Origin of the sequence: Williamsia sp. DF01-3 (genome assembly GCF_023051145.1) — a bacterium.
Taxonomy (GTDB): domain Bacteria; phylum Actinomycetota; class Actinomycetes; order Mycobacteriales; family Mycobacteriaceae; genus Williamsia.
Genome location: NZ_JALKFS010000005.1, coordinates 623929 through 681599, shown reverse-complemented (window position 1 = coordinate 681599; position 57671 = coordinate 623929). Strand labels below are relative to the sequence as shown.

Sequence of the window (57671 nt, the reverse complement as noted above, 5' to 3'; positions counted from 1 at the left end):
GAGGTCGCTGACGCCGTCGCCACCGTTGATCAGCAGGTCCCACGTGGATTCCGGGGTGTGGCCCGCCTTCGGGAAACGTGTTGCCACTCCGACGATCGCGATGTCGTCGTTCGGGCCCCGCGTGCGGTTGTACAGGTCGTCGTCGTCATCGTCCTCGCGGCCCGCATCCGGGTCGCCCTCGATGATGCGCTTGGCCAGCGACGCGATCGTCGGATGCTGGTACGCCACGGTGGCGGTCAGGATGATGCCGGTCTTGTCCTCGATGTCGCCCGACAACGCAACCGCGTCGCGCGAGGACAGACCGAACTCTTCCATCGGCCGGTCGTCGGAGACCTGGTCGACCGGCAGTCCGGTCGTGTCGGAGACCCACTGCCGCAGCCACTCCCGAAGCTCCGAGACCGTCAGGTCACCGGCCTTCTCGTCGTTCTGCCGTTCTTCGCCTGAATCGGTCGACGAACCAACCGGTGACACATCCAACTCGCCGTCGCCACTACTGTCTCCCGGACCAAAACTCGACCCCGGCAGCTTGTCCTCGGAGTTCAGGGGCTCATTCGTCGAACTGTTCAGTTCAGGCATCGGGTAGTCCAGACTATTGATTCTCGTGTGGCGCATCGGGGAACGCCGTCTGCTGGTAACCACCGCGCAGAGTTCCGTCGATGTACGCCGCCTTACATGCCCGCCGGGCGATCTTGCCGCTGGAGGTACGTGGGATCGAGCCAGCCGGAACCATCAGCACGTCCCGTGCCATCACACCGTGCCGCTGGGCGATCGTGGCGCGCACGGTGTCGGCCACCTCTTGCGGGTCGACCTTCTTGCCCGGTCCACGCTCGGCGACGATCACCAACTGCTCGGATGCGTCGTCCGCGTCGAACTTGAGGCCGCTGGCGGAGTTCTGGAACACCACCTCGGGCAGTTCGTTGGCAGGTACTGCGAACGCGGCGACGAAGCCGGGCCGCAGAGCCGGGCTGGCCTCCTGCGCCGAGAACTCCAGGTCCTGCGGGTAGTGGTTGCGGCCGTCGACGATCACCAGGTCCTTGACGCGTCCGGTGATGTACAGCTCGTCCTCGAACCACACGCCGTAGTCGCCGGTCTTCATCCACTTGGCGCCCTGGGGAGCGCCGATGCTCCGGCTGCCCTCGGGCAGTGGCGCCGTGAGGGTGTTGTTGAACGTCTCCTCGGTCTCCTCCGGACGACCCCAGTATCCGTGGCCGATGTTCATCCCGTGCAGCCAGATCTCACCCACGTGGCCGTCGGGACGCTCGGTACCGGTCTCGGAGTCGACGATCACGGCCCACTGGCTCACCGAGACCTGTCCACACGACACCTGCGCCACTGCGCCGGGTGCATCCTGATCGACCAGCTTGAACTGTCCCGCGTTGAGGGCAGTGCGATCGACGTAGATGACCTTCGCCTCGTTCTCGCGTTTGGTCGACGACACGAAGAGCGTGGCCTCTGCCATCCCATACGAGGGCTTGATGGCGGTCTTCGGGAGTCCGTACGGACCGAAGGCCTCGTTGAACTTTTTCATCGAGCTGACGGTCACCGGCTCGCTGCCGTTGATCAGGCCGATGACGTTGCTCAGGTCGAGCTTCTCGCCGGGCTTCGGGACGCCACGCACAGCGGCGTGCTCGAAGGCGAAGTTGGGGGCAGCGGCGAACGTGTCGGCACCATCGGCGACGGCGGCCAGTTCCTTGATCCACCGGCCGGGCCGCCGGACGAACGCCTGCGGGCTCATGATGGTGATGTATTTGCCGCCCAGCGCGGGCAGGATGACCGTGAGCAGGCCCATGTCGTGGAACATCGGCAGCCACGTGACACCGCGCGAGTTGTGGTCGAACTCGATCGCATCGATCATCTGCAGTGCATTGGCGGCCACCGACTCATAGGTGATGACCACGCCGGCAGGCACCCGGGTGGAACCCGAGGTGTACTGCAGATATGCCGCATCGTGCAGGGCCGGTTTCGGCTTGACCCATGTGTCGCCGACCGAATCGGGAACGGCATCGACGGCGATGACACGGGGGCGTTCCTTGGCAGGCAACGGCTTGAAGAAGTCACGGACGGCCTCGGCCGATTTGGTCGAGGTGAGGATCACACTCGGCTTGCAGTCGGCGAGCACCGCGGTGAGCCGGTCGGTGTGACCAGGCTCGTCCGGCGAGAACAGCGGAACCGCGATGTTGCCCGCGAACAGCGACCCGAAGAAGCCGATCACGTACTCCAGCGACTGCGGGGCCAGGATGGCCACCCGGTCGCCCGGCTGCGTGACCTGCTGCAGCCGCGCGGCGATGGCACGAAGCCGTTTGCCGAACTCGGCCCAGGTCAGGTCGATCGGCTCGCCATCGCGTTCGCGGCTGTAGTCCATGAAGCGGTACGCGAGCGTCTCGGCCTGCTCGATGACATTGCGTTCCACGTAGTCGACCAGCGTCACGTCGTCGTCGAAGAACAGATTTCCGTTCTCGTCCAAGAACTGGTCAAACTCGTTGTTCATTCGTACTCCTGATCGCGACCTCGACGCCCCTGACACAAATCTGGTCACCAGCCCTGCGTGACAGTGCGCCCGCGGGGTGATCCACCTTGTGTTCGGCTTGCGTCACCTGTGAACGGTCGAGCTCAGCGCGCGGCACCACGTACTCCATCGATGCCACACGCCTCGTCTCCAACAGCGTTCCCTACTTTTCTTGTCAAGCCAAATAGGACTCGCGGTCGCCGCCGACCCGAGCCAAACCTTCCACATCTTACCGGCCAGTACCACTCGCCTTGGGTACGGGTCGTGAGACAACCTACGCTTTCGCGACCACGAATGTGGCTACTCGCCCTTGAGTATCGGAATGATCGGTGCGAAGGCATCCATCTGCGTCGGGAACACCCCGACATACGACATGGACGTTCGCCTGCGCACCTCGCGGATCTGGTCGGCGATCTGCTCGAACGACCCGAAAGCGAGGTACGGCGAGGCCAGGATGTCGTCGACCGACAACTTGACGTCCATGGCGATATTCGGCGGATAACCCTGGTCGAGTGCGGCCAGCGCCATCTCCGCGGTCGCCTCGCGATCGTCGGTGATCACGATCGTGGCGATGGTCCAGTTGAGTTCGATCTCGTCGAACCTGTCGCCGGCGGCCTGCCTGATGCGGTCCACACGCTCGATGGTCTTCTCCATCGTCATATCGGACAACCGCAGCCGGCCGTCGGGCGTGGTGCCCGTCGCGACCGAGATGATGTCGGCGTGCTTGGCGGCGAGCGCCAGCATCTTCGGCCCACCTCCGCCGACCGCGATCGGAGGCCGGGGACCCTGCCGCGGACGGGGGCTGCCGACCAGACCCTTGATGTTGTAGAACTCGCCGGAGAAGTTGACCTCCTCGCCGCGCAGGAGTCCGTCGAGGATGGTCAGCGACTCATCGAGCCTGCGGATCCGGACGCCGGGCGACTCGAACTCGATACCGGCCTTGTCGAACTCTTCCTTCATCCAGCCCGCGCCGATCCCCAGCTCCAGGCGGCCCTTGGACAGCACGTCGATGGTGGTGGCCTCTTTGGCCAGCAGGGCCGGATGCCGGTAACCGTTGGCCAGCACCGACGTGGCAAGCCGGATCCGGTCGGTGGCTTGGCTGAGTGCACCGAGGGCCGCGAGCGGCCCCACCTGGTTGCCCAAATGGTCGGGCACGGCGAACGTGTCGAACCCGTACTCCTCGGCGGTCTGCGCGAGTTTGACGAACTTACGCGCCCCACCCTCGTCACGGTTGCCCTCGCCACCCGCTCCGAACCGGAACTTACGGGGGCCCGGTGCGGCCTCGGCTGAAGTCATCGCAAGTCTCCTGGTTGTCGAACATGCCCGGTGGTCGTCGCCCATACCCTTACGGGCCCGGCTCGGCAGTAGACGATACTTCCGCACCTGATCAGCGCAAAATGCGCTCGATCCGGTCCGGCGGGCTCATTCGTGCTTGGGGAAAGGCGCCTTGTCGATCACGTCACGTGCCCAGCCCGTCATCCACTCCGTGGCCGGCTGCCCATCGTCATTCCAGTACCGCGTGGTGTTGTACATCGCGTGTACCGGGTTGTTGACGGCACCCATCAGCTTGCTGATGCCCTCGATCGGGTTGGCGATGGTGGGTGCATCGCAGATCAGATCGCCTGGCGCACAGAGGGAGTACGTGCGGTCGGTGAGTTCGCCGAACCCGCCGGGGCGTGGCCCGGTCAGGTCGATCCCGGGAATCGGCAGGATGTCGAGAGCGATTTCCGCACCGACGCCGGGAGGGTTGGGACCCACCGTCTCCACCTGATTCGGCTGACGGCGACCGTCGGCGATCAGACCGACGCCCACCACGAGATCGGCAGCGACCGGCCCCCGACCGTTACCGATCTCACCCGCGATGTCCCCTGCGATGACCGCTCCCTGCGAGAAGCCCATGAGTACGAAGCTCGTGAGCGGACACTTCTGATTGACCTCGGTGATCTTGGCGCGGGCCTTGCTGGTGCCCTCGGCCCGTGACGTGTTGTAGTCGATCTGGCGGTCGGTCAGCACGGTCGGATTCCGGAACTGGGCCACATACGGCACCGTGTAGACGTCGGCCCGCGAGCTGTCGAACTCCTCTGCGAGCGGCCCGGACACCTTGAGCATCAATGAGTTCGGGTTCGCGGTCGGATTGTAAGGGTCATCGTTCGACGCCGACTCCCATGTACCGGGCACCACGATCACCTGGACGTCCGGGCAATCGGCGGGCTGCGCGGTGGGTCGCGGCGCAGCCGACGACGGCGGTGACGAGGAAGGTCCACCCGGTTGCCCCGGGTCGGGCCGAAGCAGGTTGATGACCAGGATGATCACCAGGATCACCGCGATGACGCTGAGGATCCCCAGACCGAGGACCACGAACAGCAACGTGCGTCCCCGACTTCGTTTCTTACGTGTCATGTCGGCCGCTTTGTGGTTGTCATGTCGGCGACCGTCAGCAGTACTTGGCTTCGGCGGCCTTGATCACCTTGTCGGCGTTGGCCTGTGCCTTGGCCTCGTCGGTGGTGCCCGAGCCCACCAGAGGTACCACGATCACCTTGATGTCGGCCGGGCTGGCGCCCTGTTCCTTGCCCTGGCAGACCGCCGAGGCGGCACTGAGCGCGATGGCGTTGTCGGGGTCGTTGGGGAACTCGACGCCCTGCTTCTTCAACTCCGCGAGGTAGTCCTCGGTCTTGTCGTTCTCGTCGACGCCCTCGGGCACGTTCGCTGAGGGCGGGCCCGTCTCGGGAAGACCCTGGGTGTCGTCGGGCTGACCGTCGCTGCTCGCCTCGGTCGACGTGGCCGTCGAGGCGCCAGACGACGGCGCAGCGCTGCTGGTGGCGCTCGTCGTACTACTGGTGGTGCTCACCGAATCAGTCGGCGCCGACGCGGTCGAATCGTCGCCGCAACCGGTGGCGAGCGCTGCGGTGATGAGCAGCGCCGCACCCGCTGTCACAACCCGAATGATGTTGCCTGTCATGTCACTTCCTTGTGTCTTCTCGCCGGGCGGCACGGCGGGGTCCGGTGAGCCGACGGACCGAAAACGCTCCGCCAGGCCGACCCGGGCACCCCGCGCTGCGCGCCGGGATTCGCGCTCTGCGCCCTGAATACCTCCGCAAGGCTACAGAAGGCACCTGAGGAATCACTTGGCGGTGACGACCCCGTTCACGACCTCGATGGCGCCGCGTTCGAAGTTCACCCGGTAACCGCCGGTGATGTTCATCTGATCGCTGACCGGATAGCCGAACTTGCCGTTCTCGAATCCGGCCTTGCCCCACGCGTCGTAGATGGGTCCGAGAGGGATGGCAAATGCACCCTTGGCCGGCGTCCAGTAGATGTTGCCGCCGTCGAATGCGTTGAACCGTCCGCCGTCGCGCAACCCGATCTCGTTGGTCTTCGGGAATCCGAGCCATCCGCCCTCGAAGTCGAGCGTGGCGTACTTGTCCATGATCTTGCCCTGGACCGAGTGCGCACCGTTTGCCGGAGTCCAGTAGTAGCCGCCGATCTGGAACGCCTGCACCCGACCCTTCTTGTTGGGTGTGTCGATCTCGTCCCCGGTCGGGTACTTCAGCGGGCCACGTTCGTACCCGGCCTTGCCCCAGTCGGCCAAGATCGCACCGCCGACGGCATGTGCGCCGGTCTTCGCGGTCCAGTAGATGTTGCCGTTCTGGAAGCGGTTGAAGCGCCCGATCCGGTCCGGTGTCGCGAGCTCGTCACTGGTCGGGAACCCGAGCCACCCGCCCGGTCCTCCGGCAGCCACGTACGCGCCGCCGATTCCGCCGCCGACCACCTTGGCGCCGGTCTTCGCCGACCAGATGATCCGCCCGTTGCGGAAGTCCTGAGCCCGCCCGCCCGGCACGTCGTATTCGGGGGTCAGGCACTCCTCGAGTGCCTTCTTGTTGGCCTTGTAGACGGGCGCGATCGCGCCACCGGTCGAGCAGGCCGGCCGGTCGACCCCGAGTCCGAGTGCACCTGCGGCCTGCGGCCACGCCTGCTGCATCTCGAACTGCCAGTACGGCCACGTGTGGGTCCCCGACGCGCGGTAGACCGCCTGGGCCGGGACGCCGAGCTGGTTCAGCTTGCTGGCGAACTGCTGCGAGGTGACACGCGACAGCACCTCGAGACCCACGCCCGCGTAGTTCGTCGCGAGGTAGGGGATGGTCGATGGGGTGTCGTACTGACCGACCATGCCGTTACCGGACGAGACGTAGAGGCTCACGCCCTTGAGCTTGTCGGCCAGCAGGTACGGGTCGTGTTCCTTCCACGCCGGGTTGGTCGGCGGTCCGAACATCTTGCTCGAGTCGTATCCACCGGCGTCGTTCATCGCGAACTGCACCGCCTGCGGCATCCCGAAGGAACTGAGCTGCAAGATGCCCGAGAACGATGCGGCGAACTTGAAGAAGCCCGGGTTGCGGCCGGCGAGCATCATCGCGGCGCTGCCACCCATCGACAGCCCTTCGACTCCACGCACGTCGGTGGAGCGCCACTGGCTCTCCAGCAACGGTGGGAGTTCCTTCGTCAGGAACGTCTCCCACTGGTAGTTCTTGCCGTTGTCCGGCTCGGCCCAGTCTGTGTAGAAGCTCGACTCACCACCGACGGGCAGGACAACGTTGACGTTCTTGTCCTTGTAGAAGTCCTCGATGTTGGTGTTGAGGACCCAGCCGTTCTGGTCGTCCTGTGCCCGCAGTCCGTCGAGCATGTACATCTGCGGGAACTTGTTCGCCGGACGATAGTTCCAGTCGCGTGCGAGCAGCAACTGCACCTGGATGTTGGTGCCCATCGCGGGCGAGTACACCCACATGGCGACCCGGCGGTCGGAATACCAGAACGTGTTGGTGATCTTGACGCCTGGGACCGGCGCCGGCGCCTGGAGGGCGGGCGCCTGCACAGCAGGTGCCGCAGGGCTCTGGGGCGCAGGGGCGGCGACCGCAACGGTCGAGGACATACCCAGCACTGTGCACACGGATACCGCGCCGGCCATCAGTCCCAGTGCGCCGCGCACAAATCTCTGCCGCATGTACCTCTACTCCTCAAGTCACCGTCACCACTGTGGTCTAGCTCTGCAGCCCTTCGTCACCGGACGGCGCCCGGATGAAGGCGGACCGGCAGACAAAAACAGAACGTCCTACGTGTTTCTTACACGTAGGACGTTCTGTTTTGAGGTTGCCACACCTGTGACAGGTGTGAATTTTGTGACTAGAGGGATGTCACGGTGGTTATCCGCGGAACCAGCCCTGCTGGAGTGCTCGCCACATCATGTCCTGCCAGTAGCCCCACTTGTGGGTGCCGGTGGCCGGGTAGTCGGTGGTGAGGTTGACGCGGTTGACGAAGGCCTGGACCTCGAACGCGCGGGTCTGGGCCAGCGACAAGACCTCGAGCGGGACGCCCTGGACGATTCCGACGGCGTTGTCGCCCACGTTGTAGCCACCCGGGACACCGCTACCCGATCCGACGCGAACCTTCAGTCCGTGCATCTTGGTGATCTGCACAAACGGGTCGTTGTCGTACCAACGAGTGCTCCACGGAGGGCCCCACATGCTGTCCGAGTTCCACGGTCCGCCGTTTGCATCGAGCAAGGCGACGCGGATGGCCGACTTCATGCCCGGTGCGGACAGGTTGAGGTAACCCGACATCGAGAAGGCGTGTGAGTAGTTCTGCTTGTTGTTGGCTCCGATGACCAGTGCGGCGTTGCCGCCCATCGAGATGCCGGCGATGGCGTACTTGCCGCCGGGGCCGACTCGGAGACCACGCGCGTCCATGCCCTTGACCAGGGTGTTGGTGATGACGCAGTTCCACATGTACTTGTACGGCTGGCGGTTGAAGTTGCTCGGCGCATTCCAGTCGCTGTAGAAGCTGGCGGGTCCGCCGACGGGCATGACCACGTTGACGCCGCTGTTGACCATGTTCTGCACATTGGTCTCGTGCTCCCAGCCGCTGACGTCGTACGTCGCGCGCAGGCCGTCCAGCAGCACAACCGTCTTGTAGTTGCCGGGCTTCGACCAGGACCGAACCTTCACGGACGGCATCCCACAGCCATCGACATTCCATTGCTGGAATCCGTTTCCGGTGCCCCAGGCGTTGGCTGTGCCGGTGCCGGCAACGACCCCGACTCCGGCAATGGTCGCCAGTGCGGCAAAAGCAGCGATGAGGCGTCTGCCCATCCCCACTCGCCTCGACGGTGTGCTTACGCGCATCGAATACAACTCTCTCTCTGTCCAGCAGCGGGGCCTTGTCTGGTTCCATCTCGAACCACGGCCACGAGGGTCTTGATCAACACCAAAGTTTTCAGGTGCCACACAGCTGGGCGGTCATCTGGCGATGCCGTCCTGCAACCGAACGGAGCCTATTGGATGCATCGCCTGCTGACAAACCCTGTGACCGGTTCCACTCTGGCCTGGGTTGGCCACTTGACCAGGCCAGATCTGTGCTCTCCATGTCTATCGGACATGCGAAACGCCGCGTTACAGATTCGTGACCTTGGCTTTTGTGGTTTCGCGGGCTCGGTCCGCCAGCAGCCGTCTTGCTCCCGCTTTCTCAGGAAACTCTCAGACTGATGTGGGCGATTGCACAGCATGTGGGATTCCTACCGGGGGTAGAGCGGTGGCGGGATGGGCAGTTTGCACCGCTGCAGTTCGTACTCGGGTATCCGATCGATTCGGTAGGAGGTGAAACCGGCCGCCTGACGCAGGTTGTGCTTGAAGCGGGCGAACGACCACGGCTGAGAGTACGAGGCGATGAGGTCCTGGGTGGGTTTGCACGTCAGTGCGACCTTCGCCTGCTGCACGGCGTCGGCATCGAGGTTCGCCGGCAACACCGGATACCTTGACCACGCACCGGACTCAGCGATCACCCATTCGTCCTCGAGGTCTTTGTCGTGTCCGATCCGGCCGTCGGGAAGCCGGTCCGTGTGCGCCGCGATCGGGTACGACAGGCCCATCGGGTCGGTCACCCGCACATCGAGCGGCGCGTTCATGCTCGTCATACCGAGGTTCAGGTAGAAGACCGTGAGCTGTTTCGGGACTCCGGGGGGTGGCGGGACGGGTAGCGGGTCGAAATACCACTCGTCGTAGTTCGGCGACGCCAGCAACACCCCGCCGGTGTCGCTGTGCTCCGCGATCTCCTCGACCATCGCGCGGATACGCGGATAATTGAGGTAGTCGGCAGCCGTGACGGGGTGCTCCACCCCGATGTTCTGTATATAAAAGCGTCGCTCGTCGACGATGCCCTGCCTACCGATCTCGGTGCCGTTCTTCATCCCCGCCACCTGCGAGGTGGAAATCGCCCAGACCACCGTGGTGATCCACAGTCCGGCCATCACCACCGTGCCGACCCAACCGGCGAGGTGATCACGTCCGAGGCCTGCAGGCAGCGCGATCGGGATCACCATCACCGGGAGCATCAGTAGAAACAGCGGGACCAGCAGCACCCGGGCATGCATGAAGTCGCCGCCCTGGCGTACCCAGTAGAAACTTTCGAGCAATCCGGAGACGAGCATCAGTGCGACCACCGCGGTCGGGGTCTGCAGCCGCCGACTCCAGCCGGTGGCGCGCTCACGCCAGCCCGACTCGGCCGATCCCTTCATCAGATCGACTCTGCCCGAACGTGTTCCGGAGTCCGGCACCTGGACCCGATGGGCCTGCAGGTACCAGGCGAGACCGGCCGCGACCACCGCGACCACCAGCGGCAGCAACAGTGCATAAGGACTGAACATGTTGCCCAGGTACTTGAGGCCTTGTTCGTACTTCGAGCCGGAGGCATCTTTGGCCACGGCAGTGTTGGGAACGAGAAGTCCGTAGTAACCCATGCGGAAGATCTGGTAGCCCACCGGAACCACCGCCGCAGCGGCGGCAAACGCCAAGCGCATCCGCCACGTCATCGGAGCACACACCACCAGCAGCAACGCCAATCCGCCGACGACGGTCAGTTCGGGCCTGATGAGGGGGGCCAGACCGGCGTTGAATCCGAGCAACAGGGTGGTGACCATCTGTTTGCGTACCTGAAGGATGCCGCGATCTGGGGTGGGCCGCTGACTCCAGGCGATCAGCTGGCACCACAGCACCGCGGCCCAGAAGATACAGAGGGAAACCTCGAGGCCGCTGGTGGCGAAGTCACGCGCAGGCGGAAGCGTGATGTAGACCAGCGCTCCGAGAGGCAGCAGCAACGTCCAGCCGGGGTTGATCGGACCGGAACCCTTACGGATGCGATAGAGCCGTCCGGTGCCGTACATGGCGATCGGGACGGCCGATATGGAGAGGACCAGGGCAATCCACAACACGACGTACTCGGTCTGGGCGTCGGTGATCCAGCTCCAGAACCAGATCAGGTACGTCCACACCGTCGACGTGTTGGCCTCGACACGCTCCCCCTCGTTGAAGACGGGTCCGTTCCCGGCCAACAGGTTCCGGACGGTGCGCAAGACGATGAGACCGTCGTCGGCGATCCACCGGCGCTGCCATGCGCCGTAACCGAAGATCGCACCCACCACGACAGCGCTGATCCACAGCGAAACGGTGGCCGGATTGACAGTGCGGCCGAGCACGCGTGGGTCAGCTACCGGCCGATTCTCAACTGCTGGCCGGTGTTCAGGTGATGGCCGCCGTTCAGCTGATGGCATAGACCGCGACACCCACGCATACTATCCACGCGATTGCCAGCAGCTGGAGAACACGATCGCCGAGCGCAATTTCTTCGGGTTCGCCCGCTTGACCACCGTCGACGTCCACTGCGTACCGCAGGATGGCGATGGTGAAAGGCACCATGGACAGGGCGTACCAGACGTTGTCGTCGTGGCCGCCGTCCGTGTCGAAGGCCCACATGCCGTAGCAGAGCACCACCGCGGTTGCGGACAATGTCCAGACGAAGCGCAGGTAGGTGGTGGTGTAGTACTCGAGGCTCTTGCGGATCTTCGCGCCGGTCCGTTCGGCGAGCTGCAGTTCGGCGTACCTCTTACCTGCCGCCATGAACAGCGAACCGAAGGTCATCACCAGCAGGAACCACTTGGACAGACCGTTGGGGAGATCGGCGGCCACGCCACCCGCGACCGCACGGAGCAGAAAGCCCGACGAGACGATGCAGATGTCGATGACGGGTTCGTGTTTGAGGCCGAAGCAGTAGGCGAGCTGAATGGCCATGTAGATGCCGATGACCACCGCGAGCTGCCAGTTTGCCAGGAACGAGATCGCGATCGACGCGACACCGAGCACGATGGCGAGCACAAACGCCAGATTGACCGGGACCACGCCGGCAGCGATCGGACGGAAGCGCTTGGTGGGGTGATTGCGGTCGGCCTCGACGTCCAGGGCGTCGTTGACGAGGTAGATGCACGAGGCGACCAGGCAGAACGCGACGAAGGCGATGGCCGTCCGGCCCAGGATGTCGGGTTCGTCGACCGCTCCGGCTGCCACCGGCGCAGCCAGGACCAGGACGTTCTTGACCCATTGCCGTGGGCGGACAGCCTTCACCAGACCGGTCGCCAGATTCTTCGGCGGGCCGCGCACCACGTCGTGCTCGATCGGCTCCTCGCTCACAACATTCCTCGGCTCTCTGTTCTCGTCTGTCTTTCACCGGCACCGACCGCGGCGGCGCAGGCGGCACCGATCAACGCGCCCCCGATGACGTCGGTCGGGTAGTGCACGCCGAGCACCAACCGCGACAACAGCATCGGCGGGACCAGCGCGGCGGGTAGCGCGGCAGGAGGTAATCCGGCGGCGCGACCGATGAGGATGGCCGCGGCGGTGGTCGATGTGGCGTGGCTGGACGGGAAGCTCAACTTGCTGGGAGTTCCGACCCCGATCCTCACGTCGGCATGATCGGGGCGCTTGCGCCTGACGATGCGTTTGAGTACCACCGAGGCGGCGTGGGCACCGAAGGCTCCGACACCCGCAGCCACCCACAGGTTCCGACCACGTTCGTCGCCGCGGAACTGCGCGATGGCAGCACCTGTGCCCGCGACGGCAAGCCAGCCCAGTGAGTGTTCACCGAAATGCGACAGTGCACGTGCCGAAGCCACGGCACCCGGCTTGTCCACGAACACATTCTGTACGGCCACAAGGACTTTGGTCTCGCCACTCACCGGCGCGAACGCCGCGGGATACGTATCAGTCGATTCCGAAGACACGTTCCCAGCTCTCTTTGCTGACCAGGTCGGCCTGAGCGGATCGGTACGTCTCCCGCATCTCGGGGAACCGGGCCTTCAGCTCGCGAACCAGGGCAGCTGATTCCTTTGCCAGCGCAACCATCTTGTCGCGGTCACGTTGCTTGATGGGCGCCGCCTCCGGCCGATGCTGGGATGATGAACCGTGGTGGCCCGTCGGGCGCGTTGAGAGCTGAACTCTGGCGATTCACCGGCATGAACGGAATGGGGCCGGCCTGCAGGCGCATGGATGGCAAGGGATGAAGCCGGAACTGATTGGTGACGTGTTATGGTAGCAGTTCAAATGAACAGAATCATTGTACTTGGGTTGAGTGGGATTACAGGTGTGTATTGGGGGGGGGGGGGGGGGGGGGGGGGGGGAAAAAAAAAAAAAAAAAAAAAAGGGAAGAAAAAGAGAGAGAAAGAGAAAAAGAAAGAAGGAAAAAAATGACTGGGGGGGGGAGAGAGAAGGTGAAGCATGCACACATAGCTACACCACACTGTCCCAGCAGCACATGCCACTGCTCCCACCTTGCCTAAAGCACACATCACAAAACTCTTCCTTCCTTCCTTGCTGCTCCAGCTACTGTAGCACCCAGCTCTTGCCATGCCTGCTGACTAACAGCAAACCCGCTGCACCAGCCAGCCTTACATGCTCCTGACCCACAGCTTAAGCACACTGTCGCGCTAACATGGCTCTGCTAACCTGCTGACCATTTTAAAACCATGCTGTGGCTCCAACACTGGCACTGCTCCATAAAAAAAAAAAAGGGAAAAAGAAAGAAGAGAAGAAAGAAAGAAAAAAAGAAGAAGGGGGGGGGGGGGAGAGAGAAGAGGGGAAGAGAAAGGGAGAGGGGGGGGGGGGGGGGGGGGGGGGGGGGGGGGGGGGGGGGGGGGGGGGGGGGGGGGGGGGGGGGGGGAGGGGGGGGGGGGGGCGCCTGGCGGCGCTCCAGGGATCATCAGCTGTACGTTGCAGTGTGTTGGACGGTGCAGGTTCTTGGAGTGCCTGCGGTCGCGCAGCGGGTATTGCGCGAAGTCGTGGTCGTACTCGACGTAGGGCGCGCTGGTCCACATGAAGGTGTCGTGGTTGATCACCTCACCCATGCAGTGCAGATGGCTGCGGTCCTGCAGATTGAGCATCTGTCCACCGACGAGCATGGGCGACTTGGCGAATCGGGACATCGCCAGAGCACGCAGGATCGAGTCGGGCTCGATGCTGATGTCGTCGTCCATGTAGAGGATGTACGGACTGTCGGTCAGTTTGAGGGCCTCGTACATGATGCGCGAGTAGCCGCCCGAGCCACCGAGATTTCCCTGCTTGAACATGTGGAGCCGGTCGCCCAATGCTGCTGCGGCCTCGGCGAATCCGGCCTCTTCGGTGACGAGTTTGGTCCCCTGGTCCGGCATCATCACCGCATCGATGACCTCGTCGACCAACGGGTCGGAGGTCAGGGCCCGCAGTGCATTGACCGCATCGGTGGGGCGGTTGAAGGTGGGGATACCGACCGTGACGCGCTTGGTGTCCGGGCCGACGGGAGGATCGATCGGTGCGTACCAGCCGGCCGACGTCACCTCGACGTCGGTGTCCGTGGTGACGTCGAACCAGATCCATCCACCGTCTTCGAACGGCTCGAGTCCGACCTCGAACTCGATGGCGCCCTTGCCGTTCTCGTCGACGGGCACCAGGTTGCCGTCGACTGCGATACGCGAACCGTCGACCTTGGAGCGATAGACGTCCACTCGGCACTTGCCGACGAGCTCGATCCGCAGCACCACCGACTTCAGGACAGTCCACCGACGCCAGTACGAGGCGGCGAAGGCGTTGAAGTAGGTCTCGAAGCTCACCTCGGTCTCGGCCCCGAGCACCACCGATGTGCGGGTGGGCGCGTGTGCCCGACGCGCATTGCTCGTGGCTTCCACCAGGTACAGCGAACGCACGTCGAGTGGCTCGCCTTGGCGCGGCAGGATGACACGCTGCAGCAGGTTCTTGGCTGCGTCGTACGTCTGCGGATTCTGTGATTGCTCGGCTGCAGTGGTGACTGTCAAGAGTTACGCCTCTCCGGTGGGGTCGAGCCGGCCTTGGTGGAGCCCGGCTCCGCCTCTGGCTGCGTCTCCGCCAGCGGCGCACCGGTTTCGAGATGCGGTGCCAACGTGTTCTCGTACATCGTCAGTGCGCTCGCGATGGCCATGTGCATGTCCAGGTACTGGTAGGTGCCGAGCCGGCCACCGAACAGCACCTTGTTCGACGCGGTCTCGCGTTTGGCCCGGGCCCGGTAGGCGTTCAGCTTCTCGCGGTCCTCGGGGGTGTTGATCGGATAGTAGGGCTCGTCGCCACTCTCGGCGAACCGGCTGAACTCCCGCATGATGACCGTCTTGTCGGCCGGGTACTCACGTTCGGGGTGGAAGTGACGGAACTCATGGATCCGCGTGTACGGCACGTCGGCATCGTTGTAGTTCATCACCGGGGTGCCCTGGAAGTCACCGGTCTCGAGGACCTCGGTCTCGAAATCGAGTGTGCGCCATCCCAGCTCGCCATCGACGAAGTCGAAGTAGCGGTCCAGCGGGCCGGTGTACACCACAGGCGCGTCGGGGCTCTGTGCCCGCAGCTCGTCGCGCACATCGAACCAGTCCGTGTTCAGCCGGACCTCGATGTTGGCGTCGGCGGCCATGTTCTCGAGCCACGCGGTGTACCCGTCGACCGGAAGTCCCTCGTAGGTGTCGTTGAAGTAGCGGTTGTCGAACGTGTACCGCACCGGCAAGCGCGCGATGTTCGCCGCCGGCAGCTCGGTGGGATCGGTCTGCCACTGCTTTGCCGTGTAGTGCTTGACGAACGCTTCGTAGAGCGGGCGGCCGATGAGGCTGATGGCCTTCTCTTCGAGATTCGCGGCCTTCTCGGTCTCGATCTCGCTGGACTGCTCGGCGATCAGGGCTCGCGCCTCGTCCGGCGTGAAGTACCGCCCGAAGAACTGCGACACCAGGCCGAGACCCATCGGGAACTGGTAGGCCTGCCCCTGGTACATCGCGAAGACGCGGTGCTGATACCCGGTGAAGTCGGTGAACTTGTTGACGTAGTCCCACACCTTCTTGTTCGAGGTGTGGAACAGGTGGGCACCGTATTTGTGGATTTCGATACCGGTGGTGGGTTCGGGCTCGGAGTACGCGTTGCCGCCGATGTGCGAGCGACGATCGAGAACCAGGACGCGTTTGCCCAGCTGGGTCGCGGCGCGCTCGGCGATGGTCAGTCCGTAGAAGCCCGATCCGACGATGATGAGGTCGTAGCCTGAGGTGGTATCGGAACTGGAGCTGTCGGGGGTCACGGGTGTTCAGCGTAACGGACCGGCCCCGCAGCGCCGACCCGCCACGGGCGACGCACGGACAACAAAGCGGGTGTTCTGGGGAACATTCCGGGGTCCACGGCCCTCCTATCTCCGACCAACATGCCGCGCGCCGCCCGCGCAGCGGCACCCACGACCGAGGAGAAGTACCGTGACCAGCCCAAACGACCCGCTCAGCGACATCTTTTCGCAGATCGCCGCCGACGACGCGGTTGACCCGGCGGTCTTCGACCAGAGTCTCGAAGCCGCCTTCGACCACGACGGTTCCGGTTTCGACGAACTCGTGCCCGACAACGACGACAGCTCCACCGAGGGCGATCTCGTTGCCGGTGTCGATGGCGGCGATGTCGACTCCCATGACGACGTCTTCCAGACCGACGACGCCGACATCAACGGCGATGCGACCGACTTCTCCATCGGCCCCGACCTCGCCGACGACTACTCCGCGGGCGACGACCTGACCCTGTGAACCCGATGTTGTGCCCTTCTGGCGACCAAAACCCCAGGTCGAGCCCGCCACAAGGGCACAACATCGGAAAGGGACGGGCTAGCGCAGGTGGTCGATCAGGACGTCAGGGTTGCCCTGCGACCACACTGTGACGATGGTCAGGCGCTTGATCCGCCAGATGTCGCCGTCACGGACGAGCTCGGCGTCGTATTTGTTGCCCATCATCACCTGATCGGTGGTGTGCCGTGATGGCCCTTCTCCTGGGCGGAAATGTTGGGCCATCGCGTAACAGTTCAGGACGGCACGGTCACCGTCTACGCGAACCCGGAAATTCGACAGCGCATGCATGGTGTCGAGAGGACCCATCGACATCAGCAACATCCCGACCACCGCCTCGCGGCCCTCGATCGGGGGGAATCCACTGTCCTCGTCGCCGACCCGGCTGACGTCGAACAAGACGTCGTCGGTGAACGCCGACTCGAGCAGACCTCGGTCGGCGGCGTCGAGACCGAACGCGAAGCGGTTGAGAGCATCCTCGGGGTCGGCGGTGGCGGGAATGGTGTCGATCGTGGCGGGGATTGCCTCAGGCATCTTGCAGAATCTCCAGCAGTTTGGCGCGAGCCCGGTTGATCCGGCTCTTCACAGTCTGCACGCCCACCCCCTGCTGGTCGGCTATTTCCTGATATGAGAGATCGCCGAACTCGCGCAACACGATTGCCTCGCGGAACTCCAGCGGCAACGCGGCCAGCGCGGTGCGGACCCGGTCGACGTCGGTCACCTGGGCATCGATCCGGGGCGCAGGCGACTCGAACTCCGGTGGACCGTCTGCGGAGGTGTCGAGACGCTTGCGGATCACCGCGAGCGCGGCGTTCGCGGCGATCCGGTACATCCAGCTGGTGAACTTCGAGTCGCCGCGGAACTTGCCGATGTTCTGCCAGGCAGCGATCAGCGCGTCCTGCAGGGCGTCCTCGGCGTCGTGTCGGTTGGCGGTGATCCGTAGGCAGACGGCCCAGATCTGGTCGCGGTTGCGGGTGACGAGTTCACCGAAAGCCGCCTGGTCGCCTTCTTGACTGCGTAGTACCAGGTCACGCTCGCTCATGTCGGTCACTTGATAAATGTCGCAGACACCCCGGGATACGGCAGAGTTATCGGCAGCGAAACCGATCCATCGACTGACCCTTTTACTCGATCGAATCTGGAGTGACCGTGAACGCAGGTGCCACCGCCCACGCGGCCGAAGCCCTGGCCGCTGCGACCGAGACGCTGCGCAAGTACGGACAGACGAAGGCCGCCGAGTTGGCACAGGCCCGCTTCCACGCCGCGGACTCGGCGGCTGCGGTGGTCTTCGTCGGTGAGGTGAAGCGGGGCAAGAGCACCCTGGTGAACTCGCTCATCGGCCGGGCCGACCTCGCACCCGTCGGTGTCGACATCACCACCAGCGCGAGCGTGTGGTTCTCGCCACCTGACGACACACTTGCGGCCGGCACCGCCCGCCTGGTCTACGGCGATTCCGACCAGGTGATCCCGGTCGACCAGCTCGCGGAGTGGGTGACGATGGGTGGCCGCCACGTGCTCGACCCCACGATCGAGGCGTTGCCCACCGAAGCTTTGGTTGCCGTCGACCCGTTGCACCTTCCCGGTCTCACCCTGGTGGACACACCCGGCGCCGGCGGGCTGGACCCACGGCACGCGCGCCTGGCACTGACCGCCGCGCGCCGTGCCGGGGCGATCGTGATGGTGTGTGACAGCGCCGCTCCCCTGACGGCACCGGAGATCGAGTTCCTCAGAACCGCGACCGAGACCTCCGGTTCGGTCGTGGTGGCGATGACGAAAATCGACAAGAACCGCCGCAACTGGCGAACCATCGCCGAGGAGAACAGGGCGATAGTCCGCAGCAAACTCGGTCGCGATGTCCAGGTGATCGGGGTGTCCGGGGTGCGCGCGCTCGCTGCGTTGACCGAATCTGCGGGCACCCGCGGGGAGATCCTCACGGCCTCGGGCATACCCGCGCTGCGGGACGCCATCACCGGCTTGCTGGACAATGCCGAGATCGCGCCGCAACTCGACGGACTGCAGGTCTGCCTGAGCGGCATGCATCGGATGAAGACCCGCCTCGACACCGAGATCGCTGTGGTGCAGGGCAATTCGACCGCACTCGACGACCTGAATGAGAAGAAGGCCCAGCTCAAGGCGCTTCGCGAGCACGGCACCGAGTGGGACCAGCACCTCTCCCGCGACATCACCCTCGCGCGTCAGCGGGCTGTGGCCGTACTCGACGCCGATTTCAACAAGATCAAGGAGGACTGGAGCGCACGGATCAACGGCGAGGGGTGGCGCATCCTGCGCAAGCAACCACAGGTGTTCACCGCCGCCATCATGTCCGACCTGCAAGCCGCGTCGGCGCGGGCATTCGACACCTTCGCGACCTCGCTACACGACATCGTCTCCCGGCTGTTCGGCAACGACGAGCACTGGGAGGACATCATGGACACCGTTGCGAGCGCGCTGGTCGCCGAGGACATCAATTCCCCAGAGGTGCAACGGAAGTGGAAAGACGTCGTGGATCCCAGCGCCATGATGATGGGCTTCATGGGGGCCAATCTGCTGACCGGCGGAATGGTCGGCGGCGCGATCTTCGGCAGCCTCGCGATGGCGGCCGTGCTGCCGATCGGGCTCGTGGCCGGAGGTGTCTGGTTGTCGGTGAACCTGGGCTACCGCGCCATGCGCAACGGACGCCAGCACCTCATCACCTGGCTGCGCGAAACACTGTCGCTCGCCAACAAATCGACTCTGCGTGTGATCGACCGAACCGTCGCGACCGCGCGCCCGGAGATCGTGGTGGCCTACCGCCGTCACCTGCGTGCCCAGACCGATGAGATCACCGAGCAGATCAACGCCGGGGCCGAAGCGGCAAAGGAAGACAAGGCAACCCGCGACAAGAGGGTGCGCGGCCTGACCCGTCGTCTCACCGAGATCGTCTCTCTCATCGAACAATTGGACGCCGCCATCACCGGGCTCAAAGCCGATGCCCGACGCAGCGAAGTGGACCTCGGCGAGCATGTGGCTCTCGGGAAGGACCCGGTGCTCGGCACAGAGTCGGCCTCCATCGGTGACACCCCGTGAGCCGGCCCCACGAAGGGCGACGGACCCGGCCGCATGCTCTCCGTGATCAGCTCACAGCGGCACTGGCAGAGATCGCGCGTATCGACCGTCCTCTGGCTCGCAGCACCGCACAGATCCGCGACACCCTCTGGGCGCCTCCGCGTGTGGTGGTCGCCGGGCGGGTGAAGGCCGGCAAGTCCACACTCGTCAATGCCCTGATCGGCGACCTGGTGGCCGACACCGCGGCCACCGAGTGCACCAAGGTCGTTGCGGTGTACCAGGACGGTGCGCCGGCGCGCGCCGAGGCGGTGAAGGTCGGCGGCGCCCGGCACACCGTCCGGCTGGTCGACGGCAGACCCACCGAATTGGGTTGTCCGACAGATGAGGTCGCCTATCTCGACCGGTTCCTGCCGAGCCGACTGCTGCGCAACATGGTGCTGATCGACACCCCCGGACTGGCGACCATCACCACCGGCAACGAGCACGCCACCCGCCGCGCACTGATCGACGGGTTCGGGCAGACCCGCGACGCGTCGGTGAACGCCGACGCGGCGATCTTCCTGTTCGACGCGACGCCGCGCGCCGACGAAGTGCAGTTTTTGCGCGAGCTGGGTTTCTCGGCGGTCAACACGATCGGGGCCCTGGCCAAGGCGGACACCCTGGGCGAGGGCGCATTCGGCGACGTCGATCCCATCGACGCGGCACGAGCACAGTCCGCCGTGATCGCCGAATCGATGTCGGCGAGCCTGCTGACGGTGCAGCCCGTCGCCGGACTGTTGGCGCAGACGGCGCAGACCGGCCAATTCACCGAAGCCGATGCCGACGCGCTGGCGGCACTGGCCGGGCTCTCCGACACGGCGCTCGAGCTCTGGCTGGAAGCAGAGACCCCCTCCATCGGCACCGACACCGAACGCGACAGACTGCTGGACCTGCTGGGTGAGTACGGCTTACGGCACGCCAGAAAACTCGCCCCGCGCGGCGCCCACGCGGTCAACTCATGGCTGCAGCAGCGTTCGGGCGTCGACGAGCTCCGGGCGAACATCGAACTCGATCTCACCCGGTCGGTGCTCATCACGCGAGCTGTGCGGGCGTGCACCGAGATCGAGCATCTGGCGTTGACGCATCCTGCAGGCGGGCAGATCCGGTCGTACCTGCGTCAGGTTCGACAGACCCCCCAGGCACACACCATGGCCGAGTTCAAGGCGATGCACGCCCTGACCCGATCGGACCCTGAGTCACCCTGGGTCGGCGAGTTACGGCAGATCCTGATCGGCTCGGGTATCGCGGGGCGTATCGGTCTGCCACCCACCGCTGATCGCAATACCGTTGCGGGCGAGCTGGATCGACGCCTTCGCAAGGTCCACGAGGCGGGCCTCATGGGCGGGTCCGCGGCCGAGGAGCAGGCGGTGGCCGTGCTCTTGCGCACCTACTCGATGATGCGTCGCGCGATCTGATCGGCCCTTCAGACGGACTACGCTGGACCGCGCGTGAGAGTTTGCGTACCGGCGACGACCGTCGCCGTCAGCGCCCGGTCACGCCGCCAGCGCCGCAAGCATCTCGCGGACCGCCCGCGGCCACCCGAAGTCTTCGGCACGCCGCCGGGCGGCCTCTCGGCGGGGGACCTCGGGCCGGGACAACACATCACCGATGCCGTCGGCGAAACCCTCGGGCGAGTTCTCTGCCACGAATCCGCACTCTCGGTCGAGGACCTCGGCGAGGGCCGACGTGGCGGAGACGACTGCCGGTGTCCCCGAGGCAAGGGATTCGAGCGCCGACAATCCGAAGGTCTCGTGCGGTCCCGGGGCCAGTGCCACATCCGCGGACGCCAGCAGCCGGGCGAGGGCCAGCTGGTCGGTGATGAACCCCGTGAACTCGACGGGCAGACCGGCGGCGCGGCGTTCGAGCCGACCTCGCATCGGCCCGTCCCCCGCTATCACCAACCGGGCGTCGACTCCGTTGTCGCGCAACACGGCAAGCGCGTCGATGCTCCCGTCCACGTGCTTCTCGACCGACAATCGGCCGCAGTGGACCAAGAGCGGCTGATCCGTCCTCGCCCACCGAGCGCGAGTCCCGGCGTCACGCCGATTGGGATGAAAGGTCCGCAGATCCACGCCGAGCGGCACTCGCCTGACATTGCTCGCGCCGATCCGGTCGAACTCTTCGCGGGCGAACTCGGTGGTGCACACCACCGTGTCGTACGACTGCGCGGTGCGGCGGTTTGCCACGTCGGCCAGCCTCCGCGCGGCCTGCGCAGGCATCACCTGACCGAGCATGCGGTCGAGGCGTTCGTGGGAGATCATCGCGCTGGCGACATCTCGGCGCCGAGCCCATTGCCCGAGCCCACGCAGCGTCAACCGGTCGGACACCTCGATGGCGTCGGGTCGCATGGCGGCGGCAACATCGACCACGGGCCGCATCCGCGCCACCCGATATCCCCCGGTGAACGCAACCCTGGGAGCTGGGACGGTGATCCGCACGACTCCGGTCGCCAACTTCTCCTCGGTGTGCAGTGGTCCCGGAACGATCAGCGTCACGTCGTGCCCTGCCGCGCAGTACCCGGCCCCGAGCTGATCCACCGCAGTCCGAAGGCCCCCGGACCGGGGGCCGTAGAAGTTCGCGACCTGCACCACTCGCATCCTCGGACTGTGTCGCGAGCAGAAGAGCTTGATGCATCCGCCGATCGAACGCGGACTCAACAAAACGTGAACTCTGATGACCTCGGTGCAGCCGATGGACAGAGGCCTTCGCCGGACCCGCGCGGTTTGGGGCTGGGCAGGTCGGGTAACCCGTCGACAGCCGCCCGACCCACATCGGCAGGAGATGCCCGAACCATGACCTCGAACATCGGAAACGGCCACGAGGCAATCGATTCCCTGTCGGGTGTTCGTTCGCCTCGATGCTCGACCGTGCGCGAGACGCCCTGAAGAACCACTTCTGATCGGAGCAGCACTGTGCTGAGCAAAGATGTCGCCCCGGGCATCCACATGTTGACCTACGCCTCCACGAATCTGTACCTCGTGGAGTACGACGATCGGGTGCTGATCGTGGATTCCGGGTTGCCCCGGGTGTGGCCGCACCTGATCTCAGCCCTCGACGAACTGGGCCGCACGCCCGACTCGGTCGAGGGAATTGTGCTCACCCATGCGCATTTCGACCACGTGGGCACCGCACGTCGGGCGCAGAAGGAATGGAATGTGCCGGTGTGGGTGCACACCGACGACGAACGGCTCGCCCGGCATCCCTACCGCTACCAGCACGAGAAGACGCGGCTGCTCTACCCGCTTCGGTATCCGGCATCCATCCCCCGCTCGGGCGGATGACCATGGCCGGGGCACTGATGGTTCGGGGAGTACTGAATCCGACTGCGATCACCACCGACCAGGTGCTACCCGGGGCTCCGGTGGTCATCCCGACGCCGGGCCACACCGTCGGTCACATCGCTCTGCACTTCCCCGACCGCGATGCCCTGATCGCCGGCGACGCGCTCGTCACGCTCGATCCGTACACCGCCCAGACCGGACCACAGATCGTTGCCGGTGCCGCGACGGCAGACAGTGGTCGCGCCCTGGGTTCGGTCAAAAGACTCGCCGATACGCACGCATCGGTGGTGCTGCCAGGACACGGCGAGCCCTGGAAAGATGGCATCGAGGCGGCCGCCGACCTCGCCCTCTCGCGCGGTCCGCACTGAGTTCTCGCGACTCGATCCACCGGGCAGCAAAATCTTCCTGAGATTTTCTCCGAACAACCGGAACATTCACGCCACCGGGTTTCTCCTATTCACAACACAGCAAAGCCACCACGGCCTGCGCCCACCCCGCACACAAGGAGAACCCGATGTCCGACAACAGCATCCCCGAAATCGCCGAAGACGCCACCGTCCTCGAGGTCTTCGACATCGACGGCGACGGAGTGGTCGAGTCCGCCCTGGTCGATGTAGACGCCGACGGTTCCGGCGACGCACTCATCCAGGATTACGACCAGAACGGCGAGCCGGAGACCATCGCCTTCGACACCGACGGCGACAAGCACCACGAGACCGCAGTCTCCGACACCGACGAGGATGGCGAGGTCGACACGGTCTTCCTCGACGAGGACGTCGACGGTGTCCACGACGTGGCCTTTGTCGACGAGAACCAGGACGGTGAGGTGGACGCCGTCTACACCCACGACATCACCACCGACGAGTGGACCGAGGTGGACCCCTCCACCGTCGAGACGCCTGACACCAGCGCTCTTTAGATCCACGAACGATCACAGGAGTTGTGAACCATGTCTGATTCGGTCCACCCCGAGCCGTCCCCGAAGGATCCCCCGGCCGAGCACAGCGGGCACTCCGACGTCGTCGAACCGCCCTACGTCGTCGAAACAGCCGACTTCGACGGAAACGGCTACTCCGAGTCCGCGCTGCTCGACACCGACGGCGACAACGTAGGCGACACGATCGTCCAGGACTTCACCGAGGACGGGGAGGCCGAGACCATCGCGTACGACACCGACGGTGACGGGTTCAGCGAGACGAGCCTGTCCGACCTCGACCAGGACGGGACGGCGGACACCGTCTTCGCCGACCTGGACCAAGACGGTGTGCACGACCTGTCGGTCACCGACTCTGATCAAAACGGTATCCCCGACGGGTTCACGGTGCTCTGACGAGCACCCAACGCCCCGCCTCAACCCGGACCGCATTCGTCGGTCATTCGACAGCAGGACAATCGGCCGCCGTCAGCCCGGTGATCAACTAGGTTGACGGTGGCCGAGTCCGCTGTCCCAATCGTCACTCCCCACACTGAATTCTGAAACCGGAAGGACCCATCACCGATGTCGAACCAATGGTGGCTGGCAATCGACTTCGGCACGTCCAACACAGCGGCGGCCGCCTACGAACCCGGGCACGGCGCGCCGCAGGTGGTGCCGCTCTCGCACAACAGCGACATCATGTCGTCGTCGGTCTACGCAGACTCCTACCGCAACATCGTGGTCGGCGAGGCCGCGGTCAATCAGGCCGGCAACAACCCGGCCGCTTTCATCACCCATCCCAAGCGGCACATCAACGCCGGAACCGTTCCGGTCGGCAATCTGGATCTTCCGTTGGAGAATCTCATTGCCGCCGTGCTCAATTCGGCCCTGACACGTGCGTCGGAGAGGCGCGGTGGCACCAGGCCGGCGCGGTTGATCCTCACCCACCCCGTGGCGTGGTCACCCGAGGAGATCGACATCCTCACCCGCGCTGCCGAATTGATCGGCTTCGATCGATCCGCGGTCACGCTGATCTCCGAGCCACGCGCGGCCATCGCCCACTACACCAGTGCGATCGGCGATGCCGCCGACGCAGGCTCGACCACGGTTGTGGTCGTCGACTACGGCGGCGGGACATGCGATGTGGCGGTGGTGAAGCTCGGTGCGGGAGCCGCGGGCGGCGCCGGACCCATCGACCTCGTTGCCCACGACGGCAACAACGGCCTGGGTGGCAAGAACCTCGATGCGATGATCCGGCGTTGGGTGGACAAGCAACTCACCTCACGGAACCCCGAATTGCTGGAGTACCTGCGCACGGGTGCCAATCTGTCCACCAAGCGAGCGGTCGACGACAACATCCGACGGGCCAAGGAATTGCTCTCGGAGTCGCCTCGGGCCGTCATCAACATCAGCGCGGGTGGCCACGACGCCACCCTCGAACTCACCAGGGGCGAGTTCGAACAGCTCATCTCACAGAACGTCGATGCCATGGTGGAGTTGACCTCCCGCACCCTGGCCCGGGCCGGAGCCGGCCGCGACGTCCGGATCTATCTCACCGGCGGATCATCCCGGGTGCCCCTGGTGCACCAACGACTCGGCGAGCTCGGCACCGTCGCCACACTCGACAACCCGAAGACCGTCGTGGCCCTCGGTGCCCTGGAATCCGTTGTCGGACAACAAGAGGGAGCGGCTTCAGCTTCGTCCGGCGCACCGATACCGCCCGTTGTCCCGGTCCCCCTGTCGAAATCACCTGAGCCTCCCCCATCGACCCCGTCCACCCCGGAGTTCCCACCCACCCAACAGGCACCGATTCCCTCGGGAATCGAACCGCCGCCGTCGTGGGGCGCCCCGGCCGCGCAATCCGGTGGTTACGCCCAGAACCCCTACGACGGTGCAGGAGCCGGCCCCTACGCGGCCGGGCAGGCCGGTACCTACGGCCAAGAAGCTGCATACGGGCAGGCCTCGTTCGGCCAGGGGTCGCCGTACGGTCCTGCCGGCCAGCAGAATTCGGGTCCGTTGTACGGATCCGGCGGTGGTCAGCCTCCGTACGGCGGGGCCACGGCGGCCACGCCGCCGAATCCCAACCGCAACCGGAACATTGCCATCGCCGCCATCGCAGCCGTGGTTGTTGTCCTGGTGGTGGTCATCCTCGGTGTGGCCCTGGCGAGTTCGGGAGGCGACGACGACCCGAAAGCACAACCGGGCCAGTCCTCCACGACGTCGACGACAACAACGACAACAACCACTCGGCGCACCCAGCCGACCACCGAGACCTCCACTGCGGCAACGTCGCTCGACACCGACGATCAGGCGCTGGCCGATGCGAACACCGATCTCGTCGACATCACCACATGCGGGGAGAAGTCGCGGCCGGACTACGCGTTGGCAGCGATCGTCTGCGAGCCGGCGGCCGCCGTCGTGGCCGACGGAACCGGAGCGGTACGCGCCGAGAACATCGTCATCATCGAGTCGTCCGACAAGAACATCAAGGCGATAGCCGACAAGGAGTACTCCGAAGGCAACTCCTCGGAGATGTTCTCCCGGCCTTTCGAGGGCGGCACCACATATGCGTACTTCGCCGCGATGGACAACGGCGGCACCGGGTACTTCGTGTACTCCGAGGCCAACTCGACGGTGACCTGGTGGGTGACCACCAGTCCTGATCAGGCGGCTTTCACCGCGTGGCTGCAGTCGGCCGGGATCTGTCTCTGCTGAGTCGGCTCGAGCCCGGTACCGAGTCCAAAGCATGCCAACAGAAAACAGTCCGCCCGTCGGCATTGCCGGCGGGCGGACTGCTTGTTCGAGAAGAAAAACGTGGGGTTCAGTCGACTTCCTGGAACAGCGAATCGCCGTCGTCGGGGAATGATTCACCCTGCTGACCTCTGCTCTGCACCCGCGAGCTGCCGTCGTGAACGATCAGGCCGTCGTCGGTCTCGAGTTCCTGCACTCCGTCGGCGAGGACATCGTCGTCGGGTCCCTGATCATCGATCACCTCGTCGACCAGCTTCTCGGTCAGCTCGTCGTCGGGAGCGGCTGCGACGGGTATCTCCGGCTGTTCCTCGGGCTGCACGTCCGGGACCTCTTCGGCGATGCGCTCATCGAGGGACTCGCCTTCACGTTCCTCGCTGTGCGTGGTGCCGAACTTGTCCGCTTCCGCCCAATGCTCTGGGGGATCCACGACATCGTCGTCGCCGTGGTTCTTGAGGTCGTCGGAGTCAAGGCTCTCGCTTGGGCTCAGGGTGTCGCCAGGACCGTCTTCAATACTCATGGACACCGGATGCCCGTTTGCGCGGCTGCCGAAACGCAGCGCTGCGGGCGCGAACGCCTACTTGCGCGAGGCCTGGCCGGTGGCGGGATCGACTTCGAGAATGCCACCGGCGAACTTGCTTTGGAAAACCTGGGTGACCGGGCCGAGCAGGGTGCTCAACGAGTCCTCGAGCGGCAGCCCGAGCACGCTCTCGCCGCCCTGTAGTGCAAAGTTCAGCAGAGCCAGACCGCCGAGAGCATGCGCACCGGTGTCGGGACCGAAGAACACCGAACCATTCTGGAACTGCTGAACCGCTCCGGTTCCCGATGTGGTCGGCAGAACCGGTCCCAGCGCTTCCCCGAGCACACCTGAGCTGCCGCCCAGTTCGGTGAACTTGCCACCGATGGCTGCCTCGGCGAGTGCCAGCAGTTCGCTGACGAGATCTCCGGCTCCGGTCCCGGTGCCCGGCGTTGCCGGCAGTTCAGCGGTGGGCAGCGGGGTTCCGCCCGGCGTCGGGATGGCCGGCACGCCACCTGTGGGCGTGGAACCGACGCCGGAGGGAGGAGCAACGATCGCGGGCGGAGTGGTCTGACCCTGGACCGAGAAGAACGAGGAACGTAGCTGCAGCTTGGTGCGCACCTCCTGCGCCGGGACGTCGACCGTGCCGCCGGTGCCGCTGATCCGAACCGTTGCCGCGCGGCCGTTCTCTGCGCCCATGCCGTAGGCCTCGATCACCTCGAAACCGGTGAGCGACCCGACGCCGAAGGTGGAGGCGATGCTGTCCGAGCTCACCGTGGCGGTCCAGTCGCGGTACGGGGAGATGGTGTCGCCTTCGTCGAGCACCGCCGAGAAGTCCCGACCGTCGGTGGCACCACCTGTTGAAGAGGAGAACTCGGTGAATGCCGGCTTCCCGTCCTTCATGAGGACCACGCCGGCGGTGGCGTCGACAGCGACGTTCGTTCGTGGGTCTTCGGCACCGAAACCGCCGTAGACCTGTGAGTTCTGGGTGTCATCGATGGGCTTGCTGATGTCCATCGACGCAAGGGCGTAGGTACGGGCGGCCACCGCCTGGGCCTTGAGCGCCTCAGCGCCGCCCTCGTCCGCCCAGCTGACGATGATCTCTTTGGGGACGACACCCTTCACGTAGTCGTCCAGCGGCACAACGTTGATCACGCGGTCCCCGTCGAATCCGAGTGAGCCCCGGAAGGTTTCGTTCGAACCACACATTTTCAGCAGTTCGGGCACCGGACGGCCTGGACCCGCGGTGATGGGCGACACCAGGGATCGAGGCAGCTCGACCGTCTGGACCACACCGCCACCGCATCCATCAGTGATGGTGGCGGTGGACCCGGACAAACTGACCGCTTGCCCGGGTGCCACCGCCACCTCACCGACCTTCAGGCCGGCATCCGCGAAGACATTGACCGACGACTCGCCTGTGAGAATTACCGAGACGTCGACGTTGTCCACCTTCCCCGCGGTGGTGCCGCCGTAGTAGTGACTCAAGATCTGAGTCGAGGACCAACCTTGCTTGGCGTAGCCGAACGCACCCCACTGACCCATCCCGCGTCCGTGGCCGTTGCCGTGTCCGATCAGCGTCACCTCGCCACCGACGGTGAGATCTACGTTCGATTTCACCGTCTGCGGCACTGCCCACATGGTCACGCCGGCGGCGAACAACAGCGACATCCCGGCCGCAGCCGTCCGCCGCAGACCGGTGCCGAACACATCACGACCCCCGATGGGGCGGGTTGTGTACAGCCCAGGAATGCGCGGCATAGATGTCCTCTCGTCACTCGCCCACGGTCGCGGTCAGGCGCACGCGACAGCCGCGAGCATGTGACTAGTGGGACTGATGTGACAGTAGTGAAGAAACAGCGGTCACAAAAGTAACATCGAGTAACAACAGCATCACGAGTTTCACGCCACGCCGAGAGGGTCGTGGACTTCGGTGTCTGTAGAAGACACGATTTGGCCGTCTGGCAAGTCGATGGGGAAGTCGACGTCGCCCACGAGACGCCAGTTTGGCGTGCGTGGCGGCGCCGGTGAAAAGACTGTCGATCAGTTACGACAATCAAGGGAGAACCACGTGCGCTACCGCCGACCGAAGCCGTCGATCGTCCTGGGGACGGTGGCCGCCGTCGTTGTGGCCAGCCCGGTTGCAGTCCTGGTCGGGGGAAGCGCGCCGAACTTCGCCGTCGACCCGACCGAGCCACCCGCCGTCACCGCGACGACAATCAACCAGGTCAACCTCAACGAGGTTCCGACGATCGTGCTGAACCTGGTCAAGTCCGGGCTCGCCGACGCCGGCGTGACCTTGCCTCCGATCGATGTCTCAGGGATAAAGCTGCCCGACATCCCGTTGCAGATCCCCCCTGGCCTCCTGCCGACCGATCTGCTCCCCTCGACCACCGCGCCGGGGACCATCACCACATCGCCTTCATCACCGTCGGCGCCGTCGTCGACAGAGGCATCCAGCAGTGTCCCGGTCCCGGCGACCGGCGAGGACGTCCCCGAGGGCGCGATCGTGAAAGAGGTGGGTCAATCCGACCCGTTCTCCATGGTCGGGCTGACGTGGCAGGGCGTCGCCAACACCACCGCGTACGTGCGCGCCAAACAGATCGACGGCAGCTGGGGCCCCTGGGTCTCGGCCGATCGGGTCGACGGCGTGAGTACAAAAGACCCGAACAAGCAAGGCACCGAACCCGTTTGGGTCGGCAAGACCAACCTGGTGCAGATCGCGGTCACCGACGACGGTGTCGCCGCCCCTGGCACCGGCACCGGATCCACCGAGGGGTCGGCGACGAGTTCGACCAGTGGAACACCCCCAACCACCACGACCGGCCCCACCGATGAGGTGCCGACGACAACCACAACCTTCACCACTCCCCCGGTTCCCAAACGCACCGACACCTCCATCCCCACTTCGACCGTCACATCAGGTGAGGTGGTTCCCCAGGCGTTCACGCCCAAGCAGGAACCGCTGCTGACCACCACCGGTGCACCCGGACAAAATGCTCTGCAGCAGGCGATCTCGACCATCAGCGCCGCACTGATCACGCCCGGCACCGGTGCGGTCCTGGGATCGCAGCCCTTGGCGGCTGATCCTGCCGCGCCCGCAGCGGCGCCCGCACCGCCCGTCGTGGCGACACCATCGGCAACCCCGCAGGTGATCACCCGGGCGCAGTGGGGCGCCGACGAATCCATCCGGTGCTCTGATCCGACCTACGACGACACGCTCAAAGAGACTGTCGTGCACCACACTGCCGGGACCAACGACTACACCCGCGAGCAGTCCGCCGAGATCGTGCGCGGCATCTACGCCTACCACGCGCAGACCCTGGGCTGGTGCGACATCGGCTACAACGTGCTGGTCGACAAGTACGGTCAGATCTTCGAAGGCACCGCAGGCGGTTTGGACAAGAACGTCCAGGGCACCCACACCGGCGGCTTCAACAAGGACACGATGGGCCTGTCGCTGATGGGCAATCTCAACGAGATGGCTCCCTCACCCGAGATGCTGGCTGCCGCAGGATCTTTCCTGGGCTGGCGTCTCCGGCTGGCCGGCCTGGATCCCCGCGGCACGGGCTCGGTGGTGTCGCAGGGCTTCGACGGGGCCTTGTTCGCAGCCGGTGAGACGGCGACGCTGCCGATCATCAGCGGGCACCGCGACTTCTACTCCACCGAATGCCCAGGCAACCTCGCCTACGAGGCGCTGCCACAGATCCGCGAGATCGCCGCCTCGGGCGCTGCCGTCGTGGCGCCCCCCGCCGCCCCCGCCCCGGTGGACGCGGCGCCGGTGCAGAGTCCGGTGTCCGGTACCGAGAACCCTCAGGTGCTGTCCCCCACCGACACCGGCGCCATCGCCCAGCAGTGGATGGCGACCGGCGGTCCCACCGGCGAACTCGGCAACGCCGTGACCACCGAGCAGACCACACCGAATGGCAGTGCCAAGTTCGTGGACTTCGAGAACGGCAAGATCTACTGGTCCGAGTCCACCGGGGCGCAGATCATCAAGGGCGCCATCGCAAAAGCGTGGGCGCTCATGGGCTTCGAGAACAGCCCGCTGGGTCTGCCCACGTCATCGGAGACAACGGGACCCGACGGCGTCACGCAGAGTTTCCAGGGCGGGACGTTGGTGTGGAACCTGGTCACCGGCATCGTGCGGGTGTTGCGTACCTACATCGACACGTTCAACGACACCTACGACGCCCAGCGCGAGGCGGCCGCGGTACCGACCGCACCGCCGGCAGGCTGACACCCGACGCACGGTTCTGGCTGTCGCGCAACGGTTCACACCGGTGCGCGGCGCTCGGGACCGCGCGCGGTCGGTGAACCGCTAGAACCACCGGGCCAGCACCTGGCCCACCCCGCCGGAGTTGTTGTCGGGCGCGATCTCATCTGCCGCGGCGATGGCGGCAGGATGGCCACCGGCCATCGCAAAACCTCGTGTGACCCAACGCAACATCTCGACATCGTTGGGCATGTCTCCGAACGCGATCGACGCACCGGTCGGTAGGTCCTTCAGCTCGGCCAACGTCCGCAATCCGCTGGCCTTGCTGACGCCGGGTGCCGAGAGTTCGATGAGCCCGTTGTCGGTGGAGAACGTGACGTCGGCGAGGTCGCCCACCACCGCCTCCAGACGCCGCGCCATCTCGTCGCTGCTGAGTTCGGGTCGCCGGACCAACATCTTCACCGCGTTCTCTGACAAGACGTCGGCTTCACTCATCTCGATGTGGTCCGGATTGAGCCACGCGTGCTGATAGCCCGCGGTCGCGACAAACGGGGGCGTCGCCGCATCGTGTGCACTCGTGCCCACCCGCTCCACCGCCAGACCGCACCCCGGGATCTGCTCATAGGCAAGCGCGGCCAGCTGCTCGAGCACTGAAGCTCCGAGCGTCGCCGAATGCAGCACCTGATCGGTGGCGACGTCATAGACGATCGCCCCGTTTGCACACACGGCAAGTGGCTCGACCTCGAGTTGGTCGGTGATCTCGGCTATCCATCGCGGCGGACGGCCGGTCGCGATCACAAACGTCGCACCCGCCGCCGTCGCCTTGGTGATCATCGTTCGCACGAGCTCGGGAACAGTGTTCTGGTTGTCGATGAGGGTTCCATCGACGTCGCTGGCGATCAGCGTGGGAGGCCCGGCGAACTCTGACGGCGTTTCATCCAATTGGGGCATTTCATCCATTTTGCCGTTTGTCGCGCCGGGCGGCCGAATCGGCTGCGTCCAGTGCGTCCGCCTCGGCCATCGTGGGCGCGCCGCCTCCGAGCCGGGCCGGCACCCAATATGCCCCCGCGGGGTGTTCGCCGTAGCGTTCCTGGACGTCCGCGAGCATGTTCTGCATCGTCGACCGCAGATGGTCGGCCAGTCGACGGGCCTCGTCCGCATCCCCTCCACCCGGCGCGATCGGGTCACCGAACTGCACGATGATCGGCGTGCGGCTACGACCGAGATTCCTCGGTCCACCCTTGGTGGCGATCCGCTGAGCGCCCCAGACGATGACCGGCACGATCGGCACCTCGGCATCCATAGCCATGCGTGCGACGCCCGACTTGAAGGTCTTGATCTCGAAACTCCGACTGATCGTCGCCTCCGGATACACACCGACCACCTGCCCATCACGCAAGGCCTGGACTGCGAGTTCGTACGCCTGCGCCCCTGCGGACCGGTCCACCGGCACCGTCCTGGTGTGTTTGATGAGGAACCGCATGATCGCGATCTGCTGCATCTCCGACTTGATCATGAAACGCACGCGGCGACCCCGGTGGTGGACGCCCAGTGCTGCGGGCAGGAAGTCCACGTAAGCGGTGTGGTTGATCGCGAGAACCACTCCGCCGGCGGCGGGCAACTTGTCGAGATCAAGAAACGTGAGCTTGAGGCCCTGCACCTTGACCAGGGTCTTGGCGGTGATCTCGAGCGCCCGGAATACCGGTTCCATGCGCTCAGGGTAGTCACCCAGGGCTGCGGCGACCCCTGCACACGGGTGTGAGCGAGCTGCCTGGCGGGTATGCGGCCGGCACGGAGAGTGATTCGCCCACCACAAGGAGAGCCATGTCAGCAACGGTCGGCGATGTCGTCCTGGAACGTCTACGGCAGTGGAACATCGGACAGGTCTTCGGTTATCCGGGCGACGGCATCAACGGGTTGCTGGCCGCCTGGGGTCGCGCCGACAACTCTCCCCAGTTCGTTCAGTCCCGCCACGAGGAGATGTCGGCTTTCCAGGCGGTCGGTTACGCGAAGTTCTCCGGACAGATCGGAGTGTGCGCCGCCACAAGCGGCCCCGGCGGTATCCACCTGCTCAACGGGCTCTACGACGCCAAGCTCGACCACGTGCCGGTACTGGCACTGGTCGGGCAGACCGAGCGCAGCGCCATGGGCGGGTCGTACCAGCAGGAGATCGACATGCTCTCGCTGTTCAAAGACGTCTGCAGTGAGTACGTCCAGATGTGCACCGTGCCAGAGCAGATACCCAATCTCATCGACCGCGCGATCCGGATCGCCCTGTCCGAGCAGGCACCCACGGCCCTGATCTTCCCGTCGGATGTGTTCGAACTCGAACACACGCCACCCAAACACGAGTTCAAGCACGTGCCGTCGAGCCTGGGGCTCTCCCTGGCGCGCCCGCCGCCGATCCGGCCGCGGTCCAGCAGGCCGCGGACCTCCTCAACGCCGGCGAGCGTGTTGCCATCCTGGTCGGACAGGGCGCGCGCGGCTGCGTCGGGGAACTCACCGAGGTGGCCGACCTCCTCGGCGCGGGGTGCGCGAAGGCACTGCTCGGGAAAGATGTTCTGCCGGATGATCTTCCGTGGGTCACCGGATCGGTCGGACTGCTGGGCACCACGGCCAGCTACCAGATGATGAAGGACTGCGACACGCTGCTGACGGTGGGGTCGAACTTTCCGTACAGCCAGTTCCTGCCCGAACTCGACCAGGCCAGGGCCGTTCAGATCGACCGATCCGGAAAGTGGATCGGCATGCGTTACCCCTACGAGCTGAACATCGTCGGCGATGCGAAGACCACGCTGCGACAACTCATTCCGCTGCTACATCGCAAAGAAGACCGCGGCTGGCGGGAAACCATCGAGTCGAATGTCGACCAGTGGTGGACGATGGCCGTGAGTCAGGCCACCACCGACGCCGAACCGACCAATCCGATCAGGATGTTTCACGAGCTGTCGGAGCGGATGCCGGAAAATGCGATCATCGCCGCCGACTCGGGAAGCGCCGCCAATTGGTATGCGCGGCACCTCAAGTTCCGCGGCTCGGTACGCGGCTCACTGTCGGGGACGCTGGCAACGATGGGCCCGGCGGTGCCGTACGTCATCGGGGCGAAATGGGCCCACCCCGACCGGCCCGGAATCGCATTCGAGGGCGACGGCGCGATGCAGATGAACGGTCTCGCCGAGATGCTCACCATCGCCCGGTACTGGAAGCAATGGACCGACCCGCGGTTGATCGTGGTGGTGCTGCACAACAACGACCTCAATCAGGTCACGTGGGAACAACGCGCGATGGAGGGAACCCCCAAGTTCGTCGAGTCGTAGTCGCTGCCCGACATGAACTATGCCGAGTTCGCCCGCGGCATCGGACTTCTCGGCATCAATGTCGACACCACCGAGGAGATCGGGCCTGCCTGGGACTCCGCCCTCGCGGCCGACCGACCGGCACTGCTCGACGTCCGATGCGACCCGAATGTCCCGCCCATTCCGCCGCACGCAACGCTCGAGCAGGCGAAGTCTCTGGGCAGCGCGCTCATCAAGGGTGACCAGGACGCGTGGCAGGTGGTGAAGAACACCGCCAAGCAAAAGCTGGCGCAGGTCAGGCCTTCCGACGACAGTTGACGCGAAAACGCCTGGGGCAGTTGCTTTGTGACCCCACGTGGCACGCCGATAACAAGGATTACGTCAGCTGGCGGTTGACGCGTGTTGGGGTAGGCGTTGGCGTCGCCATTGGCTGGGGCTTACGCCGTACGTTCTGCGGAATCGGTGTGTGAAGTGGGTGGGTTGGGCGAAGCCGTGTTGGTGGGCGATAGCGGCGATGCTGAGGCTGGGGTGAGTGAGTAGTGTGCTGCGGGCTTGTTCGAGACGGCGATTGATGATGTAGCCGGACAGCGATCCGTGGGTATCGGGCCAGATTTTGTAGAGCTGGCGGGGTGAGATGTTGTGTGCGGTGGCGATGGAATCGGCGGAGAGCTCTGGGGCGTAGAGGTGCTCGTCGATGTAGCTGGTGATCGTGAGAACGAGAGTGGCCGTAGGGTCGGTGGTGGGCGAGCTGTCGGCTGCGCTGAGTAGGAGCGAGCGCATGAGCGACATGGTGGAGGCAGACAGGTCAGGCAGCACATTTCCTGCGGTGGTGGCGATGACTCCGAGTTGCTGAAGATGGTTGAGCATCAGCGGGTAAAGGGGTAGATCCGCAGTGAGTTTGTGAAGTCCGCGGTGAACAGTTTCGGGAGACAGCGTCAACCGGGGGTAAGTGGTGTGAAGGATGGTCGCCGACCCGCTGCCATGGTCCCGGAAGTCAAACGGATCGGACTGGTCGAGGATAACCAGGGCCGGGCGGTCCTTCTGCTGCGGCGGCGTGGTGGTACCGGTCAGAGTCCAGTGGCCTGGGGCCAATACGGCCATGCTGAGCAGTCGGTGCCGGGGGTCTGTGTTGCGGTGGCGGGCATTGGAGACGGCGAGGGCGTGGTAGCGCAGATGCATGAGCGTGGACCCGTTGCCGAGTGTCCAACTGCTGGTGGTGCGGCTGTCGAGACCTCGGTGGGTGGTCGAGATGGTGAGGTGTGGTGCGACGCCCGCGCATGTGGGTGTGTCAGACATGGGGTGGTGTTTACGTTGTCGCAAGGTCGCGCCAGGCTCGGGGGCTCAGGCCGTACGTGGTGCGGAAGCGCCGGGCAGCTGGTAGATGATCACCATAAGGGTTCACCGCCGGCTACACAGTTGCCGGGGTTTGGTCGCGCGTGTACCCGGTTCGGGGGTGGCATCTATTGGGTCAGTCTTCATCGCGGATCTCCCACCACTGCTGGATGCTCATACCGTAGGTGTTTGCGAACGCATGCTCAAGGTGTTGTTTATCGGCGAAGCCCCACCTCCGGGCGATGCGTGCATCGGGGGGCTGTGTGGACTCCAGTAGTTCTGCGCGGACCGCCGTCAGGCGTTCGGCAAGAATCCATTGGTCGATATCGAAGCCTTGCTCGCAGGCCCGTTTCTTGAGCTCGTGCGTCGTGAATCCGTAGTGGTCGGCGAGCAAATCTTCGGTAAGGCTGGGGTCATGTAGCCGGTCGCGAATGTGGGCCTGGATGCGGGGAATGAGCGCGGCATAGGGATCTTGCGCTTGGGGTTGGTCGATGAGTCCGGCGGTGACGAGCGCGCGGGTCAGGGAGACGGTGGCTTCACCCAGCTCGTGGCTCGAGTTGTCGGAGATCTCGTGGTCACGGTTGATGTTCAGTTCGATGATGTGGCGCCTCGTGATGTCGTAGAGCGGGTTGGACTCGAGGTAGCGGGCGACGTGAGCGAAATCCTCGCGGGTGATACCGATGAGGTCGTACGGGACATGGATCGCCCGGGAACGACCTCGAGTAGGCCAATCGAGAACGTACGGGGAATCGAGGTCAACGATCATCAAGTCGCCCGGGTGGACGAACTGCTGTCGACCATGCTGTTCGAATCGACCGGTCCCGTATTCATGGACAGCCAGGGCCACGACACCGGCGGGGCCTCGAGCAATGTTCTCACGGGTGCGCGTCATCCGATTTGCGGTCATGGAGGCTCGGAACATGTTGGCATGGCCGAAGTCCCACGATTCCATGACTGCGGATATGTTCCGGCCGGGGTCGAACTCGACCGTGGCTGGGGCTGAGAGTTCGTCGAAGGTGGTGCGGGCGGCGTCTATCTTGTTCGCGTGCAGGTAGGTGGAGCTGTCGAAGACGACGGCCATGTCGGACTCCTTACCGTACGCCGGGGTGATGCAGACAAAATACGTCGCGTTGAGGACCATGGCGGTGGGTGTGCGTTGTGAGTACAGGACTGTGCACTTGTCAATCAGCTAGATGCCGCCCTCGCACGGCGGGGCGTAGCGTCGCGGCCGCCGGGCGAGGGGTTACCAGGCGGTGTCGGCGTAGGGCTGTGACCACAGTGCGATTTGCAGGGTGACTGCTTTGAACCAGGCTTGGTGCATCGCGTCCACTTCGGAGTCGTTGTGGCCGCCGGCCGCGAGGAATGGCCGCATGGTGGCTGTGATGGGGTAGATGAAGGCAATCAAGTAGCGCAGCGGGATCGCGGGGACCGAGTCGGCGGAGTCGGTGCGGTTCTTCTTGATGTTGGTGTGGCGCAGCGCGATTTCGTGCTGGTAGGCGAGCCAGTTGGCGTCGAGGGGGCGGTAGCAGGTGTCCAGGATCCACTGACCGAAGCGTGCGCGGACTCTGGCCAGGTACTCGGGGATGGGGTCGCCTGCAGGGGTGGAGAAGTAGGCGATGAGGTGGGGGTGGGCTCCGACGAAGCCGTACCAGACGTCCAGCACATCTTCGATCTGTCCTGTCAGCACCTCGCCGGCAGTACGTAGCGCTGCTTGGTCATCGGGACCAAACAGCACGCTGTCCAGGAGCGCATCGAGTTCGGAGATGGTCACCGGCGACGGGGCCAGTGCTGGGTCGTCGAAGGTGTATCCGGGAATTGACGTGTTAGCGGTCATGACAAGTCCTTGCTTGTGAGCTAGATGCGGTCAGTGGGCTGTTGAGTGTGAGGCGGGGCTGGGGGGTCGTCATCGTTGGTCGAGTACCGGCCGCCGGGGGTGGCACGGAGCCATGGTCCTCGCGGGCGGCCGATACTCGGCGGGTGCAGCGTGCCGGATGTGCCGCGTATCCAATGTGCGCAGGTTGTTTCTGGTGGGTGTCAGTTCGGTTGGTGGGGAAGCGCAGTGGGAGTGCGGTCCGAGGTGCGTGCGACTGCCCAGTCCAGGGCGTAGTCGGCTACTGCTTCCCAGCCGGGTTCAGCGCACGTCCAGTGTGATCTACCGGGGAACTCGTAGTAGTCGGTGACGGCGGCCGATTTGCGGTATTTGCGTGCGTTCGACTGGTTGACCGCGGGCGGCATGATGTGGTCGGCGCCGCCGGCGATGAACAGCAACGGGGCTCGTTCGTCGCGTTTGTAGTTCACCCAGGTTTCCTGATGGCCGGGGGTCCAGTTCGCGAAGACGCCGTACTTCCACACCCAGGACCCGGGTGCGGCGATGGCGTAGCGGTCGTAGGCGGCCTGGGCACTGGCGTCGTCGAGGGTGTTGGTGAACGCGTAGTGGAACTGTTTGGCTGTGAAGCCAGCGGCCTTGTGGCGGTTGGACAATCGCTTGAGGATGGGCAGCAAGGCTTTGGCCTGAGAGGGGGTTGGGCTCGGACTCCTTCTGTGGGTGCGGAGTCGATGACCACCGCGGCTGCTCCGAGGCCGCGGTCGACGAGCAGTTGGGTCATGATCCCCCCGAAGGAGTGGCCCATGATGATGGGCGGCACCGGCAGGTTCTCGATGATGCCGGCGAGATGGTTGACGGTCTCGGGGACGGTGAGTTTGGCGATGACGTCCGGGTTCTGGCGCAGCGCTTCCACTTCGATCTCGAAGCCGGGGTAGGCCGGTGTGATGACGCGATACCCCTTGTTTTGGTAGTGGGTGACCCAGTGTTCCCAGCTGCGTGGGGTGACCCAGAGCCCGTGGATGAGGACGATCGTGTCAGGGGTGGTCGAGCGTGTCATGGCGTACTCTGTTCTCGCCGCTCAGGCGGCGGTGTAGGTGCTGAGGAATGTCAGTAGGTCGTTGTTGAGGTCGTCTTTGTGAGTGTCAGTAATCCCGTGTGGGGCACCGGAATACACCTTGAGTTCGGCGTTCTTGATCCGGGCGGCGGACGCTTTGCCACCGACCTCGAAGGGGACCACCTGATCATGAACGGGGGTACCGCTGAGACCAGCACTATCTGCAAGGGATGCGAGATGCGTTCTGGCGCCAGGGTCTGCAAGCCGGAGCCCGCAACGCCTACGAGAGTATCGCCGCGTTCTCCGCGAGCCGCCACGGCACTCGCCGAGGACAACCCCGGCGGTGTCCCGGTGGAAACAGCTGCTGGGCTTCCCAACTGTCTGAGTTCAGAGGCCACCCGTGGCTGAGGATGACCGGACGCCCAGCGCCCCAGTCCTTGTAGTAAATGTCGGTGCCATCCAGCGTGCAGAACATCGGCATGATGTCGTCCTTTTGCAAGAGTGATTGCTGTTGCTCAAAGTGACCGAAGCCCTCTGATGACAGACAACGTAAGTCTTCTCGCGCCTACCGATCTGTCTGTTTGTGCACGCTTGTGTTCTCTGTCAGCGCGGGCACCCCAACCCAAACCCCCTTGCACACAACAACCCCGGCGATCCGGGGTCTGAGACTGGGTCAATGGACCGTGTTGGACGCGTCGATCCAGTCGGCGAACACCTGCGAGGCCCGCTGTGCCAGTTGGGGGCCGAACTGCTGCGCGTCAGCGCGCAGAGCGGCCGGGTCGACCTGATGGGAGGTCAGTTCGTGGGCGTGGCCGATCAGCCAGCGTTCGATGTGCGTGTGGTCTGCCTCCAGGTGAAACTGCAGACCCAGCACATGGTGGTCGACCGCGAACGCTTGGTGGGTGAAGTTGCGTGAGTAGGCGAGATCGTCGGCGCCGTCCGGTATATCGAACTGGTCACCGTGCCAATGCAGCACGGGGACATCGCCCAAGGCGCGCAGAGGACTGTCCTGCCCGGTGCTCGTCAAAGATATTGGTCCGTAGCCAATTTCGACTCCACCTGTCGGGTGAACGGCGGCCCCCAATGCTGCCGCGATCAGCTGAGCGCCCAGGCATATCCCGAGGGTGGGAGCGAGTTTGGCCAGGCGCAGCTCGATGCACCGTAGCTCCTCGCGAAGGAACGGGTATCGGGCAGTGTCATACACCCCGACGGGTCCGCCGAGGACCACCACGAGGTCGGCGTCGATGATGGGACGAAGGTCATCAACACCCGCATCGAGATACTCGATCCGGTATCCACGGCTCGTCAGTACCGGCCCAAGCACACCAAGATCCTCAAACGGCACGTGACGGATAGCAATTGCGGTGGCTTTCATGAAGGTCCATTCGTCGATTCCGGGCGCACTCCGTCGGTTGGTTAGTGTGACAAAGCCGCCGTAGAACATCGGTAAGCGGCCTGACCCCGGCGACCCACGACGTCAACAGCACAAAACTGTGCGCGCAGAAGCAGTTCAGATCGGTGAGTGCCTCGTAAGGTCCTGGGCATCAGACCGAAAGGGACTCCTGCTATGCCTCCTACACCGGCCACCGGCCGTACCTGCATCATGGTCATTCGCCGCTTCGCTGCGGCACTTCTACTCGTACTTGCGACAATGGTTCTCACGGCGATACCGGCGACAGCGTCCGGGGTAGCTAAGCCGACGATTGTCCTGGTTCACGGAGCTTTCGCCGACTCATCAGGATGGCGCGATGTTGCCGCAAACCTGACAGCGCGAGGCTATCCCGTGCAGACCTTCGACAACCCACTGCGTGGCCCGCGGCACGATTCGACCCAACTCAAACGACAGCTCGCGGCGATCCCCGGACCGATCGTCCTCGTCGGACACTCCTACGGTGGAGCCGTCATCACCAACACCCACGACCCCGACGTCGTCGCCAACGTGTACATCGCAGCATTCGCACCCGAACAGGGCGAGTTCGTGCAAGGACTACTCAACCCCCTGACCTTCCCCGGCAGCCGAATCCTGCCACCAGCGTTGCAGCTCAAAGTCGTAGACGATCCCACCGGAATCGGCGGCAAAAACATCGACGGCTACATCGGCCAGCCCTACTTCCACGACGTGTTCGCCCAGGACGTCAGCAGCGCTGACGCCGCCGATATGTTCGCCCACCAGAAGTCTGCCGCACTCGTGGCCAACCTCGAACCCTCCGGCGCCCCGTCATGGCGCACCGTACCCAGCTGGTACCTACTGTCTCAGCACGATCGCGTAATCCCGCCGGCCTCGCAACGCTTCATGTCCTCACGCGCAGCCCCCGGCCGCACCACCGAAACCAACGCCTCACACGCATCGCTGGTATCCCGGCCCACCGAAGTCACCGACATCGTCGTCACCGCCGCGCAGGCAACCAGCAGGTGACCGCTGCGCAGGCGCGTCATGCGGTACGGGAGGTCGGCAACGGTCCAGGATCGCCGTCTGACTGGGAGCGCACGAAAGTGTTCCGTGGGTGCCAATGCCACCACACCCGCAGGGGCACCTGTCTTACAGTTACATGGGCAATGTCAAGGACCGGCGGCGATACGTTCACCCGGCCTGCCGATAGAGGTGTGACTCGCGCCCTCAGCCCGTGAGACCGGCCTGACTTGGGCGGGTCACATGGAACATCGACAAGTTCACAATCTCGCGCTCAAATGAAGGTTAGAAGTGGTAGTCGTTTTCAGTACGGAGGGCCTTACGCCCGCCGACAAAGTTGAGGCAACCTGCGTTGCGATGCAGGAGCAGTCAGTGCCATCGACGGTCGAGTTGGAAGACGCTGCTCGCGTTGAGTCGCGAATGCAGGTGTGGCAATTCGGTGACGCAAGAATTTTTCCGCGCGGAGATGACCGGTTTCCGGCTCATCCGGACCCCCCGTCAAATCGACACCGGTCCAGGGGACATGCTCGCGATCGCGATGCACGAAAAGTGCATTGGCAAACAAGAGCAGTTCGGGACCCAAGTCAAAGTATTGCCCAACGAACTAATGGTGATGGACCTCAATTCCGCGTACACCTACGAACTTGAGGGTGGCGGCGCGTCACAATGTCTGCACGTCCCGGTCGACTCGCTCGGTCTTCGACACGAGATGATCCGTAGCGCTGCGTCGCGACTACGAGCCAGCCCCCTATACGACATGATCACCACTCACCTGTCGGAGATGACAGCAAGAGCCGACGCGCTAACCACCAGCCCAGCCGCACCCGTGCTGGGCGAAACCAGCATCGAACTCACCCGCACCCTCCTGGTCTCGGCATATGACACCGACTACGCGCGAGATGCTCTAAATGAGTTGCTGATGCCCCGAATTCGGGCCTTCGTCAAACAGCACCTCGCCGACAGCACACTCAACGCTGACGTCATCGCTGACGCCCACGACATCTCGCCACGACAGCTTTACCGGGTCTGCGCGACAGCCGACGTCAGCCTTGAGCAATGGATAATCTCCGAACGCCTGGAGCGAGCCCGCGAAGAGTTGTCGCGCTTTGAGACGCGTGATCTGCCCATTGCCACCATTGCACGGCGGTGTGGTTTCACCAACAGCTCATACTTCAGCAAGCGATTCAGGGCGATGTACGGCCTGTCGCCCCGAGCGTGGCGGCAGATGTCATCGGGCGAACGCGCCCCAAGCTCGGCGAGCGACACGTCAGAGTCGCGGTAACGGCGCCCGCAGATCCGAGTTGCGTTTCGTCACTGGTGACGAGATGGTGTGAACAACAACGGCATGCTGGCAGGAGCGGGTGTTCGTAAGTCGGGAGTAGGCGATCTGATCGCGGTGTCTCGAGCGGCGAATTACTCTGTGGCCCTCTCCACGCCGGTAACAGTACTTGTTCCCTGTTACCTATTTCCCCTGTTACCGATGGCTCGGTAATTCGCCGCAGAATCACCTCTGGCCGTACTCGCGTACGGCGGCGATGTATTCGGCGTACGTACCTGCCGCGTCAACAGCGTGGCGCTCAATGGTCGATGGGTGATAGCCCAGGACATCGGCGATGATGGCGGCCGGGGCGGTCTTGCTGAGTTCATGCAGTGTGCCGAGTCGGGCGGCGCGGGCGCTGACGAGGTGGTCTCGTAGCCGGAGGCGTAGGTGCATCGGATCGATGTGCATGCCGGGGGAATGCCCTCTGAAGACCCAGTTGCTTCTCGGGTGAGCGGCGGTCTGATCGTGGCCAGGGTTAGCCAGGAGTTCACGCCACGGCCCGTCGAGCGGGGCGGGCAACACGATCGGGCCGCTGCCGAGCGTAATGGTCGCCAGGTCCTCGGTCACGGTGATGTCGTCCCAGTTCAGCGCGGCAATATCTTGGATCTGTTGGCCGAAGACAAGGACTAGAATCGCCGCGGCCTTGTCTCGTGCGGTCAGGGTGTCGCCGTCCACTATTCGGTCCAGGGCGGCGGCCTGGTCGGTGGCGCTGAGTGTGGTGCTGTTACCGCGGCGATGGCGGGGCACGGTGAGCCCTTGTGGGGCGTTCTTGGTGTCCATGGCCCAGCCGAGGAACCGATCGACGAGCAGTCGCGTGGTCGGCCCGCCGGCGATCCAGGCGTCAACCTCGCCCTGGCCGACGTCGGCGAGCGCGATGTCGCGCTCGCCGAGCCAGTTGAGGAAGTTGATCGCGACGGTGACGGTCTGCTTGCTGCGCAGGAAGGTGCCGTGGGGGACGGGGTCCATCTTGTTCATGCGCCGTAGATGGTGCCAGCGGATATAGCGGTCAATGACGGCCCGGTTGGTGTCCTCGGTCAGCCTCTCCAGTGCTGTGTCCGCCCAGGCTTGGTAGCGGACAAGCAGCTCATCACGTCGGGGCAGGCCACCGTGCTCGACTAGGAGCCCGCGCACGTAGTCGCGGGTGCGCGAGCGTGGAAGTGCATCGATCGCCTCGTGCGTGAGCTCCGGGAGGGTGGCCAACTGTTTCAGGAAGTCGGTCACGTGCCGCTGGCGGATCCAGGTCAGTCCACTGTTGGCGCGTTTCATCGATTTCAACGCCTCAGCCAGGGGGATAAGCCTCTCGGCGATGGTGCCGGTGTCCGGGTTGGTCAGCAGTCCGTCGACGGTCTCGCTCAGTGCGCATGGCCAGCACAGGCCGGCGCGGTAGATCTCGTCCTCGGCGCCGCAGCGCACGCAATCGATGTTGAGGGTGATCTGGGCGCACGCCCGGCAGGCCGGGCGCCCATCTACTCGGCCCGGTAAGACGCCGATGTGGCCGCAGTCGCAGGTGCCGCGGGTGCGTTTGGCCTGCTGGTAGCAGTAGCCGCAGATCTGATCCTCCGGGCCCCAGGTGACCACCAGCGGGTAGCCCAAGCCGCAGCGATCACACGGACACACGCGACGTAGGTCCGGGTCGTCGGGTTTGCGGGGCCTGGCCATCGGTATCGGTCAGTCCTCGTTGTCGTCCCGGACGAGTCTCACCCGGGGGGCGATCGGCTGGCCGGGTGCCACCCCCAGGTCTTCCGGCCGCTTCGGCGCCTGGGCGGTGGCCGCTGCCCGCATCTCCACGAACGGCTCGAACAACTCGCCGGGTTCGCAGTCGAGGATGTCGCAGAGCGCGGCGAACGTGCGTGCCGGGATCCGCTCTGGTGTGCCGGTCACCAGCCGGTAGACTTGACTCTCGGACAGGTTGATGCCCCGAGCCCTCAACAACGGCACCAGTTCGGTGCTCTTCCACAGGTTGCGCTGCGCCATCTGCGTCCGCAGATTCCAGCGATACCCGATGCGTCGTTGCTCAGCCATCAGCGTCTCCGTCCTGCTTCCTGCCGTGGCCGTCCAGCCGCGAAGCGATCATGTGCTGGATGGTTTTCTGTTTGAAATCGTTGCCGACCGAGGTGTACAGCCCGGTGACCGACGCATAGGCATGACCGACTTGAGTCTGCACGAACGCCGGGTCGTAGCCGGCCTCGATCAAGTGCGTGACGTAGGAGTGTCGCAGGCAGTGCAGTCCGAGCTCTTTCGGCAAGTCGGCGCCCTCGCGGGCGGCAGCGAAGGCATCACTCAAGCTACCCACTCTTATCCGCTCGGCGCGCTCGCTCGGCCATAGCGCCGCCGATCGGTCAGCGGTGGCGAAGTGCCGCCGGCCACGCTCGGTGATCCAGAATCGGAGCAGGTCAACCACCCAGTCGAACTCCGGGACCGTCAACACGGTGCGTCGTCGCGGCCCCGACCCGGTGGTGCCTTTGGCCCATCGGACGGTCACCGCGCCGAAGTCGCCGTACGCAGGCACATGCGGGTTGGGGCCGAAATCCTGCACGTCCAGCATCGCCACCTCGCGACGCCGAAGCCCAAAGGCGTAGCAGACCTTGAACGCGATCGAGTCCCGCAACAGGGGAAGCCAGCGCTTACTCCCAGCAGCGAACTCACGATCGACCCGGTCGTCCACGTCATCAAAGAGTCTCTGCAGCTCCGTGGCCGTGAAGGCCCGGCGGCCAGCCGGAACAGCATCCTCGCAGGTGTGCCGCGGGGTGTTCCACTCGAACGCGATCTGCGCCGGAACATCGTCGAAGACCCGTTGGCACAGCGCACCCCACCCGTAACTCGAGCTCGAGACGTAGGCACAGAACATCGCGATGGCATTGCTGTCCGAACGCAGCGTCGTCCAGCTCACCGGCTTCTCACCCGAGCGCCGCCCAGCCATGTAGTCATCCAGATCGACCGGCCTCCACGACCACGGGAACGTCCCGGCGAACTCCTGGAACCGGCGCAGCACCCCGCAGCGCCCGTCGATCGTTGCTCTCGTCAGCCCACGCGCCAGCATCTGCGCCCGCCAACCCTCGACCATTGCTTCAAACACGCGGTCCTCGGCACGGAACAGGCCGACCTCACCGTCGCGCAACAACCGCGGAACGAATCCCGGGACACCGTCCACGCCGACCTCCGACCCGTGGAAACCTGCATCTAATGCAAGAAACCTACAGGGCGCTGGACCGACGCACAAGCATCACATCCGCGGCGCCGACACCACGCCAGCCAACCCCGCCGCCCACCAGCGCAAACCCCATCATCCCAGGTAGACGGCAGTAACCGCACCTACCACTACTCCCGAGAGTTTTGAGCCGATAAGATACCTTATGTCAAGTAAACTTGACAACGTGCAGGTGGAGAGCCGTCCTACTAGTTCTACGACGTGAACGCTCGGTCGATCGCAAGGGCAATCTCGTGACAGGATGCGCATATGGAGCACCATCACCGCGAGCGCCCGGGGACGCTCCGGCGCGTGTGGCAGGTTCTCCACGTCATCGCGACCATCATGATTCCCTGGGTGCTGGTTGCTTAATATTTTTGTTCGCACACGCAGACAATTACGGACGAAGCCCGCCTTATTGCGGACTTCCACATGATCGCGGCAATCGCCGCAAGTGCCCTGTTGCTAAGTATGACGGGGCTGCGCCTGTCCGGCCGCAGTGTTGCTGCGACCGTCCCCTTCGCGATCATGTGGGCGATCACGCTCGCCTTCTCCGTAACCCAGATCCGCGAGTACGGCGACCAATTCCAGCGTGACGCCGAGCTGTGCATGCCAGGATTCGGGCTCTTCGTCACTGCCGTCCCGTTCGCAATCGTGGTCACCTTCGCCGTCCTCGGCTCAGCGGCGTTCAGTGTGGCCACCCGCCGCGCCGCCGAGCGGTGTTCCCAAGCGTCCTCACGCGCCACATAGCTGAACCCGTCTCGCAACAGTCGCGGGGATAACGTTTGCGCTCTGGTGACATAATATGTTGTGCGACAATGGTTTACGTCAGTGCTAGAGTCCTCATTAGCTGTCACGCCTGGTCTTGGATCTCCGTTGCGACATGTATAGCAACCAATCCACTCGCGTCGAATGAGGTAACCGGCACCGGGGGAGCCTCACCAGTGAACTCGGCATGAACACCGCGTGCGGTCATCGACCAATGCGAGATGGCGAGTGTGCCGATCACTCTGGAGTTGCAGAAGCGGATCAGTGAGATGGCGGGTCAGTCGATCACCCCGGAACTGCGTGCGCAGGTTGACCGGTTCCTTAAAGGTCAATGAGGACAGTGAAGGTCCCGCCACTCGTTCGCGGTGTTTCACGTGACGGCGTCAGCGATCAGCAGGTGCGGTGCGTTGGGGTCTTCACTGATCTGACCCTGTTCGACTGTGAGGCCGCTGCTGCGTAACACGTCGATCACGTCGGGCACCGGACGGAGGTGAAATCCGTGTCCCGTGAATGGCAGTTTTGCCCTCACTGGATCTCAGAGGTATGTCGCCACGCCTCAATGGTGTGGGCCGAAGGCGCTGGACGACCCCTGCGCGTTACCCGCCGTGATGCCGAGAATCTGATGCTGATGACTGCTGCTCGCGCCGAGTGCAGGAACACGAGGTCGTGACCGCAGCGGCAGCCGTACTGCGGGCCAGCCGCAACAGCAACTGCTGAGATATTCCATTCGGCGGTGGCCTCAGAGATCGTCGTCAGCGGCGCTAATAACGCAGCTCGTCGACGCACAGTTGCGTTGACGTCCGCGGTCGACTGCGGGCGGGTGCAGTCAGTCGGCAACTACCCGTGGCGGTCCTGACGGCTGAACCTCAGCCGTCCGCGTTCGGTTCTCGGTGAAGTGTCGGTCCCCTCACCTATGCTCGGTGCCACTAAGGAGAGGCGGAACCCATGCCCACACTCGATGACGAGTTCGCTCGCGCCGTTCGCAACGTGAGCATTGGCGACAAGCGCGATCGGGCGATCGAGGCGCACACTGAGGTGCGGCAGTTGCTCGAGGCTGACACCGAACTCAGAAACTGGGGCATCAGCTCGGTGTTGATCGGTTCCTATGCTCGCCAGACTGCCCGCTATCCGGGTAAGGACGTCGATGTCTTCCTGCGTTTCGTGAACCTCAGCGTGCGGCACAGCCCTGAGAAGATCTACGAGGCAGTCCGCCGAGTCCTAGTTGCCAAGTACGGTGAGAAGAACCAGACACTTGGCGGACGGGTTACCCCCCAGGCGCGATCTTTGAAGATTGACTTCCCCGAACCAGACGGTCACCCCTCCGACGATGCCTTTTCGATCGACGCAGTGCCTGCGGTGCCATGGGACACACATTGGGCAATTCCCAACCACAACCGCGACCAGTGGGACAGCGACACTCGTCGGTGGATCAAGACCAACCCCGTCCAGTTCGCGGCGGACACAAACACCCTGGCCACCGCGACATGGAGCCCCAGCGTCGACGGGGCAAATGCCTATCGCCCTATTGTTCGGCTGCTTCGGCAGACACGCCACGTCCATATCCATGGCCGACCGGGGGGCCTTTACTTCGAGATCGCCGCATACTACGCGTGGTCGGAGCGCCTTGTCACAGGTGATACTTGGGCCGAGCTGCTCACGTCGACGTTCGAGCACGTGGCGGCGAAGCTGATCAATTGTGCTGACGACGGACTTCTCGATCCTGTGCTGCTGACACCGTTAGAACCCGCCCTCGAACCGTGGCAGTGGAGGTCCGCTGGTCAGACGATGGAACGCCTTGCTAACGAGGCGGCGGAAGCCCTTGGCGCCGAGCGGTGCCGAGCGGCGAAAATATGGCGCGACATCTTGGGGACGAACGAACGGGGACAAGTACTTCCGCTCCCCGGAGGATGTGATGCCGGAGGTTTCCCGGTCAGTTCCGTCTCCGCCGTCAACGCGCTCGGTAGTGACAAGCCGCGCGGGTTCGCGCTCCGCGTTAACCATTAGCGAGACGTTCGACTGTGGAGACCTACGACGACGCCGCTTTCGACAGATTCTGCTCCGATCTGGTCCTTGCAGGGTTCTCTCCCTCCGGCGGTGGCAATCAGTCTTGTTGGACCGGACCGATCCGAGCGAGCCTGGCGCCGTTGACGGACGCCACCCGGATGCGGATCGACATCAGAGACGGGTGGCCCCTCCGCCACGCACACGTCGTCGTCGACGGACTGCGATCCGAGCACGATGATCAGGGTCTTATTTGCCTGTGGGCTGACGACGACCCCGCCCAGGTCGACGGCCGTACGCTGCACGGTTTGTTTGATCGACTCGACGAATGGGCCGAGACCGCACGCGCAGGTTTCGGCGACGACGATCGAGCCCTTGACGCTCACCGGTTCTTCCACCGCCAGAACGGAGGCAGTGCAGAGATCCCCCTCGGCGAACTAATTGATCGGGGCACCGTCGGATGCACGATCGAGGTCTACGGCCATCTCAGCGGGACGGCGCTAATAATCAACCGCGGAAACACCCCGGAGCACCTCAATGTCGGTAAACCAGCCTTACGCGGGCTGTTTCACCTGTGTCACCACCTCGACGAACCACCCCGCACCTTCGACGACGTCCATGCTGCGTTATCACGACGACAACGCCACAGGATTCGCCGAGGACTGGCAGATCGCGCTGCCGGTTCCTCATACCCGCATTCAAGCGGGGGCTTGATTTTATCGCGGTCGCATGGCCCCGCCACGGCGCTGACCACGACGCCGTCGTTCTCAATATTGACGGCGGCGGGGACTCACCAACGTGGTCCGCCCTCGCGGCCACGCCCAACGACATGGAGGCGCTGCGCCGTCGAGCCGGGCCCGACGCAGTTGTTCTCGCTGACTTAAAGATCACGATCATAGGCGCAGGCTCCGTCGGCGGCCATGTCGCGGTTGCGCTGGCCTCAAGCGGGGTGGGACAAATCGACTTACACGACGACGACCGCCTTACGAGCGCCAATTTAGTCCGCCACGTCGCTGCTAAAAACTCTGTCGGTCTCCCCAAGACCTCGGCGGTGAAAGCGTTAGTCGACCAGCACGCACCTTGGACCACCCTCATTCCCCATCCTCATTTGTCCTATGCCCCCCACGCCGTGTCAGAGGCGATCGACGGAGCTCATTTGGTAATCGACTGCACAGGCATCGCCCCATTGACGGCCGCGGTCGCCGAGATCTGTCGCCGTGTGGATACACCTTTAGTCACGGTCGCAGTGTTCCATCACGGGGCATTGGTGCGAGTCCAACGCCAGGAGGCCAGCGATACCCCTATTGCGGCACGGCCAGCAGATTCGCGGTACTACGCGCTGCCACCAGACAACGCGGCCGGCGCACCTGGATTCCTTGAGCTGGGGTGTACCGCTCCGGTCAACAACGCCCCGCCGATCGCAGTTCTCGCCGCGGCATCGGACGCGGCTGCTGCAGCAGTGGATGTGCTGACCGGGCGCCAAGAACGACCTGACGAACGCATTACAGTGCTGCGTCCGATGTCCTCACCGTTCGACCGCATCGGTGCCCTGGAACCCGTGGACGGTCGATGATGCGTCCACCGCGACTATGGACCACCGAGACCGCAGAGACGACCATGACCGAGGCCGCGGCGCGGGCACACCCAGACGAGACGGGCGGAATCATGGTTGGTGTACTCACCAACGGTCATCCCTGGGTAATTGTCGCCGTGGAGATCTCTACCCCCGAACGTGGACGTACGCACTATCGGATACCCGCCGATGCAACGCGAACCGCAGTCCTTCGCGTGCGGGAACGCGACGACCGTCTGGGCTATCTCGGCGATTGGCACAGCCATCCGCGAAACGTAGGTCCGAGCTCTATCGACCTCGCCTCCCTCGCGCGCATCTCCTTCACCTCACCGCGAGTGCCGAACCCGACCCAGATCGTGGTCCGCCGAACCGGAGATGGCTACGACCTGGACGCCCGGCGCATCGTCACCTATAGGCCGCGCACATGCCGGATTGAGCTGACAGGCCCGCTGCCGCCAGCGCCCCCGACCGATGCCGCTTCCTCTAATTACCGACTGCGGCCGCCGACCTCGGAAGGAGCGTCATAATGCCAATTGATAACCAGATTCCCAGCAGTACTGGAGTTCGGATCGCGGGCGACCATTATCAGTGGCTACACGTATGGAGCGCGTGTATGGAGGCGCTCTACGACGACGTGACGGCGAGCTCGAGTAATCCGATCGAGGCTGTCGGCGTGGAAATTTCCGGGGCTGGCAACGTTGACGACGTCGTTCGCTACCGGCAACGCCCGCCGCACGTCTACGCCCAGGTGAAATACGCCGTGGACAATAGAATTGCGGTGGGGCTGGAATACCTTGACTCCGAGGGCATCCTACGAAAAATGGTTGCGGCGCACGCCAAGCTGACCGCCGACGGCACCCCCGTTGAGCTCCGGCTCATCACCAACAGGACTAATGACCCTCAAGACCTCATGATGCAACAACGGGAGGGCCGCGACGGTCGGCTACTTCCGCGGGGTGGTATTGGCGGCGACGGATCCGCACTTGGAAAGGTGCGGGCGGACTGGGCATCTGCGGCCAGAGTCGACGTGGCGACTCTTCTGAGGTTTTTCGCCGATTTCCATCTCGACGTTGCGTACGAATTGTGGAGCCTTACTAATGACGTCGGTCGGCTGATGACCGCCAACGGCCTCAAGTCTGACGAAGCAGCCATTGAACGAGGTGCCAGTTGGGTTGCCGCCGAGGTACGTGCCGGTCACCGCCGGATGACCCTCGGAGACATCCGCGCCGCTGTGACTGCGATGAACCTGCAGGCCGGATCGCCATGGACGACTGTCTCGATAGCGACCATCGCACACGACCAACTCGCTGACCAGGCAGCTGTCAGCATCGATTGGGTCGATCGAATCGCCGGCGACAAGCCCCGGCTGCGGGTTGCTCCTAAGCATCCGCATACCTGGGAAGAGTTGGCCGCAGATCTCGCCACTGTGCCAGGCCGACTTGGCGGGTCCCGTCGCGTCCTCCTCGGCGGTCACTTCCGGCAGGCGACCGGGTTCTTTCTCGGCGCGCAGTGCCAGCGGGTTCAAGGCTTTCAGGTTGCAGTGCGGCAGGGCGACCAGATCTGGGGCAGCGAAGAGATGACCGCCGACTACCCAATGACTATCACTGAGAACCATCCCAATCGAGGAGGTGACGCCGCGCTGATCGTGAACGTCTCGTTCGACGCCTCGCAAGACGTCAGCCATTGGATAGAACGTTCCGCACTCCCCATTGGCACGGTTGTGATTGCCACGCCTGCAGCGGGTGTAGGCCCCACGTCCGTACCCAACCCGGTCGCGGCGAACAGTCTTGCGGTATCCATCCGCGACTTGGCCCGACGCTCGCAGGCTGACGCCCTGCACTTGTTCCTGGTGGGCCCGCTTGGTGTCGCGGTGCTTATGGGCCACCACTGGAATCGGGTTGCGACAACATGCGTTTACGAACACCTTGGGAGTGACGACTACGCCCGCGCGTTTACTGTCGATGTCTGACTCTGAGCGCCCCCAAGTGACTAGGTGTTCTTCCCGGGGACGTTGTGCACAGTGATGCGGTCGATGGGTGATTTGCCGTCGATGCCTGTGTGTGGTCTGTGGTGATTGTATTCATGGACCCAGTGTTGGTAGGTCGCGGCGCGGGCTTCGTCGGAGAGGTAGGTGTGGGCGTAGGCCCATTCTTGGTTGAGTGTTCGGTTGAATCGTTCAACCTTACCGTTGGTTTGCGGCCGGTATGGGCGGGTCCGTTTGTGCTTGATGGTCTCGCCGAGTGCTTGAGCGAATAGCGTTGAGCGGTAACAGGATCCGTTGTCGGTGAGTACTCGTTTGACGGTGATGTTGTGAAGGTTGAAGTAGGCGTTGGCGCGGATCCAAAACGCTGAGGCGGTCTCCTTCTTTTCGTCGCCGAGGATCTCTGAGTAGGCCAGCCGGGAGTGGTCGTCGACGGCGTGGTGGATGAATGCGTAGCCCAGGCCCTGTCGTTTGTTGTTGCGCTTGCCTTCTTGGCGTCCGAGTTTGCGGTGTCCGCCGCCGTGGGGAATCTTGCCCAGCTTTTTGATGTCGACGTGGATCAGGTCGCCCGGGGCGTCGTGCTCGTATCGGCGCGGTGTCGGTCGGCGGACCGCCAGGCCGGTGTTCTGGTCCAGATTCCGCAACAAGGGCATCGTGAAGCGTCGTAGGACCGCGCCGACGGTGCTGCGGGGCAGGTGCAGGTGGTAGGCGATGCGGTGCGGTCCCCAGCGGCGTGTGAAGCGCAGGTTGATGATTCGCCGTTCAGTCTTGCTCGGGGTACGTCCAGGGCTGTGGTGCGGGCGGCTGGAGCGGTCGACCATCGCCTTCTCGCCACCGACCCGGTACCGATCGGCCCACTTCTTGGCGGTGGTGGGCGAGCACTGAAACCGTTCGGCAGCTCGCCGGATCGTCCAACCGTCTACGACGATAGTTGTTGCGAGTTTCAATCTGCCCTTCGGAGCGAGCAAGGCATTAGCGTGGGACATGAGGACCTCTTGGTAGTCGCTGTAGTTGTGGTAACCACACCGATACCGGAGGTCCTCACCTATTTACTGGTGCCACACCGTTCACAACGTCCCTGGTCATTACAACTAGGTCGGCCAATTGGGAGACGTGGCGCAGCTAGAGGTGCGCAGACACCAGTCGAAGCTGGGCCCCGTTGGATGATCGCTAAGTGAGCTGCCGCGGCACCACGCCCTACCGCGACCTGCGCAGCTCGCGCACAACCACCTCCCAGCGTCCTGCGACTGGGCCCTTCCCCTGGCCGTCCACCACACTCCCCCTGTGGTGGCCGGCCTTTGTTTGCCAGCTGCGCGGCCACCTACTCCGATACGCCTGCGGCGCACAGCCACACCGGCCTATCGGCCGGAAAACCCTTTGTCCTTCTGGCCGTCCGATTGTGACCGACGTCGTCCGCCGCATCCTGAGCCCTTCTTTATCTCCCTTGCCAGAAGGGCAAAAAAGTTGGCGGACACGACAACCCAGGGAGGCACGCAATGTTCTACGACCCGTTCGTTGCGATGGAGCACGTCTACAACCACACGAAATGCCCGGTGACCGGCCTACGCCGATCTCGACGACGACACCATGTTCGTCCTGTTCGACCTCGCGGTTAACAGCCCCGAGGCCCATGTAGCCACCGTCCTCGACCCCAGCCACTTCGCACAGTAAAAGGAGCACCCATGAGGCATCGATACCTACACCGAACTCGACGCCCTGACCATCGCAGCACCGAATCTGGCAGCGGTCCGCATGATGGCCGGTTTACGCGGAATCAGCTTCCACGAGGCCATGATTGCCCAGGCCGAAGAGTGGGCCACCGCGTTGGATGAGGCCATTGCACGTGAAACCGCCGGGGCAAGCGGCAGCTGGTGCCCGGGCAAGAATGCCAGTTCGCCTTGTTAGGGGCGCTCACCAAGAGCCCAAACAAACGAGGACCATTCCACGGTCCGTGGACCATTCATCTTCGCACCCAACGGTTGTGCTCGGTCTCGAACACGACCAGTCCGCGTTCGGCGAAGCCGTCCAGCCATCCTCTCATCGGCCACCAACCCCAGCGAGCGTGAAAGATATTGGCATTGAGCAAGATGTCGTCGAGGTGCTCCACCGGCGGGTTCGAGACGGGGTGGAACTGGTGATAGGCGTGGGCACCGCCCACCCAGGCGATCTCGAATTGCTGGGACGCCGCCATCTGGGCGAAATCGGTGTCCTCCCCGCCGTACCCGCTGTACCCGTCATAGAAGCCGCCGATCTGGGCCCAGTCGGCTGCGGTGACAGCAAAGGACAACGACCAGAACAGATTCATGTCGGTGCCGAGCTCAACAGACCCGGCGGGTGGGTTCGGCCGCGCGCGATGGGGCGCTGTCAGCGACGCGAGGTCTCCACCGCCACGTGCCACGTCGGAAGCCCGTTCATCGAGATACGTGACCGGCCCACAGAACAGCAGGCGTTCTCCCGCCCGACGGTGGACGGCGGCCTTATATCGGGACACGAGGTCGGGGGCGGGCATGCAATCGACATCGAGGAAGACCAGCAGGTCGGCGCCGCGGTCCACGGCGATCGCCGCAGCGGTGTTTCGCGCGAGCGCGAGCGGCAGCCTGCCGCCGACGCATGCGACGTGTTCGACCACCGCCTCACCCAGGTCGACCCGCTCGGCGATGTCCGGATCATCCATGGCAACCACCACGTGGACATCGGGCCGATCGGAAGCTGCTGCAAGAGCACGTAATTGGGCCTCGAGATGCCGGTGGCGGCCACTCACGATCGTGAGCACGGCGACGGTCATGTCCACCTCAGGGCGACGTCCTCGATCACATCTGCGGCGCGCTCAGCGGCCCCTTCTGTTTCCCACCGCGACCAGCGCTGCGAGGGGTCTGCGCGGCAGCCGCACACAACGCCGGCCATGCCGCAGTCTCGGGCCACGCCGATGCCACTGTTGCCAACTGCAGCACCCGCTGCATCTCGGCGACGGCCCGCTGTTCTCCGAAGGGACGATCTTCGGGGATGACGATGGCCGGCCTGGCAGCAACCGCCAGGTCGGCGACGGTGTTCTGTCCCGAATTGCCCACGACCACACCCGCGTTGCACATCGCGGGCCAGGGATCGGGCAACCAACTATCTGGTCCGCCGGCGAAACGCCACGTCATGTCCGGATACGCAGACCGGCAGGCCTCGACTGCCTCTTCCGAGATGCGGGTCCCGCCCGAACCCGTCATCACCAGGACATCGGAACGTTCGGCATCGTCGGAGGACCGGATCCTGCCGGCGAATCTGCTGATCCCACCGGTGAAGGTGGTCTTGTGCAGGTGCGGTCGCAGCCAGTCCGGTGCACGGACCGCTCCCGGCCACGGCGCGATGATTGCGTCAGCGAGCCCATAGGCCAGCTGGTGTGGCGAATCGTCGCGGGTGCCGGGCATTGCCACCACGATCACCGGAACACCGAGCAGCCGGGCGAACACCGCGATCTCCACCGACACGTCCACGACGAGTGCAGCCGGGTCCGTCTCCTCCACCCAGGCGGCCAGCTGAGCCATCCGACCTCGCATCCCCGGATCTCGGATCGGGGCCCAGTGGACCATTCCGCTGGCGGTCACATCTCGACGCTCCCCGAGGTCGTCGCGGTCCAACTCGACAACGCGCTGGAACACACCCGCTTCGATCGGTGCCGATGACAACGCTGTGACGGGAGTTCGCATCGCCCTGGCAATGGATGCCGCACGATTTCGGTGGCCGTGACCTTGGTGATGGACGTAGTAGCCGATCATGCGGCGAGATGCGATCGGCCGGCCAGCCGCCTGTACAGCGAGAGATACTGGTCCACCATCACACCTTCGGCACAGTGGCTCTCGGCTCGAGCCCGTACCACCCGCCGGTCGAGTTTCATCGCCTGGCGCGCGGCAGCAGCCAAGGAATCGACGTCGTCGGAGTCTGCCAACACGCCGCCGTCGTCGCCGACGATCTCCGGGATGCCGCCGCGCCGGAACCCCGCCACAGGGGTTCCGCAGGCAAGCGACTCCGCGACCACCAGCCCGTACGGCTCGTCCCACAGAGGAGTCACCAGAGTGGCGGCCGACGAGCCGACCACCGTTGCCAGTTCGTTCTGATCGAGGTGGCCCACGTAACGAATGCGATCGGTCAGCAGTGGACTGATCTCGCCATCGAAGTAGTCCCGATCGCTGATCGGCCCCGCGAGGCGCAGTCCGAGACCGGCACGCTCGGCGGCGAGCGCGGCCAGATGCGCGCCCTTCTCCGGCACGAACCTGCCGAACCAGACCAAGTCGTCACCGCCTGCGCCGGCCGGCCAGAGGCTCACATCCACCCCGTTGCTGATCACTTCGATGTCGCGGGCGACATGGCTCCACGATCGGGCGGTGTATTCGCTGACTGCCGCGAATCGGGTGTTCTCGGCATTCACGTCGATGGCTGATTCAAGCCACGGCGTGGGCGGGGTGTGCAAGGTCGTCAGCACCGGCGCCGACGCGGTACGGGCCAAAGCAATCGGCAAGTAGTGGAGGCTGTGATTGTGAATGACGTCGAACTCGTCGTCGCGCCCGAGGCGCATCATCAGTTCGAGATAGGCGTGGTGTGCGGCCATGAACCCCGGTTCGGGCATCGAGGTGTCGCGTTGAGCCGCCGGGCTCGGTCTGAACTCGCTGACATTCAGCAAGGAGTGCTCAACTCCGAGGTCCGATCCAGCGGCTGCGAACAACGCCACATCGTGACCGCGCCTTGCCAACGCTCTGGCCAGGTGCCACACATGGGCTTCGAGCCCTCCTGCGAACGGTTCTGCGATCGGGTAACGGTGCGATGCGATGAGCGCGATCGACAGTGGTTTCTTGCCCGCCATCATTCAGACACTCGGTCGGTGACGGCACTGTGCACGGCCGCGAATCGAACACCGCTCATGGACTCTCAAAGCTCCTGACTCTCTCGACAACGGCTCGAAGGAGGCCCACGATCCATTTCTTGGGGGGTACGACAAACCACGAATCCGGTCGTCGCAACAGGCAGGGGGTCTAATACCCATGCGAACCTTCCCCCAAACGCAGACGATCGCACCCGTCGGATCGCCCTCGCAAGCCGGTTCCGACGGACCATTCGGATACCGTGTCGCCGACTTGTGCAAACATGGTTAGGTCGGTTCAGCGAGAAGCCGGGGGTGCGTGCTGTCTCGACCATCCGGATTGCGCGCACGGTAGAACACACCATTGAGCAAGGGGAATCGATGGAATCGATCGACGGGCAAGCGCAAGTCGCCCGCGAGGGTCAGGAGTTGCCGGGTACCGGCCTGACCATCGCCGCGGACCGAAAAGGCGGGCTGGTGGTGTTGACCGTGCGCGGGAGTATCGACATCCTCACCGTCCCGCAGCTGGCAGACGCCGTCCGCGAGGCGATGAGTGGCGTGCCGACCGGATTGATCATCGACATCACCGCAGTCGATTTCCTGTCGTCGGCAGGTATGGCTGCTCTGGTCACAGCGCACGAGAACATTGCGCCGACGGGCAAGTTCGGCGTTGTCGCCGACGGCCCGGCCACCGAACGGCCCATGCGTCTCGTCGGTTTGGACGAGACGATTCTCATGTATGCGACCGTCGAGGCCGCGGCTGCGGACTTCGCCGAAGAGAGCAACGATCCTTATACCGCTTAAAAGCGGTGCTGCTTGGGTAACAGTGAGCTGTGGGTGCCGATCAAGTCATGACGAACT

The 57671-nt window shown here is 64.4% G+C and carries 50 protein-coding genes and 4 pseudogenes (2 of these 54 only partly in view); 20 read left to right on the top strand and 34 right to left on the bottom strand.

The window, feature by feature from the left end:
- The 13 genes and pseudogenes from pks13 to glf all read right to left on the bottom strand — a co-directional run.
- Positions 1-576, bottom strand: the beginning of a protein-coding gene (pks13, locus tag MVA47_RS05150; protein ID WP_374474098.1) for a polyketide synthase Pks13. Its footprint begins 3816 nt before the window's first position; the window shows 576 of its 4392 coding nt (coding positions 1-576); its start codon is at positions 574-576; the stop codon falls past the left edge of the window.
- Between the two features lie 13 nt (positions 577-589).
- The gene (fadD32, locus tag MVA47_RS05145; RefSeq protein ID WP_247206950.1) at positions 590-2488 is read right to left on the bottom strand and encodes a long-chain-fatty-acid--AMP ligase FadD32; all 1899 of its coding nucleotides are present in this window, start codon (positions 2486-2488) and stop codon (positions 590-592) included.
- Positions 2489-2806: 318 nt separating this feature from the next.
- Complete coding sequence (locus tag MVA47_RS05140) at positions 2807-3802, bottom strand: LLM class F420-dependent oxidoreductase (protein ID WP_023954845.1); 996 nt, start codon at positions 3800-3802, stop codon at positions 2807-2809.
- Positions 3803-3928: 126 nt separating this feature from the next.
- Entirely contained in the window at positions 3929-4906 is a 978-nt protein-coding gene (locus MVA47_RS05135; protein WP_247206949.1) for a cutinase family protein, read from the bottom strand.
- Between the two features lie 34 nt (positions 4907-4940).
- Complete coding sequence (locus MVA47_RS05130) at positions 4941-5465, bottom strand: DUF732 domain-containing protein (RefSeq protein ID WP_062794747.1); 525 nt, start codon at positions 5463-5465, stop codon at positions 4941-4943.
- A gap of 162 nt (positions 5466-5627) precedes the next feature.
- Positions 5628-7502, bottom strand: coding sequence for an alpha/beta hydrolase-fold protein (locus tag MVA47_RS05125; protein WP_247206948.1), 1875 nt, complete (start codon positions 7500-7502; stop codon positions 5628-5630).
- A gap of 199 nt (positions 7503-7701) precedes the next feature.
- Positions 7702-8646 (bottom strand): alpha/beta hydrolase family protein, encoded by a 945-nt coding sequence (locus MVA47_RS05120; protein WP_247206947.1) that lies wholly within the window; start codon positions 8644-8646, stop codon positions 7702-7704.
- A gap of 422 nt (positions 8647-9068) precedes the next feature.
- Positions 9069-11099, bottom strand: coding sequence for a flagellar motor control protein ZomB (gene zomB / locus MVA47_RS05115; RefSeq protein WP_247206946.1), 2031 nt, complete (start codon positions 11097-11099; stop codon positions 9069-9071).
- Positions 11086-12012, bottom strand: a complete 927-nt coding sequence (locus tag MVA47_RS05110; protein WP_247206945.1) for a decaprenyl-phosphate phosphoribosyltransferase — start codon at positions 12010-12012, stop codon at positions 11086-11088. Before MVA47_RS05110 ends, zomB begins: the two co-directional genes overlap by 14 nt.
- On the bottom strand, positions 12009-12602 hold the full coding sequence (locus MVA47_RS05105) for a phosphatase PAP2 family protein (RefSeq protein WP_247206944.1): 594 nt from the start codon (positions 12600-12602) through the stop codon (positions 12009-12011). Before MVA47_RS05105 ends, MVA47_RS05110 begins: the two co-directional genes overlap by 4 nt.
- Positions 12583-12744 (bottom strand): annotated as a pseudogene (locus tag MVA47_RS05100) (hypothetical protein); the annotation flags it as partial. The gene MVA47_RS05105 and the pseudogene MVA47_RS05100, both read right to left, overlap by 20 nt.
- An 857-nt stretch (positions 12745-13601) precedes the next feature.
- Positions 13602-14663, bottom strand: a pseudogene (locus MVA47_RS05095) (glycosyltransferase family 2 protein); the annotation flags it as partial.
- Complete coding sequence (glf, locus tag MVA47_RS05090; RefSeq protein ID WP_247206943.1) at positions 14660-15934, bottom strand: UDP-galactopyranose mutase; 1275 nt, start codon at positions 15932-15934, stop codon at positions 14660-14662. The pseudogene MVA47_RS05095 and the gene glf, both read right to left, overlap by 4 nt.
- A 169-nt stretch (positions 15935-16103) precedes the next feature.
- Here glf and MVA47_RS05085 point away from each other — a divergent pair, with 169 nt between their 5' ends.
- Entirely contained in the window at positions 16104-16421 is a 318-nt protein-coding gene (locus MVA47_RS05085) for a hypothetical protein (protein ID WP_247206942.1), read from the top strand.
- 78 nt (positions 16422-16499) lie between these two features.
- Here the strand turns inward: MVA47_RS05085 and MVA47_RS05080 are convergent, their stop codons facing one another.
- Both MVA47_RS05080 and MVA47_RS05075 read right to left on the bottom strand, forming a co-directional pair.
- The gene (locus MVA47_RS05080; protein ID WP_247206941.1) at positions 16500-16991 is read right to left on the bottom strand and encodes a nuclear transport factor 2 family protein; all 492 of its coding nucleotides are present in this window, start codon (positions 16989-16991) and stop codon (positions 16500-16502) included.
- Positions 16984-17499, bottom strand: a complete 516-nt coding sequence (locus MVA47_RS05075) for an RNA polymerase sigma factor (RefSeq protein WP_247210596.1) — start codon at positions 17497-17499, stop codon at positions 16984-16986. Before MVA47_RS05075 ends, MVA47_RS05080 begins: the two co-directional genes overlap by 8 nt.
- Before the next feature lie 107 nt (positions 17500-17606).
- Here MVA47_RS05075 and MVA47_RS05070 point away from each other — a divergent pair, with 107 nt between their 5' ends.
- Positions 17607-19523 (top strand): dynamin family protein, encoded by a 1917-nt coding sequence (locus tag MVA47_RS05070; protein ID WP_247206940.1) that lies wholly within the window; start codon positions 17607-17609, stop codon positions 19521-19523.
- The gene (locus MVA47_RS05065; RefSeq protein WP_247206939.1) at positions 19520-20956 is read left to right on the top strand and encodes a GTPase; all 1437 of its coding nucleotides are present in this window, start codon (positions 19520-19522) and stop codon (positions 20954-20956) included. The genes MVA47_RS05070 and MVA47_RS05065 overlap by 4 nt, the downstream gene beginning before the upstream one ends.
- 78 nt (positions 20957-21034) lie before the next feature.
- Here the strand turns inward: MVA47_RS05065 and MVA47_RS05060 are convergent, their stop codons facing one another.
- Entirely contained in the window at positions 21035-22138 is a 1104-nt protein-coding gene (locus tag MVA47_RS05060; protein WP_247206938.1) for a glycosyltransferase, read from the bottom strand.
- A 315-nt stretch (positions 22139-22453) separates the two neighbouring features.
- On the opposite strand from MVA47_RS05060, the gene MVA47_RS26960 reads away from it, so the two are divergent.
- The 5 genes from MVA47_RS26960 (at position 22454) to MVA47_RS05040 (ending at position 26453) form a co-directional block, all read left to right on the top strand.
- Positions 22454-22822, top strand: coding sequence for an MBL fold metallo-hydrolase (locus MVA47_RS26960; RefSeq protein WP_308280491.1), 369 nt, complete (start codon positions 22454-22456; stop codon positions 22820-22822).
- On the top strand, positions 22819-23190 hold the full coding sequence (locus MVA47_RS26955) for an MBL fold metallo-hydrolase (RefSeq protein ID WP_308280490.1): 372 nt from the start codon (positions 22819-22821) through the stop codon (positions 23188-23190). The genes MVA47_RS26960 and MVA47_RS26955 overlap by 4 nt, the downstream gene beginning before the upstream one ends.
- Positions 23191-23336: 146 nt before the next feature.
- Positions 23337-23741: a hypothetical protein gene (locus MVA47_RS05050; protein WP_247206937.1), complete on the top strand. Its 405-nt coding sequence runs from the start codon at positions 23337-23339 to the stop codon at positions 23739-23741.
- A gap of 30 nt (positions 23742-23771) precedes the next feature.
- Positions 23772-24152: a hypothetical protein gene (locus tag MVA47_RS05045; RefSeq protein WP_247206936.1), complete on the top strand. Its 381-nt coding sequence runs from the start codon at positions 23772-23774 to the stop codon at positions 24150-24152.
- Positions 24153-24320: 168 nt separating this feature from the next.
- Entirely contained in the window at positions 24321-26453 is a 2133-nt protein-coding gene (locus tag MVA47_RS05040) for an Hsp70 family protein (protein ID WP_247206935.1), read from the top strand.
- 106 nt (positions 26454-26559) lie between these two features.
- Here the strand turns inward: MVA47_RS05040 and MVA47_RS05035 are convergent, their stop codons facing one another.
- On the bottom strand, positions 26560-27006 hold the full coding sequence (locus MVA47_RS05035) for a hypothetical protein (RefSeq protein WP_247206934.1): 447 nt from the start codon (positions 27004-27006) through the stop codon (positions 26560-26562).
- Between the two features lie 57 nt (positions 27007-27063).
- Positions 27064-28764: a SpoIID/LytB domain-containing protein gene (locus MVA47_RS05030; protein WP_308280489.1), complete on the bottom strand. Its 1701-nt coding sequence runs from the start codon at positions 28762-28764 to the stop codon at positions 27064-27066.
- Between the two features lie 310 nt (positions 28765-29074).
- Here MVA47_RS05030 and MVA47_RS05025 point away from each other — a divergent pair, with 310 nt between their 5' ends.
- Complete coding sequence (locus MVA47_RS05025) at positions 29075-31243, top strand: N-acetylmuramoyl-L-alanine amidase (protein WP_247206933.1); 2169 nt, start codon at positions 29075-29077, stop codon at positions 31241-31243.
- Between the two features lie 81 nt (positions 31244-31324).
- Here the strand turns inward: MVA47_RS05025 and MVA47_RS05020 are convergent, their stop codons facing one another.
- Together MVA47_RS05020 and MVA47_RS05015 are read right to left on the bottom strand one after the other, a co-directional pair.
- A complete protein-coding gene (locus MVA47_RS05020; RefSeq protein ID WP_247206932.1) occupies positions 31325-32170 on the bottom strand; it encodes an HAD family hydrolase in 846 nt (281 codons plus the stop codon).
- Position 32171: 1 nt separating this feature from the next.
- On the bottom strand, positions 32172-32930 hold the full coding sequence (locus MVA47_RS05015) for a 1-acyl-sn-glycerol-3-phosphate acyltransferase (RefSeq protein WP_247206931.1): 759 nt from the start codon (positions 32928-32930) through the stop codon (positions 32172-32174).
- Positions 32931-33043: 113 nt separating this feature from the next.
- On the opposite strand from MVA47_RS05015, the pseudogene MVA47_RS05010 reads away from it, so the two are divergent.
- Positions 33044-34833: pseudogene (locus tag MVA47_RS05010) on the top strand (thiamine pyrophosphate-requiring protein).
- 63 nt (positions 34834-34896) lie between these two features.
- Here MVA47_RS05010 and MVA47_RS05005 read toward each other — a convergent pair.
- From MVA47_RS05005 to MVA47_RS04970, 7 genes and pseudogenes are all read right to left on the bottom strand, one after another.
- Positions 34897-35811, bottom strand: coding sequence for an AraC family transcriptional regulator (locus MVA47_RS05005; protein WP_247206930.1), 915 nt, complete (start codon positions 35809-35811; stop codon positions 34897-34899).
- Between the two features lie 172 nt (positions 35812-35983).
- Positions 35984-36988, bottom strand: a complete 1005-nt coding sequence (locus tag MVA47_RS05000) for a helix-turn-helix domain-containing protein (RefSeq protein WP_247206929.1) — start codon at positions 36986-36988, stop codon at positions 35984-35986.
- A 102-nt stretch (positions 36989-37090) separates the two neighbouring features.
- Entirely contained in the window at positions 37091-37681 is a 591-nt protein-coding gene (locus tag MVA47_RS04995; RefSeq protein WP_247206928.1) for a protoglobin domain-containing protein, read from the bottom strand.
- Positions 37682-37881: 200 nt separating this feature from the next.
- Entirely contained in the window at positions 37882-38328 is a 447-nt protein-coding gene (locus MVA47_RS04990; protein ID WP_247206927.1) for a hypothetical protein, read from the bottom strand.
- An 86-nt stretch (positions 38329-38414) separates the two neighbouring features.
- Positions 38415-38729 (bottom strand): annotated as a pseudogene (locus MVA47_RS27180) (alpha/beta hydrolase); the annotation flags it as partial.
- A 21-nt stretch (positions 38730-38750) separates the two neighbouring features.
- The gene (locus tag MVA47_RS04980) at positions 38751-38909 is read right to left on the bottom strand and encodes an alpha/beta fold hydrolase (RefSeq protein WP_247206925.1); all 159 of its coding nucleotides are present in this window, start codon (positions 38907-38909) and stop codon (positions 38751-38753) included.
- A 490-nt stretch (positions 38910-39399) separates the two neighbouring features.
- The gene (locus tag MVA47_RS04970; protein ID WP_247206924.1) at positions 39400-40101 is read right to left on the bottom strand and encodes a glutamine amidotransferase; all 702 of its coding nucleotides are present in this window, start codon (positions 40099-40101) and stop codon (positions 39400-39402) included.
- Between the two features lie 228 nt (positions 40102-40329).
- On the opposite strand from MVA47_RS04970, the gene MVA47_RS04965 reads away from it, so the two are divergent.
- The gene (locus tag MVA47_RS04965; protein ID WP_247210594.1) at positions 40330-41142 is read left to right on the top strand and encodes an alpha/beta hydrolase; all 813 of its coding nucleotides are present in this window, start codon (positions 40330-40332) and stop codon (positions 41140-41142) included.
- A gap of 433 nt (positions 41143-41575) precedes the next feature.
- A complete protein-coding gene (locus MVA47_RS26950; protein WP_247206923.1) occupies positions 41576-42418 on the top strand; it encodes an AraC family transcriptional regulator in 843 nt (280 codons plus the stop codon).
- Between the two features lie 222 nt (positions 42419-42640).
- Here MVA47_RS26950 and MVA47_RS04955 read toward each other — a convergent pair whose 3' ends face one another.
- From MVA47_RS04955 to MVA47_RS04945, 3 genes are read right to left on the bottom strand one after another with little or no spacing between them, the layout of a single operon-like run.
- On the bottom strand, positions 42641-44116 hold the full coding sequence (locus tag MVA47_RS04955; RefSeq protein WP_247206922.1) for a Fis family transcriptional regulator: 1476 nt from the start codon (positions 44114-44116) through the stop codon (positions 42641-42643).
- 9 nt (positions 44117-44125) lie between these two features.
- Positions 44126-44479, bottom strand: a complete 354-nt coding sequence (locus MVA47_RS04950) for a helix-turn-helix transcriptional regulator (RefSeq protein WP_247206921.1) — start codon at positions 44477-44479, stop codon at positions 44126-44128.
- Positions 44472-45608: a site-specific integrase gene (locus MVA47_RS04945; RefSeq protein ID WP_247206920.1), complete on the bottom strand. Its 1137-nt coding sequence runs from the start codon at positions 45606-45608 to the stop codon at positions 44472-44474. The genes MVA47_RS04950 and MVA47_RS04945 overlap by 8 nt, the downstream gene beginning before the upstream one ends.
- A gap of 468 nt (positions 45609-46076) precedes the next feature.
- Here MVA47_RS04945 and MVA47_RS04940 point away from each other — a divergent pair, with 468 nt between their 5' ends.
- The 6 genes from MVA47_RS04940 (at position 46077) to MVA47_RS04915 (ending at position 51955) form a co-directional block, all read left to right on the top strand.
- The gene (locus tag MVA47_RS04940; protein WP_247206919.1) at positions 46077-46394 is read left to right on the top strand and encodes a hypothetical protein; all 318 of its coding nucleotides are present in this window, start codon (positions 46077-46079) and stop codon (positions 46392-46394) included.
- A gap of 1005 nt (positions 46395-47399) precedes the next feature.
- Complete coding sequence (locus tag MVA47_RS04935; RefSeq protein ID WP_247206918.1) at positions 47400-48416, top strand: nucleotidyltransferase; 1017 nt, start codon at positions 47400-47402, stop codon at positions 48414-48416.
- A 534-nt stretch (positions 48417-48950) separates the two neighbouring features.
- On the top strand, positions 48951-49127 hold the full coding sequence (locus tag MVA47_RS04930) for a hypothetical protein (RefSeq protein WP_247206917.1): 177 nt from the start codon (positions 48951-48953) through the stop codon (positions 49125-49127).
- A gap of 115 nt (positions 49128-49242) precedes the next feature.
- Complete coding sequence (locus MVA47_RS04925) at positions 49243-49986, top strand: ThiF family adenylyltransferase (protein ID WP_247206916.1); 744 nt, start codon at positions 49243-49245, stop codon at positions 49984-49986.
- Positions 49983-50513 carry a Mov34/MPN/PAD-1 family protein gene (locus tag MVA47_RS04920; protein WP_247206915.1) on the top strand — a complete coding sequence of 177 codons (531 nt, stop codon included), beginning with the start codon at positions 49983-49985 and terminating at the stop codon, positions 50511-50513. The genes MVA47_RS04925 and MVA47_RS04920 overlap by 4 nt, the downstream gene beginning before the upstream one ends.
- Entirely contained in the window at positions 50513-51955 is a 1443-nt protein-coding gene (locus tag MVA47_RS04915) for an SAVED domain-containing protein (RefSeq protein ID WP_247206914.1), read from the top strand. Before MVA47_RS04920 ends, MVA47_RS04915 begins: the two co-directional genes overlap by 1 nt.
- Before the next feature lie 20 nt (positions 51956-51975).
- On the opposite strand, the gene MVA47_RS04910 is transcribed toward MVA47_RS04915, so the two are convergent.
- The 4 genes from MVA47_RS04910 to MVA47_RS04895 form a co-directional block, all read right to left on the bottom strand.
- On the bottom strand, positions 51976-52953 hold the full coding sequence (locus MVA47_RS04910) for an IS481 family transposase (RefSeq protein ID WP_247206913.1): 978 nt from the start codon (positions 52951-52953) through the stop codon (positions 51976-51978).
- A 974-nt stretch (positions 52954-53927) separates the two neighbouring features.
- Entirely contained in the window at positions 53928-54752 is an 825-nt protein-coding gene (locus MVA47_RS04905; RefSeq protein ID WP_247206912.1) for a glycosyltransferase family 2 protein, read from the bottom strand.
- A gap of 25 nt (positions 54753-54777) precedes the next feature.
- Positions 54778-55662, bottom strand: a complete 885-nt coding sequence (locus tag MVA47_RS04900; protein ID WP_308280488.1) for a hypothetical protein — start codon at positions 55660-55662, stop codon at positions 54778-54780.
- Positions 55663-55727: 65 nt separating this feature from the next.
- Positions 55728-56813, bottom strand: a complete 1086-nt coding sequence (locus MVA47_RS04895) for a glycosyltransferase family 4 protein (RefSeq protein WP_247206911.1) — start codon at positions 56811-56813, stop codon at positions 55728-55730.
- 378 nt (positions 56814-57191) lie between these two features.
- Between MVA47_RS04895 and MVA47_RS04890 the strand changes: the two genes are divergently transcribed.
- A complete protein-coding gene (locus MVA47_RS04890; RefSeq protein WP_247206910.1) occupies positions 57192-57614 on the top strand; it encodes an STAS domain-containing protein in 423 nt (140 codons plus the stop codon).
- A gap of 47 nt (positions 57615-57661) precedes the next feature.
- Positions 57662-57671, top strand: partial view of an ATP-binding protein gene (locus MVA47_RS04885; protein WP_247206909.1) — the beginning only. Its footprint extends 425 nt past the window's final position; 10 of the gene's 435 nt are visible here — the first part of the coding sequence; the start codon lies at positions 57662-57664; the stop codon falls past the right edge of the window.

Bases quoted from the DNA above. Each gene is read 5' to 3' on its own strand.
- MVA47_RS04900 (WP_308280488.1), bottom strand. From the start codon at position 55,662: ATGCGAACTCCCGTCACAGCGTTGTCATCGGCACCGATCGAAGCGGGT.
- MVA47_RS05125 (WP_247206948.1), bottom strand. From the start codon at position 7,502: ATGCGGCAGAGATTTGTGCGCGGCGCACTGGGACTGATGGCCGGCGCG.
- fadD32 (WP_247206950.1), bottom strand. From the start codon at position 2,488: ATGAACAACGAGTTTGACCAGTTCTTGGACGAGAACGGAAATCTGTTC.
- MVA47_RS05075 (WP_247210596.1), bottom strand. From the start codon at position 17,499: ATGAGCGAGCGTGACCTGGTACTACGCAGTCAAGAAGGCGACCAGGCG.
- MVA47_RS04965 (WP_247210594.1), top strand. From the start codon at position 40,330: ATGGTCATTCGCCGCTTCGCTGCGGCACTTCTACTCGTACTTGCGACA.
- MVA47_RS05130 (WP_062794747.1), bottom strand. From the start codon at position 5,465: ATGACAGGCAACATCATTCGGGTTGTGACAGCGGGTGCGGCGCTGCTC.
- zomB (WP_247206946.1), bottom strand. From the start codon at position 11,099: ATGCCATCAGCTGAACGGCGGCCATCACCTGAACACCGGCCAGCAGTT.
- MVA47_RS05035 (WP_247206934.1), bottom strand. From the start codon at position 27,006: ATGAGTATTGAAGACGGTCCTGGCGACACCCTGAGCCCAAGCGAGAGC.
- MVA47_RS05060 (WP_247206938.1), bottom strand. From the start codon at position 22,138: ATGCGAGTGGTGCAGGTCGCGAACTTCTACGGCCCCCGGTCCGGGGGC.
- MVA47_RS05015 (WP_247206931.1), bottom strand. From the start codon at position 32,930: ATGGAACCGGTATTCCGGGCGCTCGAGATCACCGCCAAGACCCTGGTC.
- MVA47_RS04930 (WP_247206917.1), top strand. From the start codon at position 48,951: ATGTCGGTAAACCAGCCTTACGCGGGCTGTTTCACCTGTGTCACCACC.
- MVA47_RS05050 (WP_247206937.1), top strand. From the start codon at position 23,337: ATGTCCGACAACAGCATCCCCGAAATCGCCGAAGACGCCACCGTCCTC.
- MVA47_RS04955 (WP_247206922.1), bottom strand. From the start codon at position 44,116: ATGGCCAGGCCCCGCAAACCCGACGACCCGGACCTACGTCGCGTGTGT.
- MVA47_RS05000 (WP_247206929.1), bottom strand. From the start codon at position 36,988: ATGGTCCTCAACGCGACGTATTTTGTCTGCATCACCCCGGCGTACGGT.
- MVA47_RS05140 (WP_023954845.1), bottom strand. From the start codon at position 3,802: ATGACTTCAGCCGAGGCCGCACCGGGCCCCCGTAAGTTCCGGTTCGGA.
- MVA47_RS05135 (WP_247206949.1), bottom strand. From the start codon at position 4,906: ATGACACGTAAGAAACGAAGTCGGGGACGCACGTTGCTGTTCGTGGTC.
- MVA47_RS04895 (WP_247206911.1), bottom strand. From the start codon at position 56,813: ATGGCGGGCAAGAAACCACTGTCGATCGCGCTCATCGCATCGCACCGT.
- MVA47_RS04950 (WP_247206921.1), bottom strand. From the start codon at position 44,479: ATGGCTGAGCAACGACGCATCGGGTATCGCTGGAATCTGCGGACGCAG.
- MVA47_RS05045 (WP_247206936.1), top strand. From the start codon at position 23,772: ATGTCTGATTCGGTCCACCCCGAGCCGTCCCCGAAGGATCCCCCGGCC.
- MVA47_RS05030 (WP_308280489.1), bottom strand. From the start codon at position 28,764: ATGCCGCGCATTCCTGGGCTGTACACAACCCGCCCCATCGGGGGTCGT.
- MVA47_RS04995 (WP_247206928.1), bottom strand. From the start codon at position 37,681: ATGACCGCTAACACGTCAATTCCCGGATACACCTTCGACGACCCAGCA.
- MVA47_RS05120 (WP_247206947.1), bottom strand. From the start codon at position 8,646: ATGGGCAGACGCCTCATCGCTGCTTTTGCCGCACTGGCGACCATTGCC.
- MVA47_RS04920 (WP_247206915.1), top strand. From the start codon at position 49,983: ATGATGCGTCCACCGCGACTATGGACCACCGAGACCGCAGAGACGACC.
- MVA47_RS05080 (WP_247206941.1), bottom strand. From the start codon at position 16,991: ATGCCTGAGGCAATCCCCGCCACGATCGACACCATTCCCGCCACCGCC.
- MVA47_RS05020 (WP_247206932.1), bottom strand. From the start codon at position 32,170: ATGCCCCAATTGGATGAAACGCCGTCAGAGTTCGCCGGGCCTCCCACG.
- MVA47_RS04970 (WP_247206924.1), bottom strand. From the start codon at position 40,101: ATGAAAGCCACCGCAATTGCTATCCGTCACGTGCCGTTTGAGGATCTT.
- MVA47_RS05040 (WP_247206935.1), top strand. From the start codon at position 24,321: ATGTCGAACCAATGGTGGCTGGCAATCGACTTCGGCACGTCCAACACA.
- MVA47_RS05005 (WP_247206930.1), bottom strand. From the start codon at position 35,811: ATGTCTGACACACCCACATGCGCGGGCGTCGCACCACACCTCACCATC.
- MVA47_RS04940 (WP_247206919.1), top strand. From the start codon at position 46,077: ATGATCGCGGCAATCGCCGCAAGTGCCCTGTTGCTAAGTATGACGGGG.
- MVA47_RS04890 (WP_247206910.1), top strand. From the start codon at position 57,192: ATGGAATCGATCGACGGGCAAGCGCAAGTCGCCCGCGAGGGTCAGGAG.
- MVA47_RS04915 (WP_247206914.1), top strand. From the start codon at position 50,513: ATGCCAATTGATAACCAGATTCCCAGCAGTACTGGAGTTCGGATCGCG.
- MVA47_RS04905 (WP_247206912.1), bottom strand. From the start codon at position 54,752: ATGACCGTCGCCGTGCTCACGATCGTGAGTGGCCGCCACCGGCATCTC.
- MVA47_RS04910 (WP_247206913.1), bottom strand. From the start codon at position 52,953: ATGTCCCACGCTAATGCCTTGCTCGCTCCGAAGGGCAGATTGAAACTC.
- MVA47_RS04925 (WP_247206916.1), top strand. From the start codon at position 49,243: ATGGAGGCGCTGCGCCGTCGAGCCGGGCCCGACGCAGTTGTTCTCGCT.
- MVA47_RS26955 (WP_308280490.1), top strand. From the start codon at position 22,819: ATGACCATGGCCGGGGCACTGATGGTTCGGGGAGTACTGAATCCGACT.